Here is a 57,671-nt window from a genome sequence, read left to right as displayed (position 1 = left end):
CCGCTTTAGCCAAACTCGCTCCTCGGTCTAAGATTTGTGCACCACCATTAAGGTAAGTGCGGTATTGTTTGTCCGTAGTAAGGCTTTTTTTATTCTCAATTGTTTTGGGAATAAAGAACTGAGCGATTTGTAGGTCGGCCAGGTTTTTTAATCGCCACCACTTAGCCCCATTGGTTAGTTTTTGATAAGCAGTTGCCTTGGCCGCAATTTCTTCCGGTGTGCTTTCAGGCAATGCGGTAAAGTCTGCAAACTCTTTTCTCAAACTCTTTAGGCTATCATCAACTTTGGAGAGGTCATAGGTGCCGAGCTGGGCTTTTGTTTTTCGTTCAGCTGCGTTCTTCTTTCTTAAGGTAGCAACCACATCTTTGTCATCCCCGGGTAAGGTTTTAAAGGCTTCGGTTGCTATACCATTTTCCAGCTCTTCAAAATGGGCCAAGCCCACAATAGCATTTCCGTTTTTAATGTGGTGATCTAAGAAGTTCAACGGTTCATTAGGATTATGTGCTTCCAGCCATAAAGCTACTTTACACAACTCTACAGCCAAAGGGTTTAAGTCGACCCCGTAAATACAGTTGCGTATAACATCGCGAATAGCGACCCGATAAAATGTCGGCGAAGGTTGCTCGGCATTTTCCCGCAAACTGGCTAACTCCGTGGCTATTCTTCGGGCAGCAGCTAATAGAATATGCCCAGAACCACAGGCCACGTCACATACGGTTATGGAGAGCAGCGCTTCTTCCGGATTCGGCTCCTTAAGTTTATAAGCAATTATATAATCCAAGGAATGTTTAATAAGTGGCTTCACTAACTCTTCAGGTGTGTAATGGGACCCGGAGGAGGACCGCCCGGTTCCTTCGACAAAGCTAAATTGCCATTTGGCACCAAGCTTTTCCACTTTAGGATCATACTCTAACAAGCCTTCATATACAGAACCAAACTCCTCTACGTCCAGGTCAGAGTAATTTACCCGTACCAATTGGCCTTGCTTGTTAATGAACGTGGTGAGTCGTTTTACGACTTCAAGCAGATCAGAATTTTTCAGCTGGCACTGCATTAAACCACCTAATGCATTAGGGGCGAAAAGACCACTTCCTAAAGGCTTTATTCCTAGTTTCTCACCATAGAATCCATTCTCGAAAAGCAGGAAGGTGGTTTTAAGACTTTCCCAAATGTCTACTTTATCACCATCTACATATACCCGAGACTCCGTAAGTCTTCGCAATCGTTCAACACTGTAATACTTGTAGTAGATATTCCGTTTGCGCTGGCCTTCTTCATCCAGTTCTTCGGGGTAAATCAACTGGCGTTCTTCCAGTACAATTAAAAACAGTACGCGATAAATTAAGCGCAGCTGATACATATAGTAATCATCTGCTTTCAAACTATCGTTCTCAAACTGCTGTGATAAATCTTCATTGGATCGATTTAGTAAAAATCCGTTGGCTAAGGTTTTAATAGAAACTTCTACTGCTTCACTCAGCTTCTCACGAATCCGCGTACCGGAAGCCATGCTTTCCTGATGGTAGTATTCGATAACAGAGTCAGGGCCTTCATCCATCTGTTCCGGCATGCGGCTAATGTGAAGAACTCTGTAGAGAATAGAGAAGTCAGCATAAAGTTCCTCCTCGAACATTCGTTCCAAATCAAATTCCAAGTAACTCATTCGTACCAAGCGGGTGGCATCTCGCAATAATCTGAGGTGCCTACCATTAGTAACCAGGGCAAAAAGATGCTCGGTGCTATTCAAATATTCTTGGACTAGGGCATGAGGTGATAGCCGAGGACCCCCAGTCTCTCTGCGCTTATCCAGACTATCACGGTAGCCCATGATGTGCACTGGGAAATTATCACGGTTAGAGGCCCCGTGGCTAATTGCATAAGACTTTCCATTAACCTGTTGGGCTCTTAGAATACTCACTTGATAACCTATTTCGGTCAGCAAGGGTAAAATCCATTTTTCACGTGTTAATGAGGTTCCCGTATCGCCTTTGGGCAATGTTTCCAATCGCTTTTTGTATGCCTGCCAATGGGTTCGTAGAATAGACCATGCCAGTCCGATTTCATCTCGCAATGAAGCAGATCGTGAGAGCCCGAAAGATTCGGGAGATTGGTGTTTAAATTTTTCTTCCGATCGGATTTTATCCAAAATTTCCGATGAAATTATATTCCCCTGAATATTGATACTTGCGTAATTCATCTTAAAGAGCTTTTGGTTTGGGCATCAGCACATAAATTCCCATAATGTCTGGGGGCAGGACCGGATGCACTGCTTCAAATCTTCTTCCCCCTACTAATTCTTTAAATCGTCCATGTGATTCAACCAGGTGATTAGCCCTGGCCTCCGCTAATTTTTGGACCTCTTGACTCAAACCGCTGTAGGTATCCTCCACTTCTTCGAAAATGGAAGTTTGACGCGGATAAGGGATATTAACTAAACTACGCGCCCTTAGTAACAAATCCTTACACTGCTTATAATCCAATATTTCCCTGCTCTCAATAGTCCCTGTGAAGCCCCATAAATACATTTCCTCTGCGATTAGTTCTCGTTTACGGCCAACTTCTTTAATGACATTACGCACTCGGAACTGAACGATAGTAGTACGCTTATTCACTGCATCAGTTTGGATTACGGCTGACCTGGCAACCGTACTATGTCCTGCTTTAGGCTCTAAAGCTTGAGACATCATAAGTTGTGCAAGTTGTTCTACAAACTTGTGGTTTCTGCCTATGTAGACCCTCCCCCGAGGTGTAGGAGATACAAAGCTAAGAGGTAGTATAGGTAAATCTGGGAGGGTGCGTTTGAGATGTTCGGGTAAGTTCGTAGTATCTAGATTGAATCCATGTAGATCTTGTGTAATAATACCCCCTAGAGCCTGTGCTGCTTGAATCACAAATGATTCAACCGTACGATCATCCCCAATAACCTCATCAACCTCCTTTAACTCCTTCTCAATGGTTTTAGGGTCAATGCTTTCATGGGCAAATATGCTTCTTAATTTTTCCGCCTTTTCTTTGGCCTGCTCTAATTGATTTGTAATGATAGTATTCGCTGAGGAAAATTCATCACCGAAATCCAATGTTTTCTGAGCGGCTACCTTTTTGGGTTCCAGGAGGACTTCTTTGAGTACGGAATCCATAATGGAATTATTCTCATCTCCGATCACGATGGAGACACCTGTCGCCTTTTGGATATCTCGAACTTTCTTAATAAGTACGTTTAATACCACCTTATCAATCGGGTTATCCTCACCCCATAAAAGGTAGGCATACACTTTATCTGCCACTTGACCATAGCGATCTACGCGACCTTCCCGCTGCTCCAATCGGTTAGGGTTCCATGGTAAGTCGTAATGTAGTACCGCAGTAAAATGTTCCTGAAGGTTGATTCCTTCGGAAAGGCAATCCGTGGCTACCAGCACACGCCTTTCGCTTTTACCCATGGCATCTACCATTTCTTTTCGCTGCTCATCTGCGAACTCTGAAGTGATTACTTGAACATCTACGTCCCGTGGAAGAACATCTTTAAAATGGGTTCCAAGGTATTGGGCAGAGGCAATATAACGGCAAAATACAATGGGATACACTCCTGCTTTCACCCATTCCTCTACCTGTTTCACGGCAATCTGGGCTTTTTTATCCCGCTTTAGCGTGGTTAAATTTTCCAGAGCTTGTATCAAACGGTCTATTCTAGAAATTTGTTGGGCATCAAAATCTAGCTGTTCCATTAAAGCCGTCTCGGTTACATCTGTATCATTTTCTTCCGATACCAGAAGTGGGTTTTCTTCCTGATCCCTTTCTATAACTAAACGTTTCTCTCGCCGTGCTTTAAGCATTTCTAGACCGGCTTGAGGAGTGGACATTACACCTCTTAGCAATGCCAATGCCGCCCAATAATGAGTACGTCCTTTTTGCCCCTCTGAATGCTGTGTTATTCCTTGAGCAAAATCTAGAATTTCATTGTAAAAATCCTGATAATCCGAACTAAGCGAATAACCAATTTCCTTCGTTTCTCGTTCAGGAAAAGGCGTATCTTGATTAAGCCAACGGGTGATATTGGCTCGTTTACGTTGGACGAAGTATCGTGCGAGCTCTTTACGTTGTTGTGGAGTTATATTTTCAAAATCGAGCTGGCCAAACTTCTTATTCAGTAGACTTAGCAAGGAGCGAAATTCCTCGTCCTTACCACTATGAGGGGTAGCCGTTAAAAGAAGTAAATGTCTTTTATCATGAATAGCAATATCATGCAAGAGACTATGCCTTAACTGCTGATTTTTCGACTTTGCTCCAGCAGGCATGGTACAGGTGTGTGCTTCATCAACGATGATAAATTCTGGACAGTCTGTGAGGAAAATACCCTTTTTAGAGGACTGTTTTACATAGTCAATAGAAATAACTTGATAAGGATAATGATGAAAAACACTTTGATCGTCCGGAATCTTTCGTTCGAGGCCGGCAATGGTAGAAGAGCGGATGATTTCAGCTTCAAGATCCAACTTATCTTTTAATTCTGACTTCCATTGTTCACACAAATGAGGCAAACATATGACAGCAAATCGCTCAACTTCCCCGCGCTCCATGGCCTCTTTCAAAATCATGAGAGCTTCAACGGTTTTACCAATCCCTACATCATCCGCAATAAGCAGTCGGGTAACTTCCTGCTTTAAAGACATCACTAAGGGTATTACTTGGTAAGATCTAGGGCGAAATGATAATTTTCCCATACAGCGAAAAGGGCCGGCTGCATTTCTAAATGACAAGCGCGAGGCATGAAATAACATTTTGGCCGAATGAAAATCGCCCAGATCATTAACCCTCGGATAATCTATTTCCGTATCTGTTATTTCCTGTCCAGGTATACTAAGAGGAAGAAAGACGCCAGTAATTTCATGATCAGACCCGCCAAGCGGTTTAATATTTAACACTTCATTATCGTCCGACGGCATGACAATCCAATCACGACCTCGGTAGTTTACCAGTGTTCCTGGTTTATGTTCTTTAATCATTCTCAAGCACTTTTCTAAATATGTCCTTCCTACTTTCCACTAAATCATCCAAACTCTGATCATATCGCCAGACAATTGCATCATAGCCGTTATCCCGTAAAAGATTTCGTTTTTTATCGTCCTCAATCTTTTGTTCTTCAGCATCATGAACTGATCCATCCACAAACACAAAAGTTTGGATCTCCGTATTGGGATCCTCGTACACAAAATCTGCAGAGATATAATAACCCTTCAGGTTGTATTGGGCCTTATCCGGCAATGCAAGCCCTTTATTGTAGAGGTATCGTAGAAACTTAAGCTCTGTAGAGGAATTCTTATCGTAAGTTTCCAACAGATATTGATAATGTTGATGATAGCTACTTTGTTCGTTTTCCTGCACCTCTATGCTTGCATCAATTAGCATTTCCAAGGGCCTTTTTATTAATGTTCTATCGATGATATCATGATGCCTTTGGTTGTAGTACGAGAGTAAATCATCATATGATGCTATTAAGCCATCTGGATGCGTGTCTTGTCTCGTAGTTAAATCATAATGGCAGATTTCATAGGCGGTCTTAAAAACTTCTTTGAGTTTTGTGGGATTCCGGATCAACTCAGCTAATACTCCTAAACTACTTTCTGCCGCTTCATAGAGAAGAATATTGGCAAATTCCCCTTCGCCCATATTCCACGCCCCTAATTCACTTTCTTCAATTTGAAATTTCTTTTCAATTGCTCTCTTAATCGCGTAGGTTAAAGTGATCACACCTTCTTCTTGTAAACCCAGGGTTTTAACCGGTTGGATATATAAAACATCTGAAACATCAGTGGTGAATACATGGACTTTATGGATAGGGTCCTTCTCATGATCTTTTTCTTCTTCAGAAGGGCTTTTCCAGAAACCTGTATTAAGACCGATATTGAAACCATTTTCATCCCCAGGCCTAGATCTTCTCCATTTACGATTCATTTGAAGCAATCTGGCTGACGGTCCATATCGTAATTCTAGTAATGTATCTTCACCGTAAGAAATTTTTGATTTCTGAGTATTTCTTACCCCTTCTGCGAAGGAAAAATACTGTTCAATATCGTAACCTGAAGAGGTGCGCTCCTCCTCTTGGGAGGAAATGCGCTCCTTGAGCTTGGTTTGGCTTTCCGCTAACTCTATAAGATTTGATTTAATCTCCAAGAGCTTGTCTGAATTTAATTCCACATTCGTGATGGGATCATTATTTATACCTTGTCCTTCCTCATTTAAAAATATATAGCCAGTAGATTTACTAATTTTGAGCTTATGAAATAAGTGATCCGAATCGCTAAGCATCATGCGATTCACTAGGTATTTATTCCCCATATGGTAAATAAGGTTATTAGGACCAAATTCTTTTAAGGCTACAAATCTCGGACGCGAAATAAACTCTCCTTTATCTCTATTACCGATAAAAGTTCTTATGGGAAGGCGAGTAAAATTGTAACCCGGCAAGAATGCTTCTGCAGCGAGATACCGGAAAATATAAAATTCAGATTGTGTAGCTGAATGGTTGTGGTCATTTAATAATAATTCTCGCTGACGTTGTGCCATGAAATGATCGCGGTTGGCATTCTTTTTTTCAGGCGCACCAGATTTTATTGTGGGATCATCCATGACCGATCTTGCCTTATCAATCAATCGATTAGCATTACGGTACAGTTGTCGCCATCTATCAAAAGCTTTATCCAATTTCTCTAGAAATTGATTGGCTTGTAGAACCAGCTTCTTTTCGGAAAACCAACTACTTTCTAATAACTCGGGATATATATTTTTTAATGCTATTTTATACTGATCAACCCAATTCTTTTCATATGAAGCAATTTGCTCTTTGATATACTCCTTAAGTTCAGTCTTAATAGGCAATTCTTCAGATTGTTCCATATCGAGAATTTCTGCAGCCGAAGTAGATACCTGATTCAATCCTAATTGCATAAAAATATGCGCATTAAAATGGCTTTCAATCAGTTCTCGATTAGTTAGGTCGAGGCGCGGAGGAGCCACCACACCAGCTACCATTTCTGTAGCATTCGCAAAATAATTACGGTCGTGAGGGGAGCTGTTAGAACAATAGGTAATTATTAAAGCAGTTTGGCCACTTCTTCCCGCTCGTCCGCTACGCTGGGCGTAATTCGCAGGCCCAGGGGGTACATTTCTCATATGTACTACGTTCATATGTGAAATATCTATACCCAGTTCCATTGTAGGGGAGCAAAAAAGCGCAGAAATCGCTCCTTCTCTAAAAGCTTTTTCCCGTTCCTGTCGCACCGCGGAAGATAATTGGCCTGTATGCTCTGCCCCCTTTATACTTTTCCGAAATTTAGCATAATTGACTTTATAATAATTCCGGAAGAAGTCATTAACCTTTAGCTCAACAGTATTGAGAGCATTTACCCGGACTTTGTCGATTTCAATCGTGTCGGCATCATCCAATTTCCAGATCACTTGATCCAACCGTAATCGATACCCAATAACCGACCCTTTACTTCCAGAAACTTCCTCTCCATGCAGGATTTGAGCGGATTTCATTATCTCATAGATTTGAACGAGATAATCAGTCAACTCCTCTCCCTTGAAGGGTATCTCACCTTCATGTTTCCAAAATAGTCCTTTAAAATATTTTCCAATCGCGCTAAGATGTCCACATCCAGCTACAGATACCCCATAAGGAGGCCTACCCACTCCTCTTGGCAATAACACTACTGGAGCTTCAATCCGTTCTCCTTCATCCAAACACCAATTGCTATCGGTACGAAGTCTATCTTTAATTTCGTTGGCAATTTCTGCTCTTCGACTTACTTCCAATTTTCGATGATCTAAAGCATAAGAAGTCCGGAAATAGCTAGAAATTTGGTGCAGTATCTCAAACCTTTCTTCATGGGAAAGGTCCTTCATAAGTGGTATCGACCCCCACTCTTCATCATCCTCAGCAAGTTGTTCTAAATTATAATAATGAACTTTTAATAAGCCCGCCTGCTCTAAATTGGGAGTGTTGTAGCGCCAACCCCTACGCAAATCATAAATAATTCTTGTAAACAGGTACTCTTCGAGCATTTCCGTATTCTTTCTATCAGGATATTTAGGATTGTCGGAGGGTCTCCTCGCGTAATCACTTTCCTTTAAGGCTAACTTTTCACGAGTCTTAGCAGCTATATTGCTTGCATTAAGACCATCTTGATTATCTTGAAGCGCATAGTAAATGGCAGACCTTAATTGAATGGTAGAAATAAAATCATTGAAATGGCCGGACTGCAAAGAAGCATCCTGCCTATTATCGGTGAAACTGAGGAGCTTTTGTAACTCAGGACTGATTCCTTGTTCTGATAATGCTTTAATGGTACTTAAGGAAAGAATTGTTGTAGCCGTGCTTCGCCCTTCGTTCCCTAAGCGCATCAATTTTGTAAATTCATTAACCTGGGCATTAAAAATCACGCCTGAGGTAGGATCCAAAAGAAGATGACATGGGATAAACCATGCCGCTTGCTTCTCTGGCTCTTCTATCTCGGAATAAGAACCAAATTTATCTACCCAAATTCTCTGAGGAATTTTGGTCTCATAATAATTATCCAGCTCATCGGAATTATTTCTTTTTCTCCATGTATCAGGTAGATCTTCAATATTGGTATCCGACCAAATTGGCTCATCATGATCGAATACTACATACCCATCTGGAAAATCATCCCAGCCTAACACCCTTTTAGATGTGCCAAGCTTCTTATTCCCTTTTAGTGAAGATTTGGTAATCTTCTCAGGTAAATCCTTTGTATCTCGAGGGACTATTATACCATTTTCGAGGTCTTTTCTAACACATATATATTCATGCCCAGAGTATCTACTAAATAACACCGGAAAGACATGAATTTGTCGCCCTGATTCCTTATCCCTTGTATAAAGCGCAGTCTCAAGAGTTATCTGTCTTTCACCGGGCGTTTCGAGTGTAACAGAGACATTTCCAGTTTGCGCTACGAATTGATGGAATTTAAAGGGTAAATAACTCTGCCGTTTTTGTTTTCTCGCTGCAGATTCATTTAAACTTTCGGCCCATTCTAATAATTCTACTAGTCTATCCTTACAAGTTTTTAGGTCTATGTGGGTATGCTCAGCAAGATTTTCCGAAATCTCAGTTAACGTACAAGGCTTAGCACGTTGCAATACGCCGTCTTCTAATTCTACTAGTGCAATGTCATTTTCTAGCCAAATAGCTAAGGGATGACGAATAAATTCCTCTGCAGGGCTATTATCATTAATTGGAATAGATAGACTCTTCTTTAGAGCCTCTAAATCAACCTTCTTACTTACGGTGGTATTTTCCAAATACTCTCCAATGACTTGTGAAGGCAAAAATTCTTTATCAAAAATTTGAGTCCCAACCTGTGCTACCGTTTGCTTTTGCTCTAGCAAACTTCCTCCACTAGCCATAGTCGCAGAGGTCCCAATACAGATTAGATCATTTTCACATCCTGACTGTATTCTTCTATTTAATAATGAGACATCTGCCCCTTGTCTACCCCGATAAGTATGTAATTCATCAAAAATTAAATACTTCAAGTTACTACTAATGGATTCCCTCATTTTGCTTTCTGATGCTCGCGTCATGAGGAGTTCCAACATCATATAGTTGGTTAGCAAAATATCCGGGGGGTTATTTCGTATTTCGTCTCTCTCTAGAGCTGAATCTTGCCCGGTATATGTTTTGAATGAAATTGGGAAATCACTTCCTGTGGCAATTTTATAGTTATCAGCATACTTCTTAATTTCCTCCTCTTGAGAATTAATCAAAGCATTCATCGGATAAACCAAAATGGCCTTTATACCCTTCTCGTACTGGTTTTTCAGAAGATCACTAAATATTGTTGCAAGGTAGGTTAAGGATTTACCTGAACCGGTTCCGGAGGTAACTATGAAACTTTTTTCCTCAGCCCCTAATTCTATAGCTTCAACCTGATGTCTGTATAAATCATATCCAGTAAATACATCTTTAAGAGCCTTAGCTACAGTTCCCTTATTTGCTAAATTATCAATGGATTTTCCCTTCTCAAAAGTAGGATTGAATTGTATTAAAGGTTCCGGCCATAATTTCCCTTTTTCCAATTCAGAATTCACTACATCACTGATTATCTGATCTTTAATAAAAAGAAAACTTTCTATATAGGATTTGTAATCTGAAATGATCTTATCGTGTAGGTTGAATATGTTCATGATGGGAAATATGGTTATTAAATATACATAACGGTAATCAGCATACCTATTTTATGACACCGGTTTGTTTCCTTGTCCAGGAACAAGAAGCTGTTCTCAACTAATTCATTATTAAATTGTTAATAGAAAGAAATTATATAATATAATTCAGATTAAAGCAACATGATAGGTCATTTAAATATTACAGCAGAAATGGATAAAAAACAATAAGGATGAGTGAAAATTTGATATTAAGAACATATATTCAAAATGAATTTTGGTTGGGATATTGACAATATTTCAATATTAGTGGTCAATATAAAAAATAATCTATTAATGAGGGATTACCTTTTATACTCCGAGTCTAAAAAATTATAGTGGATTTTTAATTATGGATTTTAAAGCTATTGCGACTTAACCTAAGGTTGGTAAATGAAAAACAAAATATCATGAGTTTAAAAAAATTGAATGACTAATATTTTTTTTGAAATGTACCTCTAAAGAGTAGAAGATCAACTAAACTTTGTAAATTCAATTATTATTATATAGGGGTTTTATAATTCTCAAAAAGATCATTAAATAGTGATTGAATTAAAATTCTAAATTGATTCGCTGCCTCACTATTCATCAAATCAGGATGAGCAGATTTATTTCTATAATTTTTTATTATCGATCTAAGCTCGTCTAAGAATTCTACCTCGAGAATATCCTCAGTAAAAGATTGTAAAATTTGGTCTTTAATATCCTGTAAAAGTGCACTTTTACGGATAGAATTTCCAGTTAAATAGCGAAGATGCATTTCCATATTGCCCAATTCAAAATACCATTCCGAGGAATCTTTAGTAATACATTTCTTAAAATGCTTAGCTAAACGATAAGTATTTGGAGAATTCGGCTTCCCATTCTCCTTAAGTCCTAAGTCCCAGTAAAATTTTTGATCTATATCAATATTTCTATCAATTAATGATTGCACATATCTTCTAAAAAGCTTCAAAAGCATTTCATTTTCGAATGCTCGGCAATACTGAATAATAAAGGGTGAATAGTCTGGGTTGGACAGTCGGGATATTTGATCAAATAGAAATTCTGCCTGCGGCAGATATAATTTACTTTTAGGTTCCAATAAATCAAAATGGTCAAACCATCGATGAATTTCCTCTAAATGTAACTCTATCTTGTCTTGGTTAAGAATAAACTCTTCAATTCTAGAATCGAGTAATTTCTCCATTCTACGGATTATGTCTGATTCCTCACGGGGTAAATGCTTTAATCGCGAAAACTCTATAGAAAGATTTTCAATTTTTTCTATTAAATGGTCCAGCTTATTATTTATCGCAGACTGGTTCGCTATTATATATTCAATCCTAGAATACATAGTATTTAACATCTCTACAACAGCAATTGACTGATTATCACCACCCCTCGTATGCCTAATTGTTTCACGGACCTGCTGTAATTTATCACTTAACTCCACAACGGGTTGTTGAAGGAGGGAATCGTTATTTATTCTATCTGTGTAAAAGTTAGGTAAAATCGGAATCTCAAATTCTTTTAAATCTCGTAATGTTAAGCGAGGTAATACGCCGCCACGCAAGTGCTTTTTAATTTGATTGAGAAGTAATTCCTGTCCTTGATTGGTGCTTAAATAATCCCATAGATAGAAGGAATTTTTATTATTTCTTATTATGATTAAGTGCTGATTAGCAATTAAACGAGATTCAGTATTATGAAAATACAATTGCAGCCTGTGATCTTTATTAATGGCCGATATTACAATATCACCTTTTTGAAGTAAGCTATTACGAGACGTTGCCGGAAGGTTATCAAAGTGTGATTCTTCTATAAACTTGTTTTCAAAATAGGATACTAAACCTTTTCTCGATATATCCACTGGCCGTATTACTCGAATCTCTCCAAAACTATTTAGGGACTTGGAATTAATATGGGCTCCAGGAAGAATTGAAGCTAAGATTCCTAACTTTTCAAGCTTATAGTTTTTAATTTCTTGTTCGTAATTCGAATTTTCAGGGGCATTATAATCAAAGTCCCATCGTATTAATCCAATTTTAGAAACCTTAAAATCATAGTTAGATTTCCTGAAGTTTTCTACAACTACCTCGGTTGAGGTATAGCTGTAAAATTCAGTTTCTTGGTCAGAAGTTCTATTTTCTATAATTATTATACTGCATTTGGCGGATGTGCCTTGTAGTGACTTTTCTGGTAATGAAATTACACCTTTCAAATAGTATTGTTCCAGGATTTTTTGTCTGAATGTATCGAACTCGGTCGTGTTCAAAAAATTATCTCTCACAATACATACAAGCAGTCCACCAGGATTTAATAATTCCAAACCCTTTTTTATAAAAACTTGATTATTATTAATCGTCTTCTGATCAAAAATCGTTTTTCCGAATGGTAAACATCCACAAACGCAGTCATAAGTTTCACGGAAAGAATGCTTTAAGGTGTTGGTACAGATGAATTCAATTTCGGGGAACAGGTACTCCGCTATCTTTACAATATTATCATTGATCTCATAACCTACACGATAAGCTTCAGAATTGCAGTAATAAAGAATATTTCCTAAACCAGAACATATGTCAGCTATAGATTTCGGCTGATAAAACTGAATGATATCGGACATTACCATCGCGATTTCGTTTGGTGTGGAATGGTAATTTAGATTTCGGTTGGAAGACAGGTGATCCGCAATATCATTTTTATCAAGTTTAATCCCTTCAGTTTTTGCCGCCTCAAGAATATTTTCAAGGTTAAAAACATCTTTTCTTTCCTCATATAACTTACTTAATATTAATTCAAATGACGTATTCATAATTATTAGATTATAAAGGCATTATTACGTGATAGCTTTTTTCCGCACGCCTAACAAGCTCTATATCCCCCACGTAAATTCACAATAATCAGCCAGTTATTTGCCCGGGTCCTTAGCAATTAAAACCTCTTCCTTTACATTTCTTGTTATTCGAGCTGTAACTTTTATAGTAAACTACTTGAGAATTTGTAAGGACCGCGCTATATTATAACTGAAAAGTCGTGAGGTTCTGATACAAAATATAATCTCTACCCTCTTATCTTGATTAAATGAATATACAGCAATTAGAATTTATAATTCGGTCCACATTTACAAACTTGGATTATTCTTTCTTAGATCAATTAGATAAGGATTCTTATTATTCTGATCAAGATAAATATGAATTAATTAATAGAATCGAATTCCAGATTCATAGTCTCAAAACAGCAGGTTATAATAAATTACTTTGTAAGCAGTCTAGGTGTTTTTTATGTTATCCGAATGCAGATGCACTTAGTTTTCATTGTCCTAATACAGATGAACTAGTAATCAAATATGTATTTCAAAATTTGGGTAAAACTGAGGAAGGAGAATTTTTATACCGTGTAGAAGAATGTAAAAATAATCCAATTAAGGAGGGGGCGAATGGTTTGCCCTTTTAAACTAGCAATTACTACTTTCAGAGGGGATAATTTATTAGGCTCTTAATAGGCTACTACACTATCCAAGTTCTTAAATAGATTTTTTACCAGAATGAACCCATTCTCTGGAAAAATCCTTAGCACCATAATTCGTCCTCACAACACGTAGAATAACCCAATATTAAATAATCTCAATATATCTTAGATAGGAGGAAAATGTTAATCATTAAACCAAGAAATAGTAATTTGGGATTCATGAAAAAAATCGATCTAATAGGTGACATCCACGGCCACGCTGATGAATTAATTGCGTTACTTAAAAAATTAGGCTATGAAAAAGAAAACGGTGTATTCACACATGAATACAGGACAGCTTTATTTGTTGGTGATTATATCGACCGGGGACCCAAGATTCGTGAAACGTTACATATAGTGAGGCCCATGGTGGAAAACGGGCATGCTATTGCTCTTATGGGTAATCACGAATATAATGCGCTTTGTTTTCACCAGGAAGAACGGGAAGGTGGACATTTGAGAAGACACAGCATCAAAAATATACTTCAGCATTATGAAACCTTACAACAATTTAAAAATCGCCAGGATGAATACGATAACCATCTTGAGTGGTTTAAAACGCTACCCTTGTTCTATGAGAATGAAAATTTCAGGGCTGTACATGCATGTTGGGATCCAGTTCATATTAAATATTTAAAAGGTCGATTGCCGGATGCGAGGCTTACCGACGAGCTTTTACACGAATCGGTTAATAAAGATTCAGCTCTTCATAAAGCAGTTGAGGTAACTCTAAAGGGCCAGGAACTTTCGTTGCCTTCCGGCCTCACTTTCCAGGATAAAGATGGTTTCTTTCGTACGGAGATCCGCTCCAAATGGTGGGAGAATCCTGTGAATGCCACCTATAGCTCTATAAGTGTTCATAAAGATGATCAACTTCCTGAAATTGTAATTGAACACAACAATGGCCTGGACTATTATTCAGAAAATGAAAAGCCTGTGTTCTTTGGCCACTACTGGCTAAAAGGAACTCCCGAACTGCAGAAAATGAATGTTTGTTGCCTGGATTATAGTGTAGCTAAACAAGGTGAATTAGTGGCCTACACCTTTAAAGGTGAACGAACACTTTCCAATTCCAATTTTACCATTGCAAGATAGTTTCTAGAAACGGTTTACCAGGGGTGCAATTAGGGGTTGGTTATGTGATTAATTATTATCGAAGGCTACCTATTATAATTACATCAGAATTAAAATTAATAATCAATTTTCAATTGGCCTTCATAAATATAATTCCAACCCAGGCCATAAAAACGTCCAGAAATCACCAATTTTCACACACCATTTTTTACTCTCCTAAAAATGTGTATTTTAGAGCAAAATAATGTTTAACCCGAGCACGCAAAATGTGCCGGTTTTCAAAGCTCAAAAACGCTGGGAGGCCCTGTATTTAAAGGGATGCTGCCTCATAACCCGAAGGTCGCCCGACTCGGTTAAAAGCTCTTCAAGTCAGCTAAAATCAGGGGTTTCAGCTTCTTCCGAACCTTTTTCATAAAAGTATTTTCCAGGTATATCCTCACTGACATCATTGAGTGCACGGAAATCTCACTTTCATACAACCCGAAGGAGGGGGTGGAATGTAAACATTCCGTTCACGGTTCGCAGTTTGCGGTTCGCAATTTAATGTCGCGAGTTCTCCTGAATCCACTTCCCTGTCCCTTTGTCCCCCTTGTCACCCTGTCACTCTTCCCGTTCGCAGTTCACGGCCTACTTACAGTAGGTAAATTTGCGGTTTGCTGGTGTGACAGGGTGGTTCGAGGTTTGAAGTTCGATATTCGAATTTTGATAATATCTACCTATCCGAATACCTGCCCTACCGCATCACTGCATCACCGTATTACCGCATCACCCGCCCGAACGACGTTCAGTCGGGCGGGCCGCATCATCGTATCACCATATCACCGTAATTATTTTTCAGCCCTTAATTCCTGAGAATTACCATAAAGCCCTTATCTTAATTCCCCCAACCAGACCAATGGCTCACGCTTATGAAAATTCGATCCTTGCTACTGATTCTCCTGCTAGCTCTTCCTTTAAGTATTTCTGCCCAGGAAAGGCAACGAGCCCGGGAATTAGGAATTGAACCAGGTATCCTGACGCCCGGCCCGTATAACGCAATTACTGATGTTGCCGGTGTTTCTGTCGGGCATACCACGTTGGTCGTGGGGGATTCTATTCGGACAGGGGTAACGGTGATCCGACCCCATGGCGGGAATATCTTCCAGGAAAAGGTCCCCGCAGCAGTGTTCGTAGGGAATGGTTTTGGAAAGGCGATCGGGTTTACGCAGGTCGAAGAATTAGGGAATATCGAAACTCCGATTGCCCTTACCAATACGTTGAATGCCTTCCTTGTGGCCAATGCCCTGATGGACTACACCCTGCAGACCCCCGGGAATGAATCCGTGCGTTCTGTTAACCCCGTGGTAGGGGAAACCAATGACGGGTGGCTCAATCATATCCGGGGCCGGCATGTAAAACAGGAGCATGTTTTTAAAGCCCTGGAAAACGCCCAGACGGGAATTGTGGCAGAAGGCAACGTCGGGGCCGGGACTGGCACCCGCGCCCTGGGTTTTAAAGGAGGGATCGGGACCGCTTCCCGGGTGCTCCCCGAAGATAAAGGCGGGTATACGGTGGGCGTCCTGGTACAGACCAATTTTGGAGGAATATTACAGATCAACGGAGCCCCGGTTGGTCGCGAAATGAATAATTTTTACATGGCCGAAGACGTGCCATACGTGGTGGATGGGTCCTGCATGATGATCATCGCAACAGATGCTCCCCTGTCTCCCAGAAATCTTAAACGCCTCGCAAAACGTTCCTTCCTCGCCTTTGGCAGGGTCGGTGCCTTCTCTTCCAACGGGAGCGGGGATTACAGCATTGCCTTCAGCACCCATAAGGACCGGCGCATCCCCTATACAGCAGCCTCCATAGAGCGCACCGTGAAAGAAGTAGGCAATGATTTTATGTCGCCCTTGTTCCTCGCTGTCGTGGAAGCGACAGAAGAAGCCATCTACAATTCGCTTTTCATGGCCGAGGATATGCAGGGACAGGACGGAAGGATCATGAAAGCCTTACCCATAGAGCAAACCCTGAAAATATTAGATCAGTATAAAGCACGAAAACAAGAGTAAAACCCGAGTACCTATGAGATATATAATTCCCCTGGCGATCCTGCTGCTGCTAAGTTGCCAGGCCGAGCAAAAGTTCGAAATTGCCCCCTGGGTCCCCTATGATGAAAGCGGAATACTCCAAGCTAATGCCGACCATGAAAATACCCGGCTCCGTTACAAGCGGATCCAAGCCAAAGTGCTTGATAAAAATGACCTCTGGGCCGTTATATCGCCCCAATTACAAGGTTTTTCAGAGGAAAGATACCAGGAGCTGAAGCCCCTGATCTTTGAGCAGGATATCCTGAGCATACAGGACAAGGTGGAGTCGGGCCAATTGACCTACGAGGCCCTCGCCCAGTGGTATCTCTACCGCATTGTGAGATACGAGAACGACCCGGAAACGGCCCTCAATGCCATCATCGCCATCAACCCCGAGGTCGTAGCCCAGGCGCGGGAACGGGATGCCGAGCGCACTGCGGACCGCCACCCTGTTTTCGGGATCCCGATCCTGGTTAAGGACAATATCAATACTTCGGGAATGGCCACCACTGCAGGGGCAGATGCCCTGAAAAATAACTTTGCCCCGGATGCACATATCATCCGGAAATTCCGTGAACACGGTGGCCTGGTTCTAGGTAAGACCAACCTGAGCGAGTGGGCTAATTTCTTTTGTTCGGATTGTCCCAATGGCTACAGTGCCATGGGAGGGCAAACCCTGAATCCTTACGGACCGCGGCAGTTTGATACAGGCGGTTCCAGTTCAGGAAGCGGGGTTGCCATGGCCGCCAATTACGCCGCCGCAACGATCGGCACGGAAACCTCGGGCTCTATCCTCTCCCCGGCCAGTAAGAATAGCGTTGTGGGACTTAAACCTACCGTGGGATTACTGAGCCGGAGCGGCATCGTGCCCATCTCCAGTACCCTGGACACCCCCGGACCAATCACCAAACATGTCGTGGACAACGCCATCCTGCTTTCAGCACTGACAGGCGAAGACCGGGATGATCCTGTCACCCTGGAGAAGTCATCACCGAAGCAATATTGGAAAGATCTCCGGGAAGCCGACCTCTCGTCCTTCCGGCTGGGGGTCAATAAAGAATTTTTGAAGGATAGTATCTACGCCGAGACCGTCCAAAAACTTGAGGCAGCCGGGGTCACCACGATCGCCTTTGAGCCCATTGAAGCTGATCTTACAGATTTTGGGCGCGTCCTTAGTGCCGACATGCAGACGGATCTCGCGCATTACCTTAAAAATTTCAGCGGGGACTCCGTTCGCTTCCAGTCTGCTGCAGAAATTGAAAGGTATAACGAGGCAGATTCGGTCATCCGTATGCCCTACGGGCAGGAACGGTTTCACTCTGTGTCTGCTGAAGATTTGGATAGCACAGCCCTGGCCGATCTGAAGCAGCGGTTGAATCAGGAAGCAGTTCGTTATTTCACCACCCCTATGGATACCCATAAGCTGGATGCTGTTCTCTCTATAAACAATTACAGCGCCGGTTATGCCGCCATGGCTCATTTTCCATGCCTGACGATACCGATGGGATACAGTACCGATGGCGAACCCATCGGGCTCACCTTTATCGGGAAACCCTTCGAGGAAGAGAAGCTGTTAAAAATGGCCTATGATTTTGAGCGGAATTTCAACAACAGGAAACCGCCGGCCGTTTATGATTAAGGATACAGAGTCATGATAGGTTTTCGGCCGATAAGTTCGAAGTTTGAGGTTTGAGGTTTGAGGTTCGATGCATAACAAAAAAGTTGTAAAAGTTTACTCTATTACCGCTTCACCGCTTCACCGTATCACTGTAAAACCGTTTGACGGTGTGACGGCGTGACGGTGTGACCTGGTAGTTCGAGGCCTGCTGGGCTCAGTTGGTGGTAGGCAGTGGACAGTAGGCAGTGGGCACTCACAAAAAATTTTTATGTCCCTTCTGTCCCTCTTGTCACCCTGTCACTCTACCCGTTCGCAGTTCACGGTTTGCAGTTTGCGGGTGTGACCGTTTCACTGCTTCACCGCATCACCCGCCCGTACCGGACGGTACGTTCGGGCGGGCCGTATCACTGTAAAACCGTTTGACGGTGTGCCGGTTTGACGGCATCCCGAAATATCCGCATCACCGCATCACCCGCCCGCCCGCCTGCATGTACGCAGTACGGGCAGGAACGACGTTCATTCGGGCGGGCCGCATCACCCTTTTCAATGCCTCATCCAGCTATTAACAACACTCCATACCCAACAACTCCGGAAATGAAAGCGGGAAGATTACTTTCGCGTTCCTTCGGTAATTCCTCTTTCATCACGTTAAGGATGACACCCCCGGCGAGGAAGGCAAAGAGCATTCCCAGGTAGTGTTTCGGGATCTCGAGGAAGAGGGAGATTCCCCAGCCTGCGATGACCGCGGCGACCAGCAACCACCGCCCGCCTTTCTCGTAGCGTTTGGTATAATGTTCGGCCAGGGCAAAATCGGTCACCATGAAATGAAAGGCCATGGCGGTGGCGTACAGAATCATTCCGAACCTTCCGCTGTCTTCTTCCCTTTCCAAGAGCAGGTAGCCGATGATCAGGTTGTATAGGGCAAAGGACGCCAGGTGCAGCCAGTAAATACTTCCCTCCTGCTCTTCCCCCGCCGGATCCCGCCTGGAATGCTCCGTCAGCTTCGCATGCCGTTCCAGGCCGTAGAAAAGTACGAGTCCGCCCAGGGCCAGCAGGAAAATGGCCGAATCCGCCAGGATAAAACCTTTTTCCTCCCTCACTGCTTCGTGAAATTCGAACAGTTCCGGGAAAGCAGACAGGAAGATATAGGCTACCGAGATCCCGCCTGCAAAAGACAACCACCTGGAGCGTGGAATGCTGGTCAGATTAAGTTTATATGAGAAAAGGTGGGTGAGGACAAGTAGTGAGAGCGCAAGTATGGTGTAGAGATTCATAATGGCAATTTAATATCTTTTCCCGTCTCTGGCGTGTTGGATTGCTTGCAATAAGGGTTGCATTTAGTGCGCAATGCGCGGTTCGAAGTTTGAGGTTTGATGTTCGAAATTGATCTGGATTTCCAATTACCCTTATACCCGCCTACCTGTATCACTGTATCACCGCATCACCCAATCACTGTAAAACCGTTTGCCGGCGTGACGGTGTGACCTGGTAGTTCGAAGTTTGAGGTTTGATGTTCGAATTTGATCTGGATTTCCAATTACCCGTATACCTGTATCACCGCATCACCCGCCCGAACGTGCCGCTCGGTACCTGCCCGACTACGTCATTCAGGCGGGCGGGCGGGTAGGTAAATTCGAGGTTCGAAGTTCGAAGTTCGATGCATAATAAAAAAGTTGTAAAAGTTTACTGTATTACCGCTTCACCGTATCACTGCATCACCGTATCACCGTTTGACGGCGTGACGGTGTGACGGTATGACCTGGTAGTTCGAAGTTTGAGGTTTGATGTTCGAAATTGATCTGGATTTCCAATTACCCGTATACCCGCCTACCTGTATCACTGTATCACCGCATCACTGCATCACCCGCCCGTACCGGACGGTACGTTCGGGCGGGCCGCATCACTCCCTCACATTTTTCGTAACTTAACCCTAAATCGCGTAGTCTCCCCCGGGCTTCCAAACGGGAGATGTTATGAAATCACTTTACATACTACTTGCCGCCTTCCTTATTGTTTCTGGTCATTGCGGGGCCCAAACCCCGCCTGCGGAGCTTCCGGAAATGGTGGAAAGTCAGCAGGAAGCTAAAAAACTTGGTGCCTTGATCGTTGAGAAACCAGACCCTAGACTCACCTATCGCAAAAACTGGAGGAGGAAGTCGGGCAAGAAACCCCAGCAATCCAAAGCCAAACTGGGCGTAGCAGCAATAGGCATCGTCGTAAGTGATATTAATGCCTCGCTGGACTTTTACAAAAATGTTCTAGGCATGGTGGAAGTAGGTGAATTTGAACTGGATGCGGATTGGAGCGCAGAAGCGGGGGCTGCCAATAACCAGCCATTCAAGGTGAAGCGGTTGAAACAGAAAGACAACCCTGCGGCCACAGAAATAAAACTGGCATATTTTGAGGAGCCTGTTAAACGGTCAGATCTCGGCGGAATCAATGATCGGGCAGGTGTAAATTACCTTACCTTCTATTACTCGGCCAAAGATTTCCAAAAGATCCTTGACCAGTCCAAAAAATTTAATATCCAGAAACTGGGGTGGGTCAAGAGAGATGCCTATCAACTCGTCTTTCTCCGCGATCCCGATAATGTTTTTATTGAAATAGTAAGTCGGAAGGAGCGGTGATACAGAATTTGGTTTCCAGTTCGCTGTTCGCAGTTCGCGGTTCGCAGTTCGCTGTTTGCAGTTCACAAAGGACAGTAATAAAAACTACTTTGAAACTTTTATTCCCCCTTGTCACCCTGTCACTCTACCCGTTCGCAGTTCCCGGTTCGCAGCATTATATAATCTGCAGAACCGTTTGACGGCGTGACCGTCTACGGTATGACCACATCGAAAGATGCCTCAAATTAAGTGCTGGCATAAAAGAGTGAACGTACAATTTATCCTTCCCCCCTTTTACCATTACCCCGATTACCTGTTTACCTCGTTACCCCTTCACCCTATTCATCGATAAATATTTGTCATAATGAAAATATTCTATAAGTTAGTGCTCGTTTGTGCGACATGCGATTGTCGCGTAGTATTAATCCCACAGCGACCAACCAATTAACCTGTGTCCCTGACCTATACCCATTCCCCTATTGGGGATAACTGCTTATGAGTAAAAATAACCTACTCGCCTGCATCTTGCTATGCATGGTGGGTTGCCTCTCTGCACAAAGTGATTTCCGGGAGGGCTATGTAATCTCCTTGGAAAAGGATACCATCCACGGACTTTTGGCTTACCGTACCATCGAAAAACGCTATGAATCCTGTGTATTAAGAACTGGAGAGACGCTTAAAACATACACTCCCGCCGAAATCCTGGGGTATGGATTCATAAATGACGAGCATTACAGTGCACTTATCGTTGAGGGAACTTTTGTAGAGGTGCTGGTTGAAGGCCAAATGAGTCTTTACCAGGCAGAAGATAAATTTGTTGTGAAGAAGGACGGCGAGTTAATACACCTGGATTCCAACCATCAGATGATCTACGACCGCCAGAAGTACGAATACTACACGGTGGAGAAAGGACGCTGGAGGGGTAAACTATCCTACATGCTCAATGATTGCCTTAAGAATTCTCAAAAATTAACGGTAAACATCCGCTTAAGGGAAAGCGACCTTACTCCACTGGTTGTTCAGTATAATCAATGCAAAGGCGAATACTTTAAGGAGTACAAAACCGAAAAGCCATGGAGCGTTTTTGAGTTCGGCGCTATCGTGGGCGTCTCCAGGTCCCAGTTGGTTACTTCACACGACCCCAAGTTCATAGCAGATGACAGTTACCTCGAGTATATGGATGATTCTTATGAGAATATGGTCCCTACCGTAGGAATATTGGTTTCCTTCACAGCTCCCCGCATCTCGGAACGATTCGCGTTCCAGATGGAGACTCATTTCAGCAAATCCAGTTACCAGTCACTGGTCATTGAGGAAGGGCGCAATTCCACCTCCTACCACGATACATTTATCGCTCTCACAACGGTTGGTGTCCCTCTTTCCCTCAAATACACCTTCCCCGGTCGGTCCGTGCAATTCTTTCTTCAGGGTGGAGGGCGATTAAACTTTAATATCGATTCCGAATCCTATGTAATGAGCGAAGAGATCGAGGGCAACGAGGTACAGACTTCTCCGGTAACCGAAGCTCTATATATCAATAAATCCCAGGTAGGCGCCTGGGGAGGGGTTGGCGTTATAAAATCCTTTAAACACTTTAAAAGCGGACTCACCCTGCGCTACACCCAGATGTCAAGAATCAGCCATGTGTTTTCTACCATGGTTACCACCAACCAGTTGTCCCTTAATTTCATCGTTCAGATATGAAACTGTACATCCTACGTTCACTCGCATTCTCTCTTCTACTTTTTTCCCTGGCTACCTGTACTACGGAAGAAGAAACTATCACACCGCGGGAATATCCCCGCCTTACTACCTTACCGGTAACCGAGGTATCAAATGATGGGGCCCGCTTGAATGCTGAGTTCATCCTGCGCGGCGACTACCCCATTGCAGAATATGGATTCATTTATTCTGATGATTACGTTGGGAGGATGGATTTTGAGAACAGTGAACGCATCAGTATAGAGGGTAATGTTGGAGCAGAAGGATTCTCGGCCATGATCAGCAGGAACCTGAGAAACAATGAGGAGTATCATGTTAAGGCCTATGTCCGTACCGCCGATTACCTCGTGTTGGGGGAGCCTGTTAACTTTAAGAGCCAGGGCAGTAAAGGCCCGGAACTTAAGAGCATGATCCCATCGAGCGGTCATATTGGGGACGAGGTTGAAATTACCTCCAGCGATTTTGGCAAAGCTAAATGGGCAACCAAGGTTTTTGTAGAAGGGAGTGAAGCAGAAATCACATCGTTCAGTGAGACAGCAATTAAATTCTTGATCCCGGACGCGGTTGCGGAGGAGCTGCTAACTGTTGCCGTCGAAGTAAATGGGAATGTGTCATCATTTGAAGAAAAGTTCAATCTATATAAACCGGTTATCAGTGAAATCACCCCCGTGCAGACCAGTTTTGATGCTGAGGTCACGCTCTCCGGTGAAAATTTTAATCCGGTTAAGGGCAGTATTTCGGTAAACTTTCTTGGATTTAAAGACGTCGCCTTTCCTGCAGAAATTGTGACAACAGAGGAGTCCAGCGTGGTTGTTCGGGTTCCGGCAGGAGTGGATATAAAAGAACCCGGCATCACCATTGAAATGAATAATATGAAGACCAAAGTGAAGCAGGCCATAAGCATTAAAGACCCTGTGATTTCTTCCTTCTCCTCGAATACAGCTAAGACGGGTGAAGAATTCACCTTAATTGGCAAGAATTTCAGCCCGGATCCGGAAATGAATGAGGTTCGTATCGATGGAAAAATAGCTGAAATCGTGACAGCTCGTGCCGATAGCCTTACCGTAATCATCCCTACTCAGATTGAACATGTTTACAGTTCGCGCAGTGTTGAAGTAAGTGTCAACATTCTCGGGGAAATCGCTTATAGTGATACTTTTCTACAAATAACAGACAAGTGGTTCAGGCTCTCCAATGTTCCATTTAACAATTCGGCCTATATCTACCAAGGGATGTCCACCATGGACCAGGGGTATGTGATTTCAAATGATGAATTCTGGAAGTACGATCCTATAACAAGGGAATGGCAACAGGAAACGTCATACCCCGGGAGTACCACTATTAGTCCCAGCAGTTTTACAATTGAAAACCTACTTTTTATAATGGCAGGAATGGAACTCTATGAATATAATACCCTCTCGAAGAACTGGACACAGAAAACCAATGTTCCTTATTCGGGCAAAAGGGATTTGCTTACTTTCTCATATAATAACATAGGTTATGCAGGAACAGGACGATCCTATGATTATCATACCTATTACTCCGACATGTGGAAGTACGATCCAACAGGAGATAGTTGGACACAGATAGCAAATTACCCTGCAACTCTAGGTGGACGCAGGGGTGGTGTGGCCACGATACTTAATGGTCACATATATACCGGGCTAGGAGGGTCACGAAATACGGGATCCCATAATTATGAAATGTATAAGTTCGACCCCGTGGTTGAGCAATGGACACGATTTGATGATTACCCTGCCAAATCACTGGCTAACCCTACGGCATTTACTACCAATAGCAGGGCTTACTTCGGTAGTGTCAATGAACCGCATGGGACTACTAACCTTTGGAGTTTTGATGGCTTCTCCTGGAAAAAGGAACCCATGGCACCCCGAAGAATGAATTTTTTATTCCTCTTAAATGACATCGCCTATTTTACCGCAGGTAGTAGTGGGCAATTTTGGATCTATGATGCACTACAGCCTGATTAATAATACGCTGTATAGGGTAAAGTCCAGGCTACCCCGGTACACCATTAATTCGGGACAGGGGTACATCGGGACACGCCCCCATACACTAATCACTCCTTACTATATTTAACCAAATCCAATCTCCTTTTTCCATACCTTAGATATAACTCCCCCTCACATATATTAATCATAATATCAATTGTCATGAAAAAATCAACCATGTACAGGCTGGGTGGAATAATTCTTGTTGTCATTCTTAGTATAACGCTACAGAACTGCGGGGAAGACGAGAAAAAAGAGGTCAAGGAAATCGAAAAAATAGTCGAGATCGCGGCTGCGGAACCCGAGTATTTCCTCTTGAGGCCGGAGGTGGAGAAAGCTTACGGCTACTCACATGCGGTGAAGATCGGTAACAACATCAAGGTCTCCGGAGCGGTGAGCATGGATGATGGCGGGAACCCAACAGCAATGGGTGACCTGGAACAACAAATGAAAAACTGCTATGCGGATCTGGAAGAGATTTTAACGCATTTTGGCTGCACTTTTGATGATGTGGTAGTGGAAAACATTTTCACCACTGATATGAAGAAAATGTTGGAAGTGGCGGCTTACCGCAACGAACTTTACAAGAACCACTACCCCACCGGCACCTGGGTTGAGGTAAAAGGGCTTGCGCTACCGGAGTTCATGATCGAGATTGAACTCGAAGTGCATCATAGCGGTGAGCGGGTTAGTCTGCGAGACGATTGACATCGCCAAAATTTAAGGATCAAGGAAGTTTCACGGTAGTAGTTATTAGTAAATCGGAAAAGGTAATTCCATCCTTCACCATTTAACTTTTAATTATTCAACCTACTAAATCACTACGTCCCCACGTCCCTACTTCTACATTTCACTCAGTTCCCGGCAGTGCTATTTAGAAAAATTCTAAATAATTTTACCAGCTCAAAATCCTTTTTTATTTTTAGCCCTTCGATGCAAGGACAAAAGATCATTAGCACAAAATTCGCGACGCGGCAGGTTATTGTTGCGGCACTGCTCTTTATGATGGTGGGCACGGGATTGGAGCTGGTGCTGATCGACCATTACGAGGACCTGCTGCAGTTGATTCCGCTGGTGTGTATCGCCCTGGCTATGGTCCTGGTACTCGTATTGTTATTTTACAGAACACGGTTTACAATCGGATTCTTTAAACTGGTACTGGGCGTTTCAGCCCTGAGCGGACTCTATGGGACTTTCCTGCACCTGCAGGCCAATTACGAGTTTGAACAGGAGATGCAGCCTACCGCAGATGACTGGCATTTACTGGTAGAAAGTTTGTCCGGCGCATTGCCGGCCCTTGCCCCCGGCAGCATGATCGTATTGGCATTACTTGGATATTCATACATAACCCTGATAAATCAAAAACAACAATGAAGACAATAGCAAAAATGGCCTTTAGTGCCGCCCTGATCGGACTCACCGTAGTCGCCTGCAAGGAAGAGAAGAAAGTAGATACCAACAGCGAAACAATGACCGAGGAAGCCAAAGGGATGGAGGAGTCCGGTATGGTGGAATCCAATGAAGTGCTCAATGTGAACCTCGCGACGGAAGAAGATCTGAACAACAGCGGACTTCCTGCAGATGTGATCGGTAAGATCTTGGAAAAGAAACCCCTTCTGACTATGCAGGAACTGGATGAGATGCTGGGCGAGGATGTCAACAGGGATGAACTTTATGCCAAGATCTTTATTCCGATGGATCTGAATTCGACTGCCGAAGAAGATTTTAAACTGATCCCAGGCGTAGGCGACCGTATGGCGCACGAGTTTGAGGAATACCGACCCTACACCAGCGTGGAACAATTTAAGCGCGAGATCGGAAAATACGTGGACGACGAGGAAGTTGAGCGCTACCTGAATTACGTCTATGTCCCCGTGGAACTGAACACGGCATCTGAATCGGACATCAAAGCGCTCCCCGGCGTAGGCGACCGTATGGCGCACGAATTCGAGGAGTACCGCCCTTACAAGAACATGGAACAATTCCGCACCGAGATCGGCAAATATGTCGATGACAAGGAGCTGGCGCGGTTAGAGCGCATGGTGTATATAAAGCAATAGACGCCTAGGGCGCTATTGCTTTAGTTCGAGGTTTGAAGTTCGAGGTTCGAAGTGGGCAGTGGGCAGTAGACAGTGGGCAGTAGACAGTTTGCAGTTTGCAGTTTGCAGTTTGCAGTTTAAGATCTGATATTGGCAGTATACAGTAACTAAAATTAACCTATTCCTGTCACTTCTGTCCCCCTTGTCACTCTGTCACGCCTTTGTACCTATGTAACCCCCTCAAGTTCGAGGTTGGAGGTTTGAAGTTCGAAGTGGACAGTGGGGAGTTTGCTGTTTGCAGTTTACAGTTGGCAGTTGGCTGTTCCCGGTTCGCCGTTTGCAGTTTAAAATAATCTGTAGTACCGTTTGACGGCGTCATGGCTTGACGGCATCCCGAAATATCCGTGTCACCGCATCACCGGGTCACCGTATCACTACTTGCATCACTGTATCACCCGCCCGTACCGGACGGTACGTTCCTGCCCGACTACGTCATTCCATCCTGGACTTTGTCCAGTCTGGCAGGCAGGCGGGCGGGCGGGCCGTATCACCGCATCACTGTATCACTGCATCCCCGTATCACTGCATCACTGTATCACCGGACCACCGCTTGACAGTGTGCCGCTGTAATGCCCCCCTATCGAATATTCCCCTCCTTTACAAAGAAATCGATCACTTCTATATTCCTTGTCAACTGATCCAGGTATAGTTCTACTTCTGTTTCTTCAAGCAATTCATCCTGGAGCTGTTTAAAGTGTATTTCGCCACTTTGCTGCGGAGCGACCAGGATGGTTCTCCCGTATTTTAAATTGAAGAATTTCATATTGATGATCGCATAAGACTTACCATCGTAGGCACGTATCACTACCCAGTCTGTCTTATAATTACGACTGTTAAACGTGCCTTCAGCAAGGTAATTGGGATGGTTCCTTGAGGTTACGATACTGGGATTAGGAAGCGATACGTCATCAGTCAGACACAGAAGGTTTATAAGAACCTCACTGTTCTTATTCAAGGGCTTGAGTAAAGATTCATTTTGCTCACCACGCCGGATAAAAACACTCCTGCTGACCACATCTCTCTCCCCGATTTTTAAAGGAAACCCCATAGTTCCGTTCCCAGGCGTATTATATTCAGCAACAGGAAATGAACCTACATAGATTGGAAAACCAGATTCATTTATCTCTTTTTCATATTCCAGATCTGAACTGGGCCCTGTATTCTTGTAAATGTCCTTGTTCTTGGCCTGGTAATGGTCTTCAAGATTGGAAACAATTGCCGCACGGCTACTTTTACAACTGAGTTGCTGTAGAGCGATAACGAGTAGCAGGAAAACCTTCAGACCGACTTTCATGTGAATATATTTTACTGCCTGAAATATAGAAAAAAGTCATCACTGTGATATCACAAGAACCAGAAACCCTCCCGCTGTCACTCCTGTCCCCCTTGTCACCTTTGTCACATCCCTGTATCACTGCATCACCGCATCACCGTATCACCACCTTTAGGCTTGATTCCTCGCCCCGCATTCTCTATCTTTAGCAAAATCACATTTGCGCTGGCTATGACGAATTATAGGATTACCGTCGGGGATCAGCAGATCTCCGCAACCCCCGGGGATATCGAAGACCTGGATATTATCAGGACCTCCGGATCCAACTACCACCTGCTTAAAGACAACAAAGCTTACCAGGTTCAGCTGTTAAGTGCAGATTACCTGGAGAAGCGCTTAAAAATTGCTGTCAATGGCACCACCTACGAGATAGAGATCGAAGATGAATACGACCAGCAGGTCAAGGAAATGGGCTTACTGGCCGTGGCGGCGCAAAAGGTGAATTTCATCAATGCCCCAATGCCCGGGCTCATTCTCGATATTATGGTCACGGAAGGACAGGAAGTTGAAGCGGGTACTCCCCTGCTGGTACTGTCTGCCATGAAAATGGAAAACATAATCGTGTCCCAGGGAGAGGGAGTTGTGAAATCCATTCCCGTTAAAAAGGACGAGGCCGTAGAGAAGGGACAACTGGTCATTGAAATGGAGTAGCACCTAATCACACAAATCCAACATGAAAAAAATATTAGTTGCCAACCGCGGGGAGATTGCACTGCGCATCATGAAGACCGCGAGGAAAATGGGCATTAAGACCGTGGCTGTTTATTCAGAAGCAGACCGGCATTCCCCCCACGTAAAATTTGCAGATGAGGCTATCCTCCTGGGTAAAGCTCCTTCGTCCGAGTCGTACCTGGATATGGAGAAGATCATCAAAGCCACCACACAATCCGGTGCAGAAGCCATACACCCGGGTTATGGTTTTCTCAGTGAAAATGCCAAATTCGCCCAAATGGTTAGGGACAACGGGATCACGTTCATCGGTCCTGAGCCCCATGCCATTGAGGTCATGGGTAATAAACTGGCTGCCAAAGATGCCGTCCGCGCATACGATATCCCTATGGTTCCGGGTATAGAAGAGGCTATCACCGATGTGAAACTGGCACAGAAAACCGCAGAAGACATAGGCTTTCCCATCCTGATCAAGGCCGCCGCCGGTGGTGGTGGTAAGGGTATGCGGATCGTAGAGAACATGAAGGAACTGCCTGAACAGATGGACAGGGCCATCAGCGAAGCCAAGGCCGCTTTCGGGGACGGCTCGGTTTTTATCGAGAAATACGTCGGTTCTCCCAGGCATATCGAGATACAGGTATTGTCCGATACTCATGGAAATACCCTGCACCTGTTTGAACGGGAATGCAGCATCCAACGCAGGCACCAGAAAGTAGTGGAAGAAGCCCCTTCTTCTGTGCTGACCCCAAAGATACGAGAAGCTATGGGCCAGGCAGCCATTAACGTGGCCAGGGCCTGTCATTACGTTGGTGCCGGAACGGTGGAATTCCTGCTGGACGAAGATCATAATTTCTATTTCCTCGAAATGAATACCCGTTTACAGGTAGAACACCCGGTCACTGAACTGATTACCGGGATAGACCTGGTGGAACAACAGATCAGGATCGCCCGTGGAGAGGAACTGGAGATCAGGCAGGAAGACCTGCACATTAAAGGCCATGCCGTGGAACTCCGGGTTTATGCCGAAGATCCCCTGGATAATTTTATGCCCAGTATCGGCACCCTGGAAGTATACCGCCAGCCCGACGGAAGTGGTATACGGGTAGATGATGGTTTTGAAGAAGGGATGGAAGTTCCGATCCATTATGATCCCATGCTGTCCAAACTGATCACTTACGGGAAGAACAGGGAAGAGGCAATACAACGAATGGTTGAGGCAATTGCCGAATATAAGATCGAAGGTGTTGCTACCACCCTCCCCTTCGGGAAATTTGTATTTGAGCACCCCGCCTTTACCTCCGGCGATTTTGACACCCACTTTGTAAAGAATTATTATTCCCCTGAGAAACTTCTCGACCAGTTTTCCGAAAAAGGACGGATCGCTGCTCTGGTTGGGTTAAAACTATTCCTCGAAAAGCAGGAGACCTTAAGGCTTCCGGAGAAAACAGGTTCTAACTGGAAATTAAACAGGAGCTAACAGAAATTATACCCCTACAATGGCCGATAAAAAGGAAAAAATAAAAGTATTAGAAGATAAACTGGCCCAGTCCCGCTTGGGGGGAGGCCAGGCTCGTATTGATAAACAACACGAAAAAGGCAAACTGACCGCAAGGGAGCGGCTTCATTTCTTGCTGGATGAAGGCTCCTTTGAAGAGATCGGGGCCCTGGTGACCCACAGGACCAAAGAATTCGGGATGGATAAACAACAGATCTATGGAGATGGAGTCGTCACCGGCTATGGAACCATTAACGGCAGGCAGGTCTGTGTGTTTGCCCAGGATTTCACCGTCTTCGGCGGAGCCCTGTCAGAAACCCACGCGGAAAAGATCTGCAAGGTGATGGATATGGCCATGAAGATCGGGGTGCCGGTCATAGGCCTGAACGACAGTGGTGGTGCCCGTATTCAGGAAGGGGTGCGATCCCTGGGAGGATATGCTGATATCTTCCACAGGAACGTTATGGCATCCGGGGTCGTGCCGCAAATTTCAGCCATCATGGGTCCCTGCGCCGGCGGTGCGGTTTATTCCCCGGCGATGACCGACTTCACCCTTATGGTAGAGCATTCCAGCTACATGTTCGTCACAGGCCCCAACGTGGTCAAGACCGTGACCAACGAAAATGTCACTTCTGAAGAACTGGGAGGAGCGTCCACTCACGCTACTAAATCCGGGGTTACCCATCTCACGGCTGCAAATGACCTGCAGTGTATTGAACAGATCAAGAAAATGCTGGGTTATATGCCGCAAAATTGCGAGGATGCTCCTGCAGATCTTCTTTACGAGCTGGGGGATGAATTGAGGGAAGAACTGGAAAGCATCGTTCCGGATAATTCGAACCAGCCTTACGACATGAGGAACGTGATCAACGGCATAATCGATAATGAAAGTTTTATGGAGATCCATAAGGACTATGCCGAAAACATTGTAGTGGGCTTTGCCCGGCTGGCAGGAAAAAGTATCGGGATCGTGGCCAACCAGCCTATGAGCCTGGCCGGAGTGCTCGACGTGGACAGCTCCAAGAAAGCAGCACGTTTTACCCGCTTCTGTGATTGTTTCAATATTCCCCTGCTGGTACTGGTAGACGTCCCCGGGTTCCTGCCGGGAACGGACCAGGAGTGGAACGGGATCATTACGAACGGGGCTAAGCTCCTCTATGCTTTAAGCGAAGCTACGGTACCTAAGGTCACCGTAATTACCAGGAAGGCATACGGGGGCGCCTACGATGTAATGAACTCCAAGCATATCGGTGCAGATATGAATTATGCCTGGCCGGGTGCAGAAATCGCGGTGATGGGTGCTAAAGGAGCCAGCGAGATCATCTTCAGGAAAGAGATCGCCAAGGCCGAGGACCCGGAAGCGAAACTACTGGAGAAAGAATCGGAATACGCCGAGATGTTCGCCAACCCGTACAGTGCAGCCGAAAGAGGGTTTATAGACGAGGTGATCTTACCTAAGGACACCAGGCGAAAACTGATCAAGGCATATTCACTGCTGGAACATAAGGCGGTGTCTTTACCGAAGAAGAAACACGGGAATATTCCCCTCTGATATTCAAAGTATAAATAATTAAGAAATGCAGTAAACATGTTTGCGAATCTGAAAATACTCATCATTTTACTGCTGTTAAACATGGGAACTTCATCGATGAAAGATCTGTCACAAACTTCCTCCCAGGCTACTGCCTTCTATGTGGGTACCTATACGGACAAAGAAAGTGAAGGTATTTATAAATATACCCTGGATGCTGATGGCAAACTCAGCTTATCAGGCCTGCTAGCCCGGGAAGAAAATCCTTCTTACCTGGCTCAAACAAGAGATGGGAAATACCTCCTTGCCGTCAATGAGAACAGTGACCAGCAAGGAGATGGGGGAACTGTAGCTTCGTTTGCTATCACGGCAGATACATTAAAATTCATTGACCGGAAAAAGAGCGGCGGGGACGCTCCCTGTCATATCACACCCAACCCAGATGGACAACTGTTGGTCTCTAACTACCTCAGCGGCACCATCGCCCTGCTTCAAATAGACAGTGAGGGTATGCTGCATGGGCCTCTGGATGTAAGCCGGCACCAGGGCAGCGGTCCACATAACAGGCAGGAAGCTCCGCATGCACATTCGGCCTGGTTTAATCCAGAAGGGAACGAGATCATAGGGGTGGATCTCGGTACGGACGAATTGTGGCTATATTCCCTTGAAAAAGAAGAAGAACAATTACAAAACACTGCTAAGGTCAAGATCCCGGCAGGTTCAGGTCCCAGGCACCTGGCTTTTCACCCGGCAGCGCCATGGGTTTACGTCATCAATGAATTAAATTCCACCATCACCCAGCTCAACCGTTCCGAGAGCGGGGAATTCGTAATTATAAAATCCGTAAGCACCCTTCCCGAAGGGTATGAAGGCGAGAATTACACAGCAGATATCCGGGTCTCCCCGGATGGCAGGTTTCTTTATGGGTCTAACCGGGGGCATAATTCGATCGTGATCTATGAATGCGACCAGCAAAATGGTCAACTAAGCCTGGTAGGGCATCATGAAACCCAGGGCGACTGGCCCCGGAATTTTGTGCTCAGTCCTGATGCAAAATACCTGCTTGTGGCGAACCAGAGGTCCAATTCGATCGTGGCATTTAAAAGGGATGGCGCTACCGGCAGGCTGGAATTCTCAGACAAGATCCAAGCTCCCAGCCCGGTCTGCCTGCTTTTCTGACTTCTAAAGGAGAACAGATCCTGTTTTTAATCTTGAAAGTGCAAGCTTTTTGCAGCCGGTTACATTAAATTGTTATCAGGGGAGGAGGGGTATTTTACCCCCCGGATTTTTCACCATTTTCTAAACCTTTAAGTTCACCTGATCTGAACAGCGATGTTCCCATCAGCGCCCTTAAAAACACGGTTTTTCCACCGCAAACTGAACCCAATACCGTTTTCATCCTGGATTACAGTATTATACCCTTCCAAGGGTATCCTTTCAAGGAAATAAATCGCTATTTTTAAGATCTCATCACAAGCAATCAACATGAAAAGAATTACAAGAACTCTGATCCTCCTGGCATTTCTTGTTGCCGGGACCACGGGCTACGCCCAAATGAAAAAAACAGCTTCCGTTGAAGGAATCACGCAATACGAGCTGGATAACGGCTTAAAAGTATTGTTGTTTCCTGACAACTCGGCCCAGACCATCACCGTGAACATCACCTACCTGGTGGGTTCCCGGCATGAAGGGTACGGGGAAAAAGGGATGGCACACCTGCTGGAACACTTGGTGTTCAAAGGCACCCCCAACCACCCGGATATTCCCAAGGAACTCACGTCCCACGGGGCAAGGGCAAACGGTACCACCTGGTATGACCGTACCAACTACTACGAAACCTTTAATGCCACGGACGAAAACCTGGAATGGGCCCTGGACCTGGAAGCAGACCGGATGGTGAACTCTTTTATCGCCAAGAAAGATCTCGACTCCGAGTTCAGCGTGGTGCGGAACGAATTTGAATCCGGCGAGAACAACCCTACAGGAGTACTGCTGGAGAAAGTCATCAATGCTGCTTTCTTATGGCATAACTATGGCAACAGTACTATCGGTAACCGATCCGATATAGAACGTGTGCCGATAGAGAACCTGAAAGCATTCTATAAAAAGTTCTACAGGCCGGACAATGCCGTGCTGATGATCACCGGGAAGTTTGATGAAGAAAAGACTTTAAACCTGGTGAAAGAAAAGTTCGGGAAGATACAAAAGCCGGATACTCCCCTTCGCGATTCTCATACCGAGGAACCCGCACAGGACGGAGAAAAACGAGTGGCCCTCAGCCGGGTTGGAGACCTGCAGCTGGTTTCATCTCTTTACCATACCCCATCGGGTTCTGATCCTGATTATGCCGCTATGTCTGTAGTAGAACAAGTTCTGACAGACGAACCCTCCGGAAGGCTGTACAAGGCACTGATCGAAACCCAGAAAGCATCTTCGCTTTGGTCCTTTTCTCCTTTTACTAAAGAACCCGGTTTCCTTTACATCAATGTCAATGTTCCGTCTGATAAGGACGCGGACGAAGTACAATCGGTTCTGACCTCGGTGCTGGACCAGGTTAAAGAAAAGCCGATCACCCAGGAGGAGCTCGATCGTGCAAAAGCGAAGCTGATGAAAGAGTTTGACCAGATCCTCAGGAACTCGGCAAGATTAGGCACCTTTATGAGCGAATTCATCGGGGCCGGGGATTTCAGGCTGGCCTTTATCCACAGGGACCGCGTCGAAGCCATGACCCTGGAACAGGTGAACAAGGCTGCTGCCAAATACCTCATCCCTTCTAACCGTACCATCGGCCGCTTCTACCCTACCAAATCACCGGAACGGGTTGCCATACCTCACGTAACCAACCTTGATTCCCTGGTGTCGGGCTACAAGGGGAAAGAAAGCAAGGGTACAGGCGAAGCCTTTGACGTAGCCTATGACAAGATCGAGGAAAGGCTGGAACGCGGTAAACTGGACAATGGAATACATTATGGCTTCATTGAAAAGAGCAACCGGGGAGCTACGGTAACCTTTAACTTCAGCATGAGAACCGGGGATGCCAAATCTCTTACTGGTAAAGGGATGATACCCTCTTTTACAGCTGCAATGCTGAATAAAGGCACCACCTCCATGAGCCGGCAGCAGATCGAGGACGAACTGAGCAGGCTTAAAAGTTCGGTGAATCTCTATGCCCGGAACGGGAATGTGTACGCCTCTATCGAGAGTACGGAGGAAAACCTGGAAGATGCGGTAAAGCTGATGATCGATATGCTGAAGAACCCTGCGTTCGATGCAGCGGAACTCGAGAAGATCAGGACCGAGCGTTTGGCAAGCCTGGAGAATAACAAGACAGAGCCACAGTTCCTGGCTTCCCAGCGTCTTGGAGAGATCAACAACAACTACCCCAAAGGTCATCCTAATTATAACATGACTATAGAAGAGCAGGAGGCTGCCATACAAGCGGTAACCGTAGAGGATGTGAAGAATTTCCATAAGGAGTTTTACGGGCTTGGCAAATCTATCCTGGTAAGTATCGGGGACCAGGACACCGGGAAACTTAAAGATATGATGCAGCAGGCCTTTGCAGGTTTTGAAGCCAGGCATCCCTATTCGGAGATCAAGAACCCGTTCTATATCAATAAGCCGGTACACGAGGACATCCAGACCCCGGATAAACAGAATGCAATGACCCTGGGCGGACAAACTATTGAGATCAGTGAATACCATAAGGATTACCCCGCGCTGACCATAGCGAGTACCATCCTTGGAGGTGGGTTCCTGAATTCGCGAATCGCTGAAAGATTAAGGCAGAAAGACGGGGTCAGCTATGGAGCCGGTGCCGGTTTCCAGGCAGATTCGGATAAAGAGGATTCCAATTCACAAGTGTATATATATGCCATCTATGCCCCTGCTAATTACGACAAGGTACAGCTGGGCTTTAAAGAAGAGATAGCTCGTTTTATTAAAGATGGGATCACCGAAGAGGAATTAAAAGATGCGATCAATGGCTGGGTACAGGGAAGAACAGTTTCCCGGGCCAAAGATAACGAACTGGCCTCCCTCGTTAATAATAACATCTATTACAACAGGGGAATGGAATTCCACAAAGCTATTGAGGATAAAGTGACTTCCCTGACTGTAAAAGATGTGAATGCAGCCATCAAAAAGCACATTAAACCATTCTCTGAATGGACGGTGGTCAATGCAGGCGACTTCAAGAAAGAAGGCACCGAATAGTTATATCAGTAAAGTTATAATATGAAAAACCCGGGGAAACCCGGGTTTTATTGTTCTGGATATTTAATCACCAAACAGTCGGCGTACGGTGTTGAATAGTTCGTGCTGACCCTGCGCCAGGAGTCGCTCTGCACTCCTTTCCAGGACCCCGAAGGCTTCCTTATTACCTTCAGATATTGTGGCCTGCTCCAGGATCTGGTCTAGCTGTAACCTTGTATGTGCGGTGCTGTCCTCTTCCTCTTCAAATTCGTAAAAGGCCATGGCCCAGTTTGGGAATATGCGGGTTCCGCTCGACTCATCAAAGAGCGTGGTAACTTCATGATGTCTGTTATCTTCAACCAATTTCCTGTAGAGTTCCCGTACATCTTTCTCAGCCCCTTCTATAAGCTGCAAAAACTGTTGTTTATGATACAGGATACAACCGGTGATCTCGTGCGTACGGTTGTAGGATTTGGCTTTCAGCAACATCTCCTTGACCTCTCCTTTAGAGAATCCCGGATCAGCCTTTGAAATGTAGATCACTGCATGTATCACCTAGTACCAAATTTAATTTACACCCTACATCTCAGCCGGGTATTCTTTAAGATTAAGCGGGAAGGTAATTAATTAGAAGGTCATCATTTCATGATATCCATCAGCTTATTGCCGTGATGCAATAAATACATAAGAAATAAATGCCCGGATGAAGGATTCAGGGGATTACCGCCGCCTCGAAAGAGAGCAGCTCCTCCCCACTGAAATTCATTTTTACCTCAACGGGATTACAACACACCTCGCAATCCTCGATGTACTGTTGCTGCCCCGCAGACGGGTCTAACAGCATCGATATGGTCTCCCAGCAGTAAGGGCATTGGAAAAAATGTTCGTTCATTAGTTTGAGGCCTGCCTTCGGCAGGTAAATTTGAGGTTTGAAGTTTACAAAATTATATAAATACTCATGTGCCGGTATGACGGCATCACCGCATCACCGTGTCACTGCATCACCGTATCACTGCATCACCGCATCACCCGCCCGAACGTGCCGCTCGGTACGGGCGGGCCGTATCACTGCTTCACTGAATCACCGTGTGTCGGCATGACGGTGTGACCGTATCCCCCTAAAGAGGAACATTCAACAACTGCCCGGTCAGCTGCAGCAACTGCAGTTCGGCCAGTTTTGCGTCGTACTTGGCCAGGTTCTTATTGGTCTGGGCGTTGAGCAGGTTGATCTGGGCCTGCCTGAACTCGATCGAAGTGATCCTCCCCAGCTGGAACTGCTCCCGGGAGCGTTCAAAATTATTTTTATTGGTGACCACGTTCTTCTCCTGTATCCGGTAAATGCTCAGCCTGTTCTTATAAATATCAAAGGCGTTCTTTATATCCCGGTCCACTTCAAGCAGTACCTGTTTCTTTAATATTTCCTGGTTCTCGTAGGCGATCTTCGCATTCTTGATCCGCACCGCGGTATTCCCCCCGTCAAAAAGGTTCCAGCTGAGACTGGCGCCCAGGGAAAGGTTATTATTGGTGTTATTGGTACCGGGAAAGAAGGCAGAGGCTGCACTCTGGTTCAGGTTCCAGCCGTAGGAACCTGTGAGCCCGATCCTTGGCAAATACCCGGATTTGCTGATCTTGATATCGTATTCATTGATGGCGAGGTTCCGCTCTACCTGCAACACGGAAACATTATTTTCTTCGGCCCTGTCAATGTAGTCCTGTAAGACCAGCGGAGAGGTGAACTGGATCAGGGTGTCTACTGCAAAGGCTGCATCCAGCTCCCTGTTCAGGATAAGGTTCAGGTCCCTTTTCGCATTCTTAAGCTGCTGCCGGGTATTCAGCAAGTTGATGCTGTCATTGGTGACATCTACCTCTGCATTGAGGATATTCAGCTTGGTATTCTGTCCGAATTCAAAGGCATATTCCGCCCGTTTGGTCCTGTCCTGGGAGATCCTCAGGGCTTCTTCCAGTACTTTTTCATTCTCACTCAGCCTGGCGATCTCGTAATACACACTGAACAGTTCCAGCATCGTATTCTCTATGGTTTCCCGTGCCTGCAGGGTGGTAAGTTCATATTCTTCTTTTAAACTCTTGTAATTGTAGAGCCGTCCCAGCCCGTCAAAGAGGGTATAATTCAGCTGCAGGGCCGAAGTATAACGCTGGGCTTCAGCCTGGTTGATCTCAAAGTCGGGCCTGGGATTACCCTGGTCGTCCACCTGCCCCGGGAATTCAATAGTAGAATCGTCCCTGCTGTAATCAGCCCCGGCTACCGCACTCAGGCTTGGCAGGTAACCCGAATTAAGGATTCCCTGGTTATTATCTGCTATTTCAACCTGGTTACGCGCAACCTCTATCCCGAAATTATGTTCCAGGGCCTGCTCTACAGCCTCTTCCTTGGTCAGCAGCGGTGACTGTGCCTGCACACAGAACAAGCCTGCGGTTAGTAATACAACTGTGGCAATAATTTCCTTCATCCGTATTCCTTACTAGTTTTCAGAATGTTTCAGCCTGTCTTTGGACAAGTCCTCCATCCCATTATTCGTTCTGTCCGATTGTGATTCCAGGTGTTCCTCTTCCTTTTGTTCCTTAATGGCCCGCTCTACCTCTTCCCTGGAGATCTCCTTCCCTGTTCTCAGCCATTTTACAGTGACCTTGTAACGGTTGCTGAAAGCAAGGAATAACGGCAGCAAAAGCAGGGTGAGAACCGTGGCAAACCCGATACCGTAGGCGATAGAAATAGCCATAGGTTTCAGGAACTGCGCCTGCCTGCTCTTTTCCAGCAGTAAAGGTGCAAGACCTGCAATGGTGGTGATCGAGGTCAGGAAGATCGCCCTGAACCTGGATTTGCCCGCCTCGAAAATGGCATCATCAAACTTCATACCTCCTCTCAGGTTGGTATTAAACTTACTGATCAGCACCAGTCCGTCATTCACCATAATCCCGATCAGGGCAATGATCCCCAGCAGCGACAGTATATTGATAGGGAACCCGTGCAACCAGTGGCCCCAGGCTACCGCTGTAAGGCTGAAAGGAACCAGTAATAATAACAACAAGGGCTGGCTGAAACTTCTGAAGGTAAATGCGATGGTGATATAAATTAGCATCAGCACGGTAAACCCGGCGGTCTGCAGGGAACTTATCGTTTTTCCGGCTTCCCGGTTCTGTCCTTCGTAAGACGGACTCACCGTTGGATACTTAGAAGTTATCTCGGGCATCACGTCTTGCTTGATCCACGCCATTATATCGGTCCCACTGGTGGTTTCGTTGTCCTTGATATCTGCACTGATCTGCACTTCCCGGCGCCCGTCCAGGTGGTTGATGGCCACTTCTCCCCTGGCAATTTCATAGGTGGCGATCTCTTTCAGGGGAATCCTGTCCCCGGAAGGGGTTAGGATACGCATTTCGTCCAGGTCTGTGATCGAAGAACGATTTTCACGGTCATACCGCACCCAAACCCGGATCTCGTCCTGCCCGCGCTGGAAGCGTTGTGCCTGTGTACCGAAGAAGCCTGCCCGTACCTGGTTCATAACGGTCCGGAGGTCCAGCCCTAACAGGTATGCATTCTCTTTCAGCTCTAACCGGATCTCCTTGATCCCTGCCGGGTCATTGTCGGCCACGTCTTTTAGTAAGGCATTGTTCTCCAGGGCGGTTTTCAGTTCTACCTTCGCCGCCTTCAGTTCCTCGATATTGTTCCCCAGCAGGGATACGGATACCGGGCTCCCTCCAAAATTACCTCCCGAGCCGTAGATGAGGCTTTCAACACCTGTGACGGGGCCTACCAGCTCCCTTAAGCGGTTAGTTACCATCTCTGACCTGATCTGGTCCGGGCGTTCTTCCCCGGGCAGCAGGTTGATCACCAGGCTTGCATTAGAAGACCCGGGTCCAAGATTACGGATGGTATTCTCAAATAATTCTTTCCCGGTTCCGGACAGATACTTCTCGGTCAGTTCCCGGTTCACGATATCTGCTTTTTCCGAGATATAGGTGATGAGAGAATCGGTCACGGCCTCGTTGGTCCCGTTGGGCATGGTCAGTTCCACGGATACCCTGTCACTGGCGATCTGGGGAAAGAATGCAGTACGAACCACCCCACCTCCTATAGATCCTATGGTCAGGGCAAAGGCCATAAAGAAGAAAGAAAAGGTCAGGATCTTATGTCGTATAGTGAAGGCAAGTGCCGGGGCATAAAGCTTATCCCGCATCCAGCCCATCATATTATCGCCTGCACGGTTAATTCCACGTAATTTGGCAAATACTTTGGCTATTCCCTTCTTGGGCTTATCCGACTGCTTTTGTAAAGCCTTGGAATGCGCGAGGTGGGCAGGCAGGATGATCAGGGCCTCGATCAGGGATACGAGGAGCGTCAGGATCACGATAACAGAAACCTCCCCGAAAAATTCCCCGATACGACCTTCCAGGAAGAAGAAGATCGAAAATGCGAGTATGGTGGTGATAATGGCGGAAACGATGGGAGGAATCACCTCCATGGTCCCGTCTATCGCCGCCTGAATAGGTTTTTTACCCCGTTCATGGTGTTGATATATATTCTCGGCAATAACGATCCCGTCGTCCACCAGGATACCGATCACAATGATCATCCCGAACAGGGACAGCACGTTAATGGTCACATCAAATAAGGGTGCAAAGATGAACATCCCCAGGAAAGAGATAGGAAGCCCGAAGGCTACCCAGAATGCCAGCCGGGTATTCAGGAAGAGGGAGAGGAAGATGAGGACCAGGATCATCCCCATTACCGCGTTCTCTGTAAGCAACTGTGTTCTCTGGTTCAGCGTTTTGGACTGGTCACTGAGTACACTTAACTGTACATTATTGTACTTCTGGTTAAAATCCTCTATGTATTCCTTTACCTTATCGGCTGCCGAAATAAGGTCTTCCGTATTGGTACTGGTGATAGAGACGTTTACAGAGAGGTTGCCGTTGAAATAAGAAGCATTCGGCGTTTCAGAGAACCTGTCCCTGAGCACGGCCACATCTTTCAGGCGGATGGTTCGTCCGGATGCATCTGCCCTGATCACGAGGTTAGATAGTTCGTCTCCGTAATAAGAGCGGTTGTTCGCCCGGATCAGGTATTCCTCGGTCGATGTTTTAATATTCCCACCGGTCACCAGAATATTGGCATTGGCCACGGCCTGGGCTACTTCTGAGAACGTCATGTTGTAAGCCAGCAGGTTATTCTCGTTCAGGGCGATTTCTATTTCTTCATCGGGATACCCGGAAATGGCGATCTGCGAGATCCCCTCGATGGCTCTCAGGTCGTTCTCTACCTGCCTGCCGATCTGTTTCAAAGTAGCTAAAGGCACATTGTCCCCGCTGATCGCAAAGCTAATGGTCTGCCGGATGGCTTCCCGCTTGGAGACCACCAGGGGTTCCATCCCGCTGGGGAAGGAAGGCACGCGGTCTACCGCGTTCTTAACCTCGAGAAGCATAAAATCAACATTCCTGCCTTTCTCTATTTCCACGTCTATAGATCCACTGTTCTCGCGCGAAGTAGAGGTTACCCGTTCTATCCCTTCCAATCCTTTCAGGTTATCTTCTATCTTCAGGACGATCCCTTCCTCTACTTCCTGCGGGGAAGCACCCGGGTAGGTCACCGCGATCTGTATGTTCCTGGAATCGGTTAGTGGAAAGAAAGAAGATTTGAGGGACAGGGCCCCGTAAATACCAAATATGAAGAACGCGATGATGAAAACATCTACCGCGACATGGTACTTGATAAAATAGGATAAGATTGATCTCATGTCGTTTCGCTTATTGCTGCTTCTGCTTTTCCTCGTACACCTTCACCAACATTCCTGCATAGGCTCCCACAACGGGTTTGGAGATGATGGTTGTTCCATCGGGCACGTCTTTCAAGACCACTTTCTTATCGGTAAAGTAGACAGGTTTTACATTGATATAATCCAGGATAGAATCCCTGACCACGAAGATCTTATCATCTTCAAGCAGCAGTGAACGGTCTATCTCGATGGCATTCTCTTCATTCCTCGCATCCAGTAGTGCTTCCAGGTACATCCCTTCTCTCAGTTCAGGATCGTTAACCTCGATAAAAGCTGTGATGGTCTGGGATCCCTGCTCTACCCTGGCATTGATCCTCGACACCTTCCCTTTATAGGTTTCACTGCCGTCCAGGTTGGTCAGGTTCACTGCCTCGCCCACGCGGAGCAGGTCACTGAATGTCTTGCTGATGGCCACCTCTAACTCGAACGACCCGGTATTGATGAACTCACCTAGCTTCTGGCCCGCTCTTATCAGGGTCCCCTCGGTAACCAGGGCCTCGGTAAGTACCCCGTCAAAAGGTGCACGGATAATATATTTGCCCAGCCGCTGCTCCAGGTTCTTTACGTTGTAGTAATTGGTCAGGATCCCTCTTCCGCTGATAAAGTATTTTTCTTTTTCCGTAGTCAGTTCCGGAAGTTCCGGTGTTGGCCGCTCCATATCAAAGCTGTTCAGGTATTCCTGCCACTTCCCTGAGATCTCGGGATAGTCAAGCCGCAGGTCCGGCATTATGGAGGTGATCAGGTTGTAGAGGTTACTTTTGGCCGATTGTACACTGGCACGGTATTCCTCGGCATCTATCCGGATAATAGTCTCCCCCGACCTGTATTGCTGGCCCGGGCGGTATAACTTATTACCGGACCGGAAGACTCCCTGTACTTCTGAAAAGAGTTCCACCCGTTTCTTAGCAACCAGGTTCCCGTTGGCTGGCACGACTATGGGTACGGTCCCGTTCTGCACGGTATCCGTAAACACGGTCTTCACCACCTTCGCAGGGGTCGGTCGCGGGGTAGTCTTACTTTTAATAATAGAGTTGGCAAGGTAGAGGGATAGCAATATCACTACACCCCCCAGAATGGAAAGTAATATTTTTCTAGTATTCATCAGGCTGATTCACTTACCGGTTAGACGGTAAAACTATCCAATAGTTTAAGGGGCTTTAGTTAAATAAATCTTAAATGCGATATGCCGGGGCTGGAGCATAAAAAAAGGCACCCACTGGTGCCTTTTTAAGTAACTAACTATAAACGGTTTTACTCGTCTATTTCATCATCCTCGAATTTGGTATCGGCCATCCTGGTGCGGGAGAAGTCGACATCCCTGAACTCGAGTTTATCATCTTTCTTATCGTAATCAAAAACCAGGAACTGGTTCTGATCCATTTGCTCTAATCCTTTAAAAGAATCAAACGCATTATTCTGTAATTGCAGTATCTCCAGGCTCGCCAGTTGTCCGAACTCGGCCGGGATCGATCCGCCTAGACCGTTATTGGACAGTACCAACTCCTTCAGCATGGAGAGCTGTCCCATTTCTGCAGGGATCTCACCAAAAAGGGTGTTTTCAAACAGGCCCAGTCTTTCAAGCTTTGTAAGCTTCCCGATAGAGGATGGAATTTCACCCCTCAGCATATTGCTCGAGAGGTTGAGAGTTCTCAATTGTGATATTTCACCTATACTTCCAGGGATCCTGCCTTCAATGAAATTATTGAATGCAGTAAGTTCCTGCAGGTTCTTCAACCGGCCGATCTCCACCGGAATTTCTCCCTTGATACGGTTCATCTCCAGTTTAAGAACTTCCAGGTTTTCCAGGGCTACTATATTCTCGGGGATCTCCCCGGTAATATGGTTAAAGGCCAGGTTGAGGACTTTCAGGTATTTCAGGGAGGAAATGCTTTCCGGCAGTGGCCCCATCAGGTTATTCCTGAAGAGGTTGATAGCCACTACGTGGTTATCTTCCACGGTAACGCCGTGCCATCCTTCCACAGCCTCATCCAGGTTCCATTTCTTGACCCAGTGCAGTCCGTTCGTACTTTCATACAAATCGATCAGTGCTTTCTTCTCGGCACGGGAAACCTTGGCAAAAGCCAATTGTCCGGCACCTACAAGTATCACTAATAAGAATACAATCTTTTTAACCATGACGATCTTTAGATTTGATAATGTGCTTGATTCAATGTTATTTAGGAATTACCCTACAAACAAAAATACGCACTTCGTCCCGGAGATAATACTTTTTGTCGTTGAACGGTTCTACTTTGTTGTGAAGACAGGGTTTTCTGTGGTGAAATGTATTTTAACACGCCAAAAACCCTAGGCAGAAGTCAGTTTTTCAAGGTCCAGCGTCAGTTTTTCCCAATCTTTCATCAGCTTTTCAAGGCTCTTTTTCTTGGCCTGATACTTTTCAAAGAAATCGGGCTGGGCAATGGTTTCGTCATAGTTCATCAGTAGCTGGTGATCTATCTCCCCTATCTCCTTTTCCAGGGCTGCAATCTTACTCTCCACCCCGCTGAGCTGATTGTTGAGCGACCGTTCTTTCTTCTGCTGCTCATGATCGGACGGAGCGGTCGATTTGGCCTTCTGTTTTTCCTTTACGGGGTCCTTCTTCTCTATCGCCCTGAAATCCTCTGCTTTCCGCTCTTCCAGGTAAAAGTTGATATCCCCCAGGTATTCTTTGATCTTATGGTTCTTGAACTCGTATACCTTATTGGTAAGCCCCTGCAGGAAATCCCGGTCGTGGGATACCAGGATCAGGGTACCCTCAAAATGCTGCAACGCCTCTTTCAATACGTTCTTCGAAGCAATATCGAGGTGGTTGGTAGGTTCGTCCATTACCAGCACATTAAAGGGCTGTAACAGCAATTTTGCAAGTGCAAGCCTGTTTCTCTCCCCACCTGATAAGACCTTGACATATTTTTCTACCTCTTCCCCGCGGAAAAGGAAAGCTCCAAGAATATCTCTTACTTTACTCCTGTTCTTTTCATTGGCTGCATCGATCATGGTATCGAGCACGGTCTTGTTCCCGTCCAGGTATTCGGCCTGGTTCTGGGCAAAATATCCGATCTGGACATTATGCCCGAGCTTCATCTTGCCTTCATAATCCAGCTCTCCTACCATGATCTTGGCCAGGGTGGTCTTTCCCTGCCCGTTCTGTCCTACAAAGGCCGTCTTGCTGTTCCTTTCAATGAGGAGGTCGATATCTTTAAGAACAATTTTGCTGCCATAGCTTTTGCTTAACCCTTCTAATTCCGCCACCACTTTCCCGGGAGTGACAGAAACCGGGAAACGGAGGTTCATCACCGCGTTATCGGTCCCATCTACCTCTATCCGGTCCATCTTATCCAGTTTTTTGATAAGCGACTGGGCCATGGACGCTTTGGAAGATTTTGCCCGGAACTTCTCGATCAGCCGCTCTGCCTGCTGTATCTCTTTTTCCTGGTTCTTCTGGGCATTCAGCTGCTGTTCCCTTACTTCTTCCCGAAGCAACAGGAACTCGGAATAAGGTTTATTATAATCATAGATCCTCCCCAGGGAAATCTCTATGGTACGGTTGGTGACATTGTCCAGGAACATCTTATCGTGGGATACGATCACGACTGCCCCGGGAAAAGACTTCAGGAATTGCTCTAACCACAGTATAGATTCGATGTCCAGGTGGTTGGTGGGCTCATCCAGCAGGAGGATATCGTGTTGTTGCAGCAGCAGCTTTGCCAGTTCCAGGCGCATCCGCCAGCCTCCCGAAAAAGTATCGGTCTGTTTGCTGAAATCCTCGCGGGTAAAACCCAGTCCCCTCAGGATCTTCTCGGTGTCCCCCTCATAATTATACCCCCCGAGGATCTCGAAACGATGGGTAAGGTCATTCAGGTCTATGATCAGCTGGCTGTACGAATCACTTTCGTAATCCGTCCGCTCTGCAAGTTGCTGATTGATATGTGCCAACTGCCCCTCTACTTCCTTGATCTCGTAAAAGGCCTGATGGGCTTCCTCCAGAACGGTCCGTCCGGCTTCAAAGTCGATGTCCTGTCGTAAGAACCCGATCCGCACATCCTTGTCTGTGGCCAGGGTACCCGAATCCGGGGCCTGGTCTCCGGCAAGAAGTTTCAGTAGGGTAGATTTACCTGCCCCGTTCTTACCGATCAGCCCGACCCGGTCCCCGGGATTTAACCGGAACGCTATTTCTTCAAAGAGATATTCTCCACCGAAGGCAACTGATAAATTATGAACGTTGAGCATGCAATTGTAATCTTGGTTACCGGTAAAACACTGTGAATGTTTACCTTTGTGTAAATTTTTGCAAATGTTAAAAAAAGGAAACAAACTATACAGCATTTTAACAGGAAGTTGTCCCAAATGCCACCAGGAAAGCATGTACGAGGTAAAGAACCCTTACAATCCAGGGACGTTGTTTAAGATGCACGAGCGGTGTTCGCATTGCGGCACCCGATACAAGATAGAGCCTTCCTTTTTTTACGGGGCCATGTATGTGAGTTACGCGGTAGGGATCGCTTTCGGAGTTGCGGCCTTCGTGATCGCTTTTTTACTGTTAAAAGCCACCCTGATACAGACCTTTATCGCAATTTTCATCACCCTGGTGGTTTTTATGCCGGTGATCATCCGGCTGTCGCGAAATATTTGGATCAACCTCTTCATCCATTACGACCCGCTTGCGTCACGGGCCTGAGGGTAGTATATCTTAGTGAATCGTCCAAGGTCCATCTCGGGATTTAAAGGTTGGCCGGATTCTATAAGATCAAACAATTGCTTCGCTGCCCATGGCCCGATCATCACACCCCTGGAACCAAAGCCGTTTAGCGCGTAAAGATTAGTATGTTCCGGATGCCTGCCTACCAGCGGTCTCCGATCTGCCACCGTAGGGCGTAACCCGGCCTGTTGTCCGATAATCTGGTAATCGCAGTTCAGCAATTTATCCAGTTTTTCTTTTAATTGTACCCGGGCTTTTTTGGTCGGGGTATTCTCGTAATCTTTCCAGGCATAGGTGGCACCGACGAGATATTCATCATTTTCTCCCGGCAACACGAAGAATGCGCTTTTCAGGATCTCGGTTTCCTTCAGGCCGGGACAATGTATCCTGAGGTATTCGCCTTTGGAACCTTGCAGGGGCAGGTAATTGAAATATGGGTTCGCAGACAGCCCGTAGCCGGTGGCAAAAATGACCTGCCGGGCTTTTATCTCCTTGTATTGCACCTCATCTGCAGATACCTTCAGCTTATCAAAAAGAAAAGACTCTTTAAGCAGTGTCCCTTTTTCCTCCAGTAATTCGGCATACTGTTTTGCAAGAAGGGCCGTATCCACACGCCCGCTGTTCTCAACGATCCCAAAGCCGTAAGGCGCTGCGATACCGGGATTGGTATTGGCCAGTACGTCGGGCAGCAAAAAATCTTTTAGCCGGGGATGGTCACAGGCCTCGAACCACTGGTTCTGCTCCTCTACGGAGGCAAACCTTCGTTTGATCCGGCCCGGATACAATAACCGGGCGCCTAATTTTTCTTCCAGGGCAGTATAGAAAGGCAGGGCCACCTGCAGCTGCTCTGCGGCCATCCAGACGGGATTGAATCTTTTCAGGACAACGGGATTATACAATCCCCCGGCGACTTTGGTCGCCTGCTGGGAATCATCGTTTATCACCACGAAGCTTTTGCCATGACCGGACAGCGTTTCACACATGGAGATCCCTGCCAGGCCCAGGCCGACAATCAAGTAATCGATCATAGCACAAATTTACTTAAAGATGCCGGCTGCACATAGCTTTTCTGATCAATTATAAAGAGATGGATAATGAAAAAACCCCGGCCAGGCCGGGGTTCTTATAGATTCAGAATTGGAATGTTCTACTTATATAACCTAACTAGTAGGCCCACATATCCTGTTCGCGATCCCTGATCGCTTCATTGATACGCTGGGATTCGAGTAACTGGAACAAGGCGTTTTCTGCGATGTACTGGTCAATTTCACGATCTCCCTGTACGTTGTCTTCTTTATAGATGACCCCGTTGAACCTTCTTGCATTAAGGAGCATATCAAAAGAGATGGGCTGGGCGGAATTCCGCTGGTTGAACACCTTGGCCTTGTGGAGGATCTCCCTGGCACTTGGGAACCATACCCAGAACAATTCTACCAAAGCATCTTCCGGCGCCATAGACTCATCGTCTATGAAGTTCACGTCTGGTGCTACCGGGGCAATACCCAGCAATCGGTATTTAAGTTCTCCCTGCCGCTTATCAAAATACCAGATCCCTTTGATCCTGTACTCTTCGATATCTGCTGCAGTAAGTTCTCTCCTGTTGATATATTCCGGGGATAACTGCTCCCCTGCGTTGATCTGCTCGTATCCCAGGTCCGTGGTATCTACCTTCTTCAAGGTAGCTTCCAGGTCACTGAACTTACGTTTCTCCGTAAAATAGGAGTCGACATACACGTCTGTAAGTTCCCCGGTCTTGATATGCTTTATCAGCACATCGTAGAGCGATCGCCTGTCTGACCCGATATTGACGGTATCCAGTGGATAATACAAGGGGAAATTCACCCGCTCGTCAAGGTCAATGACCTCCCAGATGGTCTTGGACCAGAGAATATCCCTGTCGTCCACGTAACCATATTGTAATGGGGTATCATTATCGGCTGCAATCTGGGCCTCGGTCTTCTTACCGATCTCTTCTGGTTTCTTGGCATTCAGGATATTTGCCTGAGCCGAGATCGAGATCGGGAGAAGAGCAACTGCTCCTACCAATAAAACATTCTTCCAATTCATATACTTCAATTTAACTATTCTTAGTTTGTGAGCTCCACGATAACGGGAGACACTTTCTTCAACTTGTAGGTCTTGTTATTTGTTATGTAAGCCTCAATATCAAAGATCTGAACTGCGTCACCACGCTTGGCACGTTTTAAGGCTGATTTAGCCCTGTCGTCCAGTTTATTACCGTTCACGTTTACAGTAGGCTGTCCCGGAACTTTGAATTTAAAGCCGCTAACCGCCAGGTTAAGGTCAAAGTCAAAGTCTTCGAGCATTGCACCAACCGTCGAGATCTCGAGGTTGTTACGTGGCATGCTCACACTTCCGGATTCGCCCCTGATAGAACCTGATGGTCTTGGGATATCCTTGATCCTGAATTCCGCAGGCGTATTGATCTTCTGCCCGTCAGGTAATACTCCCGACGCAACAATTGTAACAGTTCTCCCGGTACCCGGGTTCATCACGTACTGGCTGCCGTTTCTCTTGGAAAGACCCGGTGCCGAAGCACTAACCTTGTTATCAGGAATACCAGGTATAGAGATGGTCATAGGGTTTGCAACCCCACGGTATACCACGTTCATCTTATCTGCTGCAATTACCGCCGCATTTGGCTTGCTGATCGTAGCAAAGGTAGAGGATACAGGTACATCAACTTCTTTACCATCCTGCTTAAAGATCAGTTTCCCTTCGATCTTGTGATCACCTGGGTTACCGGCACTTACCAGCATTTTAACTCCCCCGCCTTCGTAGACGAAATCCTTTCCTTCCTGCAGTTTCCTGCCATCCAGGGTAAGCTCCGCCCTGTCGGGCTTGGTAGAGTTATCTGTACGTCCAAGTACAATACTTCCTTCAAATTTCTCTCCTGCGTAAAAAGCAGATTTCTCTTGCTGTAACAGGGTTGAATAATTGGTCATCGAAACCTCAGCGGTTAACTGTCCCTGCAGCATAGCTTTCAGGGCTGTCTGCTCGGTCTCGCGGATGTCGGCCTGCAAGGCAGTCAGTTTGGTCAGGGAGGCAACCATTGGGAAGCCTTCATAGTGATAGTTGATCCAATCAACCTTCACCCCGTCACGTCGTTCTACTTTGCCATTCTCATCCCCGGTTTCGAACTTAGCTTTTACGAGCGACTTTACTTCACCCATTTCATCAGGTAAAATAGAGATCACCTGGTCACGGTAATCGTTCAATCGCTTCATAAATTCTTTTCCTTCCGGCGCCAGGTTATCTCCCTGGAAGAATTTCTGGTCAAGATAATCAGACTTGTCCATTACTACGTAATCCTTGGGATCTTCTATCCCTTCCATCATGTTATTCTTGATGTCTTCCAGGTAGTCGTAGTAAGACTCGGACAATTGCTTGATCTTGATAGCATCCTGGTACAAGGGTCCGTATTTCTCCTTGTTTTCGTTTGCTTTTGTCTCCAGGTTCCCCAGGAAAGCCGTATTGGTTTCCGAGGTCTTGACATTAGAAGCCTCCATCTTTTCGTTCATAAGACCGAAAGCGGCGAGTACTTCTTTACTCATATTTAACGCCAGCATTGCGATGAAGATCAAGTACATAAGGTTGATCATCTTCTGACGTGGTGTTGCTTTTCCTCCTGCCATGTTTTCTAATTAGTTTTGTTGATTAATTTGATTTGGGTTAAAAGAAAAAACTAATTAGTTTCTGTTCATGGCGGTCAGCATACCTCCGTAAACGCCATTCAGCGAAGACAGGTTAGATGCCAGCGACTCCATTTGCTCTTTTAATGCACCTGCGTTCTGAACTACTTCCTCATTGATAGAAGCTTGACGACTGGCACTTTCTAACTGAACTTTGTAAAGACTGTTCAGGGATTCCATCTGCTCTGCAGCTGTAGACAGCTCTTCAGAGTATTTTTTAGTATGTTCGATTGCATCGGCAGTAGGAGCGATTCCTTTAGCAGCTCCTTCAAAATTGCGGATACTGTTACCAAGGCTGTCAAACAGCTCTGCATCGATATTTGCTTCTTTCAGCAATTCGTCCAGTTTACGGGATAACATTCCCTCTGCCATCTGGGCTTCCTGGGCTTCGTTACTTCTTCCTGAAGCAGCTCCTCCGTTAAGTTCCGGGTATACCAGGGACCAATCGTACTCGTCGTCTACCGGCTCAAATGCACTGATAGCGAAGATAAGGGCTTCCGTGATCAGACCGATCGCGAGCAGCAATCCTCCTGTAAGGGGGCCAAACTCCCAGTGAAGGATCTTGAATAACGCACCGATGATCACCACCGACGCTCCAAGGCCGTAGGCCATGTTGAATAGTTTCTTTGTTGACTTTGACTGTGCCATAATGTTGATTTAAAAATTAGGTTATAATAAGTATTTGGTCACTTGGTTGGTTTGCATCATTACTGGGTAGAATCTTCTTCTCCCATGTAATCCTGCACGGTCCGGAATCCGATATAACTTCTTGCGGAATCCTTGTATTCATAATCCCTGGTACTCACCTGCAGGAAATAAGCCACGTCTTTCCAGGATCCTCCACGGATCACTTTACGTGTATTCTTCCCGTCCTCTGCATTAGGGTTCATGGTTGATGCGTACTCGTATGACCCGGGGTAGTAGCTGGAGTTCGTCCATTCTGCCACGTTACCGGCCATATTGTACAGGTTAAAATCATTGGGCTCGTAAGACTTCGCTTCCACGGTATACAGGGCGGCATCTGCAGCATAATCTCCTCGCTGCGGTTTAAAGTTTGCCATGAAACACCCGGTATCACTGATCACGTAAGGTCCTCCCCAAGGGTAAGTTCCTCCTTCAATTCCTCCACGGGCGGCATATTCCCACTCTGCTTCGGTAGGGAGACGGAACTGGTTCACGAATTGTTTTCCACGACTCTTCTGATCGTCGTTCTTGAATTTGGTTCTCCAGTTACAGAAGGCCTTGGCTTGCTGCCAGGACACACCTACTACCGGGTAATCGCTGTAAGCGTCGTGCCAGAAGTAATCATTGTGCATAGGCTCGTTATAGGAGTATTCAAAATCCCTGATCCAAACCGTAGTATCCGGGTAGATCTCTATTTCCTCCTGCTTGATGAAAGGCTTACGCCCCTGCTCTCTTGCCCTTGCAGCTTCCTGGATATCCATCCAGGTATATTTGTATTTCAGTTTCTTCACATCGATCATGCGCTGACCGTTGTACGACTCCTCTTCCGGGATATACATAGAGTCCATTACTTCTGTATAATACTCGTCCGGGTAGTCGCTGGTATCCCAGATCAATTCTTCGTCCTTATTAAGGGCATATCCTTCATAACCTGTTTCTCCAAGTCCGGCATAATTGTCGAGCATATATCGCTCGTATACGGACATCTTGGTGGTATCTGCAGATTTAAAGGCGTATTCTCCAATACCTCCATCTTCCGGGGTAAGGCCTAATTCATCTGCCAGGATTGCCAGCCTGCTTCGTACGATAGAGTCTTTAACCCATTCTACAAATTGCCTGTACTCACTGTTGGTGATCTCGGTATCATCCATGTAAAAGGAACGAACGGTAACGGTCTTGGTTGGCGCGTTGTAAACCTTGGCTACATCCTCGTCCTGCTTACCCATGATAAAAGCACCACGGGGAATCAGTTCCATTCCGTAGGGCTTTTCCGGGTGCCACTTCTTCCCCTGGACCCCAACCAGTTCTCCTTTGGTCTTGGACCCGCAGCTGGATAATAAAAAAACAAACGCTATAGGGATTAACAATAGCTTCTTCATACTCTAGGTTAAATTTCGATTAAGACAATTCACAGTAACGAAATGCATTATTCACTAAAACTGCATTTTATGCGATTTATTGTGTAAAATGGAACGCCACAAAAAAATAATGATCATTTAGTTAAAGCCCTTCTTGTAGGCTTTGAACCACCTCTCAGGGATATTCTGGTCGCAAGCATCCAGATAGTCCTGTTCGGTGCAGGGTAATAACGCAGGTGAATTGGATTTAGTATCTGAAGCAAGGATAGATGGTACTTCTACCCACCACCTTTCGGTAAGATGGCTTTTATAGAAGACCAGCTGCTCTGTTTCAGTAGGCACATTGAACTTGGTGAAGTCGTTGTTCCGTGCACTTGGAGTTTCTTTGATCCGGTAATTGAAGCCTTCCATAAAGTACCAGATGATCTGGGCTACCAACTGGAAGGATTGTATGTTATTTTCGCATTCGTAAATTCCGAAGACAGAAAGGTTGTCACTTATACCCGCATAGCGTGCGATCGCACAGATCTCTCTCCCGTTAAAGCCGTTCGGCGAAAAGTTAGGCGAGGTTGTCCCCAGGTCACTGGCCATGATCGCCCGGGCATCGAGGCTGAGGATATTGGCATTGCGGAGTACAGGTTCAGCCAGGCTGATATCCGAAGTGATCTCCCCCAGGCGGTAAGCATCAAAGAACAGCTTCTCCATAAGGTCTATCTCTTCCTGGCTGTTAAAATAGCTCTGGTATCCCAGGTTGGAAAAATTAAAAAGATTATTGGGTTTGTCCGTGATGATCTTACTCATATAGGAATTAGACGAGATAAGCTCCTCGTCAGCCCCGAAGTCGAACCTGCTGTCAACGGAAACAAGGTTAACCATATTCCTGATCCCGTCAAAAGCCCGGTATGTAGGATAGGTGATATCCTGGGTAGCGCCTATGACTATAGGAATAATATCCTCTTCGAGCAATCCGGCAACGATCTCTTTGACAACAAAATAAGTATCCTCTACGGTCTCGCCTTCGTTCAGATCTCCCAGGTCGACTATAGAAGCGTTCCAGTTCCCCATCATCAGTTGGTACAACTGTAACCGGATCTGGGAGATATCGAGCGCTTCCGGTTTCTTTTCAAAGGCGTTCCTGGATTCATTGACCCCAAGGATGGCAAAAGATACGTTGGCGAGCACTGGCAGGCCATGACGCGAAGTATGTTTGTGAATGTTCTTTCCAAGAGCCTGGGGAGGCAACAACTCGCAATGAGCCAGAACTTTGTCACTTACCGGGATGAGGAAATCAAACGCCATATTGCGGGACTAACCTTTAGTTTTCTTTGTTGTTTTCTTTGTCGCTTTTTTCTTGGGTTTCTTCTTTTCAAGTAATTCCTTGGCCGCCTCCAGGGTAACCTTGTTGGGATCCACATCCTTGGTAAGCTCTACTTTGATCTTACCCTGTATGATATTATGCCTGCCCCACCTGGCCTTTTCGATGCGGATATCCTCTTCCGTCCATTCAACCACCACCTTTTCGGCTTCCTTCTTCTTCTTGGCCTCGATCAGCTCCTCGATATCTTCCTGGGAGAGATTATCGAAATCGTACTTCTTGTTTACATTGATGAACATGCCGTCCCACTTAATGAATGGGCCAAACCGGCCTTTTCCTTTAGTGACCTCCTTCCCTTCATAAGAAGCTATTGGCGCATCTGCCTTTTCCTTTTCCTTTATCAGTTCTATAGCCCGGTCCAGGTCTACATCAAATGCGCTTTCATCCTTCCCCAGGGATACGAATTTCTTCCCGTACCTGACGTAAGGACCATACCTTCCGACATTCGCCTCTACTTCCTCCCCTTTGTACTCCCCAAGGTTCCTGGGCAGTTTAAAGAGTTCCATTGCCTCCTCGAAGGTGAGGGTGGTGATCGACTGGTGCGGTAAGAGGCTCGCAAACTGTGGCTTCTCTTCCTCATCCACGGTACCAATCTGTACCATCGGCCCAAAGCGGCCCAGCCTTACAGATACCTGCCTGCCCGATTTAGGATCCGTTCCCAGTACCCGCTCCCCGCTGGCGCGTTCTGCATTTTCTTCCACGTCGAGGACCTTTGGGTGGAAATCCTTGTAGAAGTTCTTCATCACCTTTTGCCAGTCTTCCTCGCCGGCTGCGATCTCGTCAAAGTCCTTTTCAACCTTGGCGGTAAAATTATAATCCAGGATTCCGGAGAAATGACTGACCAGGAAATCGTTCACTACGATCCCGATATCCGTTGGTACCAGTTTTCCTTTATCCGATCCTACCGTCTCGGTGAGGGTCTTCGATTCTATATTATCTGAACTGAGTTCCAGTTGTACGTAATTCCGTTCGGTTCCGTCAATAGTTCCCTTTTCCACATACCCCCTGTTCTGGATGGTAGAAATGGTCGGGGCATAAGTAGAAGGTCGCCCGATCCCGAGTTCTTCCAGTTTCTTAACCAGCGAGGCTTCCGTGTAGCGGTAGGGTGCCCTTGTAAACCGCTGGGTCGCCGTGATAGAATTATTATTGAGCGCTTCGCCCAGTTTCATGGCTGGCAACATTCCCTCCTGCTCTTCAGCTGTATCTTCCTCGTCTTTACCTTCCAGGTATACTTTCAGGAATCCGTCAAATTTGATCACCTCCCCGTTTGCTGAGAATAGCTGGTCGTGCTTGTTACTGGCGATCTTAACGTTTGTACGTTCCAGTTGTGCATCACTCATCTGGGAGGCGAGGGTTCGCATCCAGATCAGTTCATACAATTTGGCCTGGTCCCTGTCCATGGTAGGCGATTGATTCTTCATATCGGTCGGGCGGATCGCTTCGTGGGCCTCCTGTGCTCCCTTGGACTTCCCCTTGTAATTCCTGACCTTGCTGTATTTTTCGCCGTAATTCTCAATAATGGCTTCCTTGGCAGCCTGTATAGCTTCCCCTGACAGGTTAACACTATCGGTTCTCATATAGGTGATATGCCCTGCCTCGTATAAGCGCTGAGCCACCTGCATGGTCCTGGAAACCGAGAAGTACAGCTTCCGGGCCGCTTCCTGTTGCAGGGTGGAAGTGGTAAATGGAGCTGCCGGTGATTTTTTAGCCGGCTTGGTATCCAGGCTGTCTATCTTGTAGTCGGAACCTATATTCTTCTTAAGGAATTCCTCTGCCTCTTCCTTGCTTTCGAAAGTTGAATTCAGTTTGGCAGTGAAAACCTCGCCCTTGGAGGTGGTGAATTCTGCCGTTACCTTGAAGGAAGCAACCGGCGTAAAGCCTTCGATATCCCGCTCCCGTTCAACTATGAGTCGGACTGCCACTGATTGTACCCTACCGGCAGACAGTCCCGGTTTAATTTTTTTCCACAATACAGGGGATAATTCGTACCCCACCAGCCTGTCAAGGACACGCCTTGCCTGTTGGGCATTCACCAGGTCGTAATTAATATCCCTTGGATTTTCTATCGCTTTCTGGATAGCATTCTTGGTAATAGAGTTGAATACGATCCTCCGGGTCTTATCTTTATCTAGCTTCAGGGTCTCAGCCAGGTGCCATGAAATCGCCTCTCCTTCCCGGTCTTCATCACTGGCCAGCCAGATCAATTCTGCCTTGGATGCCATTTCCCTGAGTTTCTTGACCAGCGCCTTCTTTTCCTTATCTACTATATAATTAGGTGTAAAGTCTTTTTCCACATCCACACCGAGCTCTTTGGTAGGGAGGTCTGCAATATGTCCAAAACTGGAGGTGACCTTATAATCCTTACCAAGGAACTTTTCGATGGTCTTTGCTTTCGCGGGCGACTCTACTATAACTAAATTCTTTGCCATTCAGAGGTTTTTGAAGTCACAAAAGTATGGGAATTTTTTGATTTCCGTTCCCGCCCTTTTTTCCCGCCCATAAAAAAACACCTGCGGAATCGCAGGTGTCATAAGATTTCAGAACATAATTCTCTTACAGCTCGGTACTGCTGATCCAATGCAGCTGCAACCCTTCATAAGCATACTGGTGCACCACTCCCTCACCTACCATCAGCAACGTATCCTCCAGTGGTATTACGTCAAAGGCCATCTGGTCGGGGAAATGCTGAACCTGCTCCAGGCTCATGATATCCGATTTGTCGTACACTTTTAAACCCGACTCCCCATCGCAGACAAAGACGGCATCTCCCCTGACCCCCAGGCCGTAAGGCTGGTCCATCGGGTAAGAAACAGCAAGGACAGGATCAGAGATATCAGACAGGTCTACAATAAAGAGCCCGCTTGCGGTAGCACCACAGCCATTACCACCCCTTAGGGTCACATAGGCATAATTCCCCTGCACCACCACGGGATCACAGGCGGTACCATGCTGGAATTCCGACACCTTAACAGGCTGGGAAGGGTTGGTGATATCATAGATATACATACCCCGCATACTCCCCAGGAATAATTTGTCTTCGTAGTAAAAGATTGTTTCAATGTCAAATCCCGCAAACACATCCTCCAGGTCCTGCGGGTTATCCAGGTCGCTGATATTAAAGATGTTGATGTAATGGGGATCTACGGCGTACAGGAAATCACCCACGATCTTGAACCTGGCCAGGGATCCGCCCTCCCCTGTTGCAAGATCGTTGGCCGCCTCTGCCATAAAAACCATGTTATCCCGGTACTCCGCTACCAGGCGTCTTTCGGTCACCACTTCCCAGCCCAGCAACACTTCTGAGGTAGCATCAAATTCATCATAGTCATATATTTCTGCATCAGCGGGCCAGACCATATTATCATTCAGCACATTTTCCAGGCGTTTGACGAGGTTAATATCAGCCATCTGTGAAATATCCAGTACCACCAGGTCATTACCGCTGTCTGCATACAGGTAATCTCCTTTTACAGAAATATCCACATTGCCTGGTATATTGAGGAAGCCTATCTTTTCGGGTTGTACGGGGTTCGAATTATCGACTACGTGTACCCCCTTGAATTTTTCGTTTACAAAGATATAGTCCTTATAAGCATAGATCTTCCCGGAATGCTCGAGTGACCGCGGTGGCAGCACCTGGACACTGGCATTATATTCTTCGATACTCATGGTTACAGGTTTTGCCACCAGGAAATCACGGTACTCCCCGTTATCCGCATTATCGCAGGAAAACAGGAGCAACACGGCGGGAATCAGGAGTGATAAAAGTTTTGTTCTCATCGGTTATTTAATAAATGGTTTGTTTAACAACAGATACGATACTGGCCTTTAAGTTGCGCATTCATCCTAAATATATTGACTGTCATATTGTCATAAACAGGGATTTAATCCTATCTTTGCCAACGCAAAGAAAAT

The 57,671-nt window shown here is 45.8% G+C and carries 37 protein-coding genes (1 of these 37 running past the window's edge); 16 read left to right on the top strand and 21 right to left on the bottom strand.

Annotation, left to right across the window (positions count from 1 at the left end):
- From CLV82_RS06005 to CLV82_RS05990, 4 genes are all read right to left on the bottom strand, one after another.
- Positions 1-2,197, bottom strand: the 5' portion of a protein-coding gene (locus CLV82_RS06005) for an Eco57I restriction-modification methylase domain-containing protein (protein ID WP_166636670.1). 1,727 nt of this gene lie to the left of the window's left edge; only the first 2,197 of its 3,924 coding nucleotides appear in the window; it begins with the start codon at positions 2,195-2,197; its stop codon lies beyond the left edge, outside the window.
- A gap of 1 nt (position 2,198) precedes the next feature.
- Positions 2,199-5,003 carry a helicase-related protein gene (locus tag CLV82_RS06000; protein ID WP_133643371.1) on the bottom strand — a complete coding sequence of 935 codons (2,805 nt, stop codon included), beginning with the start codon at positions 5,001-5,003 and terminating at the stop codon, positions 2,199-2,201.
- Entirely contained in the window at positions 4,996-10,209 is a 5,214-nt protein-coding gene (locus tag CLV82_RS05995) for a DEAD/DEAH box helicase (protein WP_133643370.1), read from the bottom strand. Before CLV82_RS05995 ends, CLV82_RS06000 begins: the two co-directional genes overlap by 8 nt.
- A 520-nt stretch (positions 10,210-10,729) precedes the next feature.
- Positions 10,730-13,021 carry an N-6 DNA methylase gene (locus CLV82_RS05990; RefSeq protein ID WP_133643369.1) on the bottom strand — a complete coding sequence of 764 codons (2,292 nt, stop codon included), beginning with the start codon at positions 13,019-13,021 and terminating at the stop codon, positions 10,730-10,732.
- 269 nt (positions 13,022-13,290) lie between these two features.
- On the opposite strand from CLV82_RS05990, the gene CLV82_RS05985 reads away from it, so the two are divergent.
- From CLV82_RS05985 to CLV82_RS05970, 4 genes are all read left to right on the top strand, one after another.
- The gene (locus CLV82_RS05985; RefSeq protein WP_133643368.1) at positions 13,291-13,662 is read left to right on the top strand and encodes a hypothetical protein; all 372 of its coding nucleotides are present in this window, start codon (positions 13,291-13,293) and stop codon (positions 13,660-13,662) included.
- 234 nt (positions 13,663-13,896) lie between these two features.
- Positions 13,897-14,811, top strand: coding sequence for a metallophosphoesterase (locus CLV82_RS05980; RefSeq protein ID WP_133643367.1), 915 nt, complete (start codon positions 13,897-13,899; stop codon positions 14,809-14,811).
- A gap of 902 nt (positions 14,812-15,713) precedes the next feature.
- Entirely contained in the window at positions 15,714-16,841 is a 1,128-nt protein-coding gene (locus CLV82_RS05975; protein ID WP_243744151.1) for a DmpA family aminopeptidase, read from the top strand.
- A 13-nt stretch (positions 16,842-16,854) separates the two neighbouring features.
- A complete protein-coding gene (locus CLV82_RS05970) occupies positions 16,855-18,498 on the top strand; it encodes an amidase family protein (RefSeq protein WP_133643365.1) in 1,644 nt (547 codons plus the stop codon).
- A gap of 530 nt (positions 18,499-19,028) precedes the next feature.
- Here the strand turns inward: CLV82_RS05970 and CLV82_RS05965 are convergent.
- Positions 19,029-19,751: a hypothetical protein gene (locus tag CLV82_RS05965; protein ID WP_133643364.1), complete on the bottom strand. Its 723-nt coding sequence runs from the start codon at positions 19,749-19,751 to the stop codon at positions 19,029-19,031.
- Between the two features lie 699 nt (positions 19,752-20,450).
- On the opposite strand from CLV82_RS05965, the gene CLV82_RS05960 reads away from it, so the two are divergent.
- From CLV82_RS05960 to CLV82_RS05935, 6 genes are all read left to right on the top strand, one after another.
- Positions 20,451-21,104: a VOC family protein gene (locus CLV82_RS05960; protein WP_133643363.1), complete on the top strand. Its 654-nt coding sequence runs from the start codon at positions 20,451-20,453 to the stop codon at positions 21,102-21,104.
- 474 nt (positions 21,105-21,578) lie between these two features.
- Positions 21,579-22,787 carry an outer membrane beta-barrel protein gene (locus CLV82_RS05955; protein WP_133643362.1) on the top strand — a complete coding sequence of 403 codons (1,209 nt, stop codon included), beginning with the start codon at positions 21,579-21,581 and terminating at the stop codon, positions 22,785-22,787.
- Entirely contained in the window at positions 22,784-24,796 is a 2,013-nt protein-coding gene (locus CLV82_RS05950; protein WP_133643361.1) for an IPT/TIG domain-containing protein, read from the top strand. The genes CLV82_RS05955 and CLV82_RS05950 overlap by 4 nt, the downstream gene beginning before the upstream one ends.
- Before the next feature lie 183 nt (positions 24,797-24,979).
- The gene (locus CLV82_RS05945) at positions 24,980-25,525 is read left to right on the top strand and encodes a RidA family protein (RefSeq protein ID WP_133643360.1); all 546 of its coding nucleotides are present in this window, start codon (positions 24,980-24,982) and stop codon (positions 25,523-25,525) included.
- Positions 25,526-25,750: 225 nt separating this feature from the next.
- A complete protein-coding gene (locus tag CLV82_RS05940; protein ID WP_133643359.1) occupies positions 25,751-26,191 on the top strand; it encodes a hypothetical protein in 441 nt (146 codons plus the stop codon).
- Complete coding sequence (locus tag CLV82_RS05935) at positions 26,188-26,877, top strand: helix-hairpin-helix domain-containing protein (RefSeq protein ID WP_133643358.1); 690 nt, start codon at positions 26,188-26,190, stop codon at positions 26,875-26,877. Before CLV82_RS05940 ends, CLV82_RS05935 begins: the two co-directional genes overlap by 4 nt.
- Positions 26,878-27,493: 616 nt before the next feature.
- Here the strand turns inward: CLV82_RS05935 and CLV82_RS05930 are convergent.
- The gene (locus CLV82_RS05930; protein WP_133643357.1) at positions 27,494-28,210 is read right to left on the bottom strand and encodes a hypothetical protein; all 717 of its coding nucleotides are present in this window, start codon (positions 28,208-28,210) and stop codon (positions 27,494-27,496) included.
- 210 nt (positions 28,211-28,420) lie between these two features.
- Between CLV82_RS05930 and CLV82_RS05925 the strand changes: the two genes are divergently transcribed.
- The 5 genes from CLV82_RS05925 to CLV82_RS05905 all read left to right on the top strand — a co-directional run bounded on the left by CLV82_RS05925 (position 28,421) and on the right by CLV82_RS05905 (position 36,159).
- Positions 28,421-28,900 (top strand): biotin/lipoyl-containing protein, encoded by a 480-nt coding sequence (locus tag CLV82_RS05925; protein WP_133643356.1) that lies wholly within the window; start codon positions 28,421-28,423, stop codon positions 28,898-28,900.
- A 22-nt stretch (positions 28,901-28,922) separates the two neighbouring features.
- Positions 28,923-30,395 carry an acetyl-CoA carboxylase biotin carboxylase subunit gene (accC, locus tag CLV82_RS05920; RefSeq protein WP_133643355.1) on the top strand — a complete coding sequence of 491 codons (1,473 nt, stop codon included), beginning with the start codon at positions 28,923-28,925 and terminating at the stop codon, positions 30,393-30,395.
- Positions 30,396-30,414: 19 nt separating this feature from the next.
- Complete coding sequence (locus CLV82_RS05915) at positions 30,415-31,965, top strand: acyl-CoA carboxylase subunit beta (RefSeq protein WP_133643354.1); 1,551 nt, start codon at positions 30,415-30,417, stop codon at positions 31,963-31,965.
- A gap of 36 nt (positions 31,966-32,001) precedes the next feature.
- The gene (locus tag CLV82_RS05910; RefSeq protein ID WP_243744150.1) at positions 32,002-33,123 is read left to right on the top strand and encodes a lactonase family protein; all 1,122 of its coding nucleotides are present in this window, start codon (positions 32,002-32,004) and stop codon (positions 33,121-33,123) included.
- Positions 33,124-33,429: 306 nt separating this feature from the next.
- Positions 33,430-36,159, top strand: coding sequence for a M16 family metallopeptidase (locus CLV82_RS05905; protein WP_133643353.1), 2,730 nt, complete (start codon positions 33,430-33,432; stop codon positions 36,157-36,159).
- 63 nt (positions 36,160-36,222) lie between these two features.
- Here the strand turns inward: CLV82_RS05905 and CLV82_RS05900 are convergent, their stop codons facing one another.
- The 7 genes from CLV82_RS05900 to CLV82_RS05870 all read right to left on the bottom strand — a co-directional run bounded on the left by CLV82_RS05900 (position 36,223) and on the right by CLV82_RS05870 (position 46,157).
- A complete protein-coding gene (locus tag CLV82_RS05900; protein ID WP_133643352.1) occupies positions 36,223-36,693 on the bottom strand; it encodes a BLUF domain-containing protein in 471 nt (156 codons plus the stop codon).
- A gap of 157 nt (positions 36,694-36,850) precedes the next feature.
- Positions 36,851-37,030: a CPXCG motif-containing cysteine-rich protein gene (locus CLV82_RS05895; protein ID WP_133643351.1), complete on the bottom strand. Its 180-nt coding sequence runs from the start codon at positions 37,028-37,030 to the stop codon at positions 36,851-36,853.
- 226 nt (positions 37,031-37,256) lie between these two features.
- Complete coding sequence (locus tag CLV82_RS05890) at positions 37,257-38,606, bottom strand: TolC family protein (RefSeq protein ID WP_133643350.1); 1,350 nt, start codon at positions 38,604-38,606, stop codon at positions 37,257-37,259.
- A gap of 12 nt (positions 38,607-38,618) precedes the next feature.
- Positions 38,619-41,891: an efflux RND transporter permease subunit gene (locus tag CLV82_RS05885; protein WP_133643349.1), complete on the bottom strand. Its 3,273-nt coding sequence runs from the start codon at positions 41,889-41,891 to the stop codon at positions 38,619-38,621.
- 10 nt (positions 41,892-41,901) lie between these two features.
- Positions 41,902-43,032, bottom strand: a complete 1,131-nt coding sequence (locus CLV82_RS05880) for an efflux RND transporter periplasmic adaptor subunit (protein ID WP_133643348.1) — start codon at positions 43,030-43,032, stop codon at positions 41,902-41,904.
- Positions 43,033-43,181: 149 nt separating this feature from the next.
- The gene (locus tag CLV82_RS05875; protein ID WP_133643347.1) at positions 43,182-44,066 is read right to left on the bottom strand and encodes a leucine-rich repeat domain-containing protein; all 885 of its coding nucleotides are present in this window, start codon (positions 44,064-44,066) and stop codon (positions 43,182-43,184) included.
- A 171-nt stretch (positions 44,067-44,237) separates the two neighbouring features.
- Positions 44,238-46,157: an ABC-F family ATP-binding cassette domain-containing protein gene (locus tag CLV82_RS05870; RefSeq protein ID WP_133643346.1), complete on the bottom strand. Its 1,920-nt coding sequence runs from the start codon at positions 46,155-46,157 to the stop codon at positions 44,238-44,240.
- A gap of 64 nt (positions 46,158-46,221) precedes the next feature.
- On the opposite strand from CLV82_RS05870, the gene CLV82_RS05865 reads away from it, so the two are divergent.
- Positions 46,222-46,605 (top strand): DUF983 domain-containing protein, encoded by a 384-nt coding sequence (locus tag CLV82_RS05865; RefSeq protein WP_133643345.1) that lies wholly within the window; start codon positions 46,222-46,224, stop codon positions 46,603-46,605.
- Here the strand turns inward: CLV82_RS05865 and CLV82_RS05860 are convergent.
- The 8 genes from CLV82_RS05860 to CLV82_RS05825 all read right to left on the bottom strand — a co-directional run bounded on the left by CLV82_RS05860 (position 46,578) and on the right by CLV82_RS05825 (position 57,536).
- Positions 46,578-47,654: an NAD(P)/FAD-dependent oxidoreductase gene (locus CLV82_RS05860; protein WP_133643344.1), complete on the bottom strand. Its 1,077-nt coding sequence runs from the start codon at positions 47,652-47,654 to the stop codon at positions 46,578-46,580. The two genes, CLV82_RS05865 and CLV82_RS05860, sit on opposite strands and share 28 nt — an antisense overlap.
- 136 nt (positions 47,655-47,790) lie before the next feature.
- Positions 47,791-48,693, bottom strand: coding sequence for a type IX secretion system ring subunit PorN/GldN (gene porN, locus CLV82_RS05855; protein ID WP_133643343.1), 903 nt, complete (start codon positions 48,691-48,693; stop codon positions 47,791-47,793).
- Positions 48,694-48,713: 20 nt separating this feature from the next.
- Positions 48,714-50,282, bottom strand: a complete 1,569-nt coding sequence (porM, locus tag CLV82_RS05850) for a type IX secretion system motor protein PorM/GldM (protein ID WP_133643342.1) — start codon at positions 50,280-50,282, stop codon at positions 48,714-48,716.
- 54 nt (positions 50,283-50,336) lie between these two features.
- Positions 50,337-50,987 (bottom strand): type IX secretion system motor protein PorL/GldL, encoded by a 651-nt coding sequence (gene porL, locus CLV82_RS05845; protein WP_133643341.1) that lies wholly within the window; start codon positions 50,985-50,987, stop codon positions 50,337-50,339.
- Positions 50,988-51,046: 59 nt separating this feature from the next.
- Positions 51,047-52,402, bottom strand: a complete 1,356-nt coding sequence (gene porK / locus CLV82_RS05840) for a T9SS ring complex lipoprotein PorK/GldK (protein WP_133643340.1) — start codon at positions 52,400-52,402, stop codon at positions 51,047-51,049.
- A gap of 117 nt (positions 52,403-52,519) precedes the next feature.
- On the bottom strand, positions 52,520-53,680 hold the full coding sequence (locus CLV82_RS05835; RefSeq protein ID WP_133643339.1) for a formimidoylglutamase: 1,161 nt from the start codon (positions 53,678-53,680) through the stop codon (positions 52,520-52,522).
- A gap of 9 nt (positions 53,681-53,689) precedes the next feature.
- A complete protein-coding gene (topA, locus tag CLV82_RS05830; protein WP_133643338.1) occupies positions 53,690-56,185 on the bottom strand; it encodes a type I DNA topoisomerase in 2,496 nt (831 codons plus the stop codon).
- A gap of 124 nt (positions 56,186-56,309) precedes the next feature.
- Positions 56,310-57,536, bottom strand: a complete 1,227-nt coding sequence (locus CLV82_RS05825; RefSeq protein ID WP_133643337.1) for an LVIVD repeat-containing protein — start codon at positions 57,534-57,536, stop codon at positions 56,310-56,312.
- Between the last annotated feature and the right edge of the window lie 135 nt (positions 57,537-57,671).

This window comes from Zeaxanthinibacter enoshimensis, from assembly GCF_004362865.1.
Lineage (GTDB): Bacteria > Bacteroidota > Bacteroidia > Flavobacteriales > Flavobacteriaceae > Zeaxanthinibacter > Zeaxanthinibacter enoshimensis.
Note: the sequence above shows the minus strand (reverse complement) of the source record. Positions and strands in the feature narration are given on the sequence as shown.

Excerpts from the sequence above, each read along its gene's own strand:
- CLV82_RS06000 (WP_133643371.1), bottom strand. The coding sequence starts at position 5,003 with ATGATTAAAGAACATAAACCAGGAACACTGGTAAACTACCGAGGTCGT.
- CLV82_RS05995 (WP_133643370.1), bottom strand. The coding sequence starts at position 10,209 with ATGAACATATTCAACCTACACGATAAGATCATTTCAGATTACAAATCC.
- CLV82_RS05990 (WP_133643369.1), bottom strand. The coding sequence starts at position 13,021 with ATGAATACGTCATTTGAATTAATATTAAGTAAGTTATATGAGGAAAGA.
- CLV82_RS05985 (WP_133643368.1), top strand. The coding sequence starts at position 13,291 with ATGAATATACAGCAATTAGAATTTATAATTCGGTCCACATTTACAAAC.
- CLV82_RS05980 (WP_133643367.1), top strand. The coding sequence starts at position 13,897 with ATGAAAAAAATCGATCTAATAGGTGACATCCACGGCCACGCTGATGAA.
- CLV82_RS05970 (WP_133643365.1), top strand. The coding sequence starts at position 16,855 with ATGAGATATATAATTCCCCTGGCGATCCTGCTGCTGCTAAGTTGCCAG.
- CLV82_RS05965 (WP_133643364.1), bottom strand. The coding sequence starts at position 19,751 with ATGAATCTCTACACCATACTTGCGCTCTCACTACTTGTCCTCACCCAC.
- CLV82_RS05960 (WP_133643363.1), top strand. The coding sequence starts at position 20,451 with ATGAAATCACTTTACATACTACTTGCCGCCTTCCTTATTGTTTCTGGT.
- CLV82_RS05955 (WP_133643362.1), top strand. The coding sequence starts at position 21,579 with ATGAGTAAAAATAACCTACTCGCCTGCATCTTGCTATGCATGGTGGGT.
- CLV82_RS05950 (WP_133643361.1), top strand. The coding sequence starts at position 22,784 with ATGAAACTGTACATCCTACGTTCACTCGCATTCTCTCTTCTACTTTTT.
- CLV82_RS05945 (WP_133643360.1), top strand. The coding sequence starts at position 24,980 with ATGAAAAAATCAACCATGTACAGGCTGGGTGGAATAATTCTTGTTGTC.
- CLV82_RS05940 (WP_133643359.1), top strand. The coding sequence starts at position 25,751 with ATGCAAGGACAAAAGATCATTAGCACAAAATTCGCGACGCGGCAGGTT.
- CLV82_RS05935 (WP_133643358.1), top strand. The coding sequence starts at position 26,188 with ATGAAGACAATAGCAAAAATGGCCTTTAGTGCCGCCCTGATCGGACTC.
- CLV82_RS05930 (WP_133643357.1), bottom strand. The coding sequence starts at position 28,210 with ATGAAAGTCGGTCTGAAGGTTTTCCTGCTACTCGTTATCGCTCTACAG.
- CLV82_RS05925 (WP_133643356.1), top strand. The coding sequence starts at position 28,421 with ATGACGAATTATAGGATTACCGTCGGGGATCAGCAGATCTCCGCAACC.
- accC (WP_133643355.1), top strand. The coding sequence starts at position 28,923 with ATGAAAAAAATATTAGTTGCCAACCGCGGGGAGATTGCACTGCGCATC.
- CLV82_RS05915 (WP_133643354.1), top strand. The coding sequence starts at position 30,415 with ATGGCCGATAAAAAGGAAAAAATAAAAGTATTAGAAGATAAACTGGCC.
- CLV82_RS05910 (WP_243744150.1), top strand. The coding sequence starts at position 32,002 with ATGTTTGCGAATCTGAAAATACTCATCATTTTACTGCTGTTAAACATG.
- CLV82_RS05905 (WP_133643353.1), top strand. The coding sequence starts at position 33,430 with ATGAAAAGAATTACAAGAACTCTGATCCTCCTGGCATTTCTTGTTGCC.
- CLV82_RS05895 (WP_133643351.1), bottom strand. The coding sequence starts at position 37,030 with ATGAACGAACATTTTTTCCAATGCCCTTACTGCTGGGAGACCATATCG.
- CLV82_RS05890 (WP_133643350.1), bottom strand. The coding sequence starts at position 38,606 with ATGAAGGAAATTATTGCCACAGTTGTATTACTAACCGCAGGCTTGTTC.
- CLV82_RS05885 (WP_133643349.1), bottom strand. The coding sequence starts at position 41,891 with ATGAGATCAATCTTATCCTATTTTATCAAGTACCATGTCGCGGTAGAT.
- CLV82_RS05880 (WP_133643348.1), bottom strand. The coding sequence starts at position 43,032 with ATGAATACTAGAAAAATATTACTTTCCATTCTGGGGGGTGTAGTGATA.
- CLV82_RS05875 (WP_133643347.1), bottom strand. The coding sequence starts at position 44,066 with ATGGTTAAAAAGATTGTATTCTTATTAGTGATACTTGTAGGTGCCGGA.
- CLV82_RS05870 (WP_133643346.1), bottom strand. The coding sequence starts at position 46,157 with ATGCTCAACGTTCATAATTTATCAGTTGCCTTCGGTGGAGAATATCTC.
- CLV82_RS05865 (WP_133643345.1), top strand. The coding sequence starts at position 46,222 with ATGTTAAAAAAAGGAAACAAACTATACAGCATTTTAACAGGAAGTTGT.
- CLV82_RS05860 (WP_133643344.1), bottom strand. The coding sequence starts at position 47,654 with ATGATCGATTACTTGATTGTCGGCCTGGGCCTGGCAGGGATCTCCATG.
- porN (WP_133643343.1), bottom strand. The coding sequence starts at position 48,693 with ATGAATTGGAAGAATGTTTTATTGGTAGGAGCAGTTGCTCTTCTCCCG.
- porM (WP_133643342.1), bottom strand. The coding sequence starts at position 50,282 with ATGGCAGGAGGAAAAGCAACACCACGTCAGAAGATGATCAACCTTATG.
- porL (WP_133643341.1), bottom strand. The coding sequence starts at position 50,987 with ATGGCACAGTCAAAGTCAACAAAGAAACTATTCAACATGGCCTACGGC.
- porK (WP_133643340.1), bottom strand. The coding sequence starts at position 52,402 with ATGAAGAAGCTATTGTTAATCCCTATAGCGTTTGTTTTTTTATTATCC.
- CLV82_RS05835 (WP_133643339.1), bottom strand. The coding sequence starts at position 53,680 with ATGGCGTTTGATTTCCTCATCCCGGTAAGTGACAAAGTTCTGGCTCAT.
- topA (WP_133643338.1), bottom strand. The coding sequence starts at position 56,185 with ATGGCAAAGAATTTAGTTATAGTAGAGTCGCCCGCGAAAGCAAAGACC.
- CLV82_RS05825 (WP_133643337.1), bottom strand. The coding sequence starts at position 57,536 with ATGAGAACAAAACTTTTATCACTCCTGATTCCCGCCGTGTTGCTCCTG.